The sequence below is a fragment of the Pseudomonas sp. B2M1-30 genome, assembly GCF_025447575.1.
Lineage (GTDB): Bacteria > Pseudomonadota > Gammaproteobacteria > Pseudomonadales > Pseudomonadaceae > Aquipseudomonas > Aquipseudomonas botevensis.
The window spans coordinates 55911-113581 of the sequence record NZ_JAOEJT010000003.1 but is presented as its reverse complement, the minus strand read 5'-3'; the positions used below and the strand labels follow the sequence as shown (position 1 = coordinate 113581).

Below are 57671 nucleotides of genomic sequence, written 5' to 3'. Positions count from 1 at the left end.
GGACGTGAGGCGAATGGTGTCCAGCACTTCACTGATCCGGTCCCGCTGCTCGCCGCTCAGCCGCGCACGCAAACTGGCCCACACCGACTTGTCGGTCTTCTGCGCCAGCTCGAGGTTTTCGAACACGCTCAGGGCTTCGAACACCGTCGGCTTCTGGAACTTGCGCCCGATGCCGGCCTGGGCGATCTGCACTTCGCTCATCTGCGTCAGGTCCAGGGTTTCGCCGAACCAGGCCTTGCCGTGGCTGGGCCGGGTCTTGCCGGTGATCACGTCCATCAGGGTGGTCTTGCCGGCACCGTTGGGGCCGATGATGCAGCGCAATTCGCCGACGCCGATGTACAGGTTCAGAGCGTTCAGGGCCTTGAAGCCATCGAAGCTGACGCTGATGTCCTCCAGGGTCAGGATCGTGCCGTGACGGGTGTTCAGCCCCGGCCCGACCCGCTGGCCGAGGCCCAGCGAATCGCGGCTGGTGCCGGCGTCGCGGTTGGGTTCCAGTGGCGGGAAGAAGGCCGGTTCCAGCATGAATTCAGCGCTCGCCGTGATTCTCATTGCTCACCTCTTTTCTTCAGCAGACCGATCACGCCCTTGGGCAAATACAGGGTCACGACGATGAACAGCGCGCCGAGAAAGAACAGCCAGTATTCGGGGAAGGCTACGGTGAACCAGCTCTTCATGCCGTTGACCACACCGGCGCCGAGCAATGGCCCGATCAGCGTGCCACGCCCGCCGAGGGCCACCCACACGGCGGCTTCGATGGAGTTGGTCGGCGACATTTCGCCGGGGTTGATGATCCCCACCTGCGGCACGTACAACGCCCCGGCCAGACCGCACAACACCGCGCTCAAGACCCACACGAACAGCTTGAAACCGCGCGGGTCGTAGCCGCAGAACATCAGGCGGTTTTCCGCATCGCGCAGCGCGGTCAGCACCCGGCCGAACTTGCTCCGTGCCAGACGCCAGCCGATGAACAGGCTCGCCATCAGCAATGCCACCGTCGCCAGAAACAACACTGCACGGGTCCCCGGTTCGGTGATGCCGAAGCCGAGGATCGAGCGGAAATTGGTGAAGCCGTTGTTGCCGCCGAAGCCGGTTTCGTTGCGGAAAAACAGCAGCATGCCGGCGAAGGTCAGGGCCTGGGTCATGATCGAGAAGTACACGCCCTTGATTCGCGAGCGAAAGGCAAAGAAGCCGAACACCAGCGCCAGCAACCCCGGCGCCAGGACCACCAGGCACATGGCCCAGAGGAAGTGCTCGGTGCCGGCCCAGTACCACGGCAATTCGCTCCACGACAGAAAGGTCATGAACGCCGGCAAGCCATCGCCGGCCGCCTGACGCATCAGGTACATGCCCATCGCATAACCGCCGAGGGCGAAGAACAGGCCATGACCGAGAGACAGTAGGCCGGCGTAACCCCAGACCAGATCCAGCGCCAGTGCGACGATGGCGTAGCAGAGAATCTTGCCGACCAGGGTCAGGGTGTACGCCGAGACGTGCAGCGCGTTGTCCGCCGGCAACAGCGACAGCAGCGGCAGGGCGATCAACAGCGCGAGGATCGCCGCGCCCGCCGCGATCGTGACTTTCGGGCCGGCCTTTTGCGTGGCGGTAATGAGAAGTGGCTGGTTCATCAGTCGATCACCCGTCCTTTCAGTGCGAAGAGGCCTTGCGGACGTTTCTGGATGAACAGAATGATCAGCGCGAGGATCAGGATCTTGCCGAGTACCGCACCGATCTGCGGTTCGAGAATCTTGTTGGCGATGCCCAGGCCGAAGGCTGCGAACACGCTGCCGGCCAGTTGTCCGACGCCGCCGAGCACCACCACCAGGAACGAGTCGATGATGTAGCTCTGGCCCAGGTCCGGGCCGACGTTGCCGATCTGGCTCAACGCGACACCGCCGAGCCCGGCGATGCCGGAGCCGAGGCCGAAGGCGAGCATGTCGACGCGGCCGGTGGGCACGCCGCAGCAGGCGGCCATGTTGCGGTTCTGGGTGACCGCACGCACGTTCAGGCCGAGGCGGGTCTTGTTCAGCAGCAGCCAGGTGAGGACAACCACGAACAAGGCGAAGGCAATGATCACGATGCGGTTGTAAGGCAGCACCAGATTCGGCAGTACCTGAATGCCGCCGGACAGCCACGCCGGGTTCGCCACTTCGACGTTCTGCGCGCCGAACACCAGGCGCACCAGTTGAATCAGCATCAGGCTGATACCCCAGGTGGCGAGCAGGGTTTCCAGCGGTCGGCCGTAGAGGTGACGGATCACCGTGCGTTCCAGGGCCATGCCGATGGCCGCGGTGACGAAGAACGCTACCGGCAGCGCGATCAGCGGGTAGAACTCGATGGCCTGTGGCGCGTAGCGCTGGAACATCAGTTGCACGACGTAGGTCGAGTAGGCGCCGAGCATCAGCATTTCGCCGTGGGCCATGTTGATCACCCCGAGCAGGCCGAAGGTGATCGCCAGACCGAGTGCGGCCAGCAGCAGGATCGAACCGAGGGACATGCCGCTGAACGCCTGACCGAGGACTTCGCCGACCAGCAGTTTGCGTTTGACCTGGGCCAGGCTGGTTTCGGCGGCGGTGCGCACGTTGGCATCGGCTTCGATGCCGGGTTCGAGCAAACCTTCGAGGCGCGTGCGGGCCAGCGGATCACCGGTCTCGCCGAGCAAGCGCACGGCGGCCAGACGCACGGCCGGGTCAGGGTCGACCAATTGCAGGTTGGCGAGGGCCAGGCTCAGGGCGGCGTGGACGCTTTCGTCTTTTTCGCCAGCCAGTTGCTGGTCGAGGAATTTCAGCTGCGCCGGTTTGGCGCTTTTCTGCAATTGCTGCGCGGCGGTCAGACGGGTTTTGGCGTCGGCGGCGAGCAATTGGTGGCTGGCCAGCGCGGTGTCGATCAGACCCCGCAGGCGGTTATTCAGGCGCAGGGTCTTGGGTTGGCCGTCGACGGTCAGCTCGCCTTGTTGCAGGGCGTTGATCAGTTCGACACGGGCCGGATCGGGCTGCGCGGCCCAGGCTTCCAGCAGTTTGGCCTGTTGCATCGGGTTGGCGACGACGAAGTCTTCGGCGTCCCCGGCGTGGGCGACCATCGGCAGCAGGAGCGCGATGGCAAGGATGAAGCGGTGGAGGGCAGTGGGCATGGTGGTGTCCTGTTCAACCGCCCCCTCACCCTGACCCTCTCCCGGAGGGAGAGGGGACTGACCGAGGTGTCTGGACGGTGTGCTGCAACCTGCAATTTCGAGCCGATCTTCAGGCTTTGAAAAGCCTGAAGATCGGCTCCCTTTCTCCCTCGCCCCCCTTTGGGGGAGGGATTTCAGTTGCTCCCCTGAGTCCGGATTCGCCTCAGTTACTCTTCACTGCATAATCCGGCTTCTTGTCATTGCCCTGAATGAACGGACTCCACGGCTGCGCGCGGATCGGCCCTTCGGTCTGCCAGACCACGTTGAACTGCCCGTCGTTCTGGATCTCGCCGATCATCACCGGTTTGTGCAGGTGGTGATTGGTCTTGTCCATGGTCAGGGTGTAACCGGACGGCGCGGCGAAGGTCTGGCCGGCGAGGGCTTCGCGGACCTTGTCGACGTCGGTGGACTTGGCTTTCTCCACCGCCTGCGCCCACATGTGGATACCGACGTAGGTGGCTTCCATCGGGTCGTTGGTCACGGCTTTGTCGGCGCCCGGCAGGTTGTGTTTCTTCGCGTAGGCCTTCCAGTCATCGACGAACTTCTTGTTCACCGGATTTTCCACCGACTCGAAGTAGTTCCACGCCGCAAGGTTGCCCACCAGCGGTTTGGTGTCGATGCCGCGCAATTCCTCTTCGCCCACGGAGAACGCCACCACCGGTACGTCGGTGGCTTTCAGGCCCTGATTCGCCAGTTCCTTGTAGAACGGCACGTTGGAGTCGCCGTTGACCGTGGAGATGACCGCTGTCTTGCCGCCGGCCGAGAACTTTTTGATGTTGGCGACGATGGTCTGGTAATCGCTATGGCCGAATGGCGTGTAGACCTCTTCGATGTCCTTGTCGGCGACGCCTTTGGAATGCAGGAACGAGCGCAGGATCTTGTTGGTGGTGCGCGGGTAGACGTAGTCGGTGCCGAGCAGGAAATAGCGCTTGGCGCCGCCGCCTTCTTCGCTCATCAGGTACTCAACTGCGGGGATCGCTTGCTGGTTTGGCGCGGCGCCGGTGTAGAACACGTTCGGCGACATCTCTTCGCCCTCGTATTGCACCGGGTAGAACAGCAGGCCGTTGAGTTCCTCGAACACCGGCAGCACCGATTTGCGCGACACCGACGTCCAGCAGCCGAACACCACTGCGACCTTGTCCTGGGTCAGCAACTGCCGGCCCTTTTCTGCGAACAGCGGCCAGTTAGACGCCGGGTCGACCACCACCGGCTCCAGCAGCTTGCCGTTGACCCCGCCCTTGGCATTGATCTCGTCGATGGTCATCAATGCCATGTCCTTGAGCGACGTCTCGGAGATCGCCATGGTGCCGGACAACGAATGCAGAATCCCGACCTTGATGGTCTCGGCGGCTTGCACCGTCCAGGTCATGCCCATCGCGGCAATGCTTGCCGAGAGTGTGAAAGCCTTGATCAGACTGCGACGCTTCATTGTGCGATCTCCATGAACATTCAGTTTTTATGATGGGCAGATACGAACGCTGAAGCAGCTTTAGCAAGGGTTGTGCCCACGACTGAAAGGGCGTTGTTGCGGGGGCGAAAAGCGCAGGAATCGACGCCGGTCGCACCAGGTTGGCGCTGAATCCGCCGCCATGTGCGGGTCATGCGCCGATGTGGTGCCGCGTCGAATTTTTCCAGCCAATACATATGTACCGCTGCCGTGGATGGCGAATGTCGATCATGGCCTGTGCGATTTCCCCAAGGCTTTGCGGGGACGTCATCAGGATTTTCTACATTCACGGATGAATACGTTATGGATAATTTTTCGGATCGCCCCCGGCGTTCGCCCGAGGTGAGCATTGATTCGTTGTTCTACAGCAAGCCACATATCAGTGCGGACGACGCCGCGCGTTTTGCCCATGAGCTGATCGGCAACAAGCGCGACAGGGAATACGGCGGGATGATTCTGCTGCGCGAGGACGGGCGTTTCGTGGCGACCGAGCCGCTTGCCGCCAAAGGTGATCGCTTCGACTTCAAAAGGCTGTTGGCAGTGGATGCCCAAGGCCATTTTCTCCACCCCGAGGGGTTCAAGTGCCATGCCCTTTATCGCTCGCACCCCAATGGGGGCGCCGAGCTGAAAGCGGCCAACCCGGCGTTCACCGACGAGCAGATCGAGGTCATCGTCAGTTTCTTCACCGAGCGCGACAAGCTGTTCATGATCCGCAATCGTGAGTTCGTGCCGGCGTTTTACCTGTCTGGCAGCGAAGGCAGCCTGTTCAGGTACATGCCCAGCGGATCTGCCGCCGAGGATCTGCTCGCGGAAAAAATCAGGAACGGCCGCCCTGATGGGCCGTTCACCTTTTTTGAAGCACCGATAGAGGAGCTGGCACAGGCGGGCGCGCTGAGCCTGGTCTACAACACTCGCGGAGTCTGGGGATCGCGCCGAGGGCAGTTCGACGCTGAATGGGCCATGCATGAGCCGGTGAACAAACTGACAGAACCCACGGAGCCGCCGTTCTGTACGCCGATTTATGATCAGGCAAGCAGCGTGGTCGAGGCGATCATGAGCGTCGATACGCTGAACGTCGGTTTCGGCTTCAGCGGTTTTGTCTTCAAGGTGCTGGACAAGGATGAGTACGTCGGCACCTTCCCCTGGCGCAATCCTTCCACGCTGGTATCGCCGCTCAACGACTTTCCCCGGCACGAGACGGGCGGGCCGAGTCTGCGGCCGGAGCTGCGGCTGGACGGCATCTTTTATCTGGCCCAGACGAAAGCGGCGCAGGTGCCCGCCAAGCAGGAGTGGCTGTACCGCAACTTCTTTTCCCCGGTTCATCTGGCGGCGGCCATTACCCAGTCGCGCAAGGATACTTACCTGCTGGACCCCGAGCGCTCGCTCACGGTCTACACCCGCACGCCGGACAAGGCCCTGCTGAGTTACACCTGCTCTGGCTCCGCCGCCGAAACGAAACTGATGGCCTCCCGAGGCAAGCTGCAGAAAGCCTTGCAAGACGGCACGCTGAGTCCTTTCGAGTTTGTCTTGCAGGTCGCTGCCGCCGGCCGGCTCGAGGTGGTGCAAACCGGTGCCGTGTGGGACAAGGCCGGGCCGGTCGGGGCGGGCTGGCGACCGTTCGAGCGAATCCATCGCTCGCTGAGTCCGGCGTTCGTGACCGCCGACGACGCGGCGCGTTACGCCCACTTTCGCCATGGCAAGTCGCGCGACGCCGAACAATTGGGCTATCTGTTGCAGCGCAGCGACGGCAAGTACTTCGCGACGGCATCGACCACCGCCAAGGCGTGGGCGAAAGACTGGAACCTGCCGTTTGCCGGGGGCGTATCGGGCAAGCCTGTCGAGCTGCCGGGCTATCGCTACGTGGCGCTCTACAAGATGTTGAAAGATCCGCGCCAGACCCTGAGGACCCAGCATCCCGACTGGTCGGACGATCGTATTTCCCTGCTCGCCAGCCTGCCGAGTTTTGCCAGTCTGGCAGCAATCGCTTCCAGCCGGGACTGGGTCACCACGCTGTACAACTCAGGCCCCGATGGTTCTCTGGTCAAGTACGTCGCCAGCGGTTCGCAGGACGAGCGCAATTTCGGCGCGTTTCTGACCAGCGCGGTAAACGACGGGCGCGTTGTCGCAACCCTCGACGGCTTCGACGGCACCGGAATGCAGATGGTCAAGAAGCTCGTCACCCTGGGTGAGTTGAACATCGTCATTTCCAGCCCGGTGTGGAAGGCGTCCCGGGGCAAGGTGCCTGGCTCGTGGGTGGCTTTTGAGCCGTTCACCCCGGCGACGCCAGTGACGCCCGGTTTCAGCTGGGTGTTTCAGGATCCCGGCACGGCGGCGCAATGGGTTCACGATCAGATGCAGGCGAAACCCGGCGTCAGGCAGCTCGCGTTCATTCTCAAAAGTCTCACGGCCGACGAGTACGTGGTCAGTGAGCCGCTGGGCAACGATCCGGCGCAGGTGTCGCTGCCGCTGTTTTCGCCGCTGCATGTCTTTACCGTCGACGAGGCGGGCAAGCCCCGGCTGCCCGAAGGCTATGGGATCCATGCTTTGTGTTATCAGCCGGCGCCGGACAGCCGCGAGACATCCAGGCAAAAGTGGCTGTACGAAAACTTTGTCTCGGCGAGCGATTTCGCAGCGGCCATCGGCAGCGCGCGGGTGCGCGAGACGCCGGGGCTGGCGCTGTACCTCAGTACCCGCGATGGCGCGCAGCTGCGTTATGCGTTTTCCGGTTCGGAGAAGGAAAACCAGTTGTACGCCGTCAATCCTCATGGACGGGTGTCGGACAACGGTGATCAGGCCGAGCTGGCGGCCGGCACCCTGACGCCGGAGGCGTTTGTCCGGCGGGTGGCGGCGGCCGGTGCGCTGTCGGTGGTGCGGGCGGGCCGGTTGTGGGATGTCGAGGGAGAGGTCGGCCTCGCCTGGCAACCCTATGGCCGTTATCCAAAACCGGCGCTGAGCCCGGCGTTTCTCACGGCGGACGATGCGGTTCGCTATGCCCACGAACGGATCGGCAAGCAGCGCGACTACGAGTTCTGCGGTTATGTCATGGAGCGCCAGGACGGGCGCTTTGTCGTCAGCGAGCCGTGGGTCGTCGGCGAGTCGGGACGCTTTGCCCCCGGCTACGTCTATCCCGATGACGCTTCCGGCAAGCCGATCCTGCCTGAGGATCATCGGCTGCGCGGTGTGTATGCCTCGCGCCTGGCGCTCTCGCAGTACGATCCGCAAAGAATGGCCCGCCACGGCTGGAGCCGCGAGCAGGCGAGCATCGACGCACAAATTTTCTGCGACGCAGACCTGCACGCCATCCTCGGCAATCACCAGCACGCGACGACGGCCTGGCTCTGCGCCGCCGAAGATGCCTTGATCGCCTACGACATCAGTGGCTCGGCGGCGGAAAATGCCTTGCGCGCGCAAGTCGCCCCCGAGACCAAAGGCAGTCGCCTGGCGCAGGATCTGGCGAGGGGTGCCATGCTGCCGGGGGATCTCGTCAAGCAGTTGGCCGACGCCGGCGGTTTACGGGTGGTGATCGCCAGTGAGTTGTGGGGCGCGCGGGGCATGGTGCCCGAATACTGGAGCGCCTTTCCCGCATCGCAGAGTGCCGACGTGTCTGGACCGGTGGCGTTCGGCGCGGTGTTCGCGGACGCCGATGCGGCGGCGCGCGACGCCCATCAACGGGTACGCCGCTGTGGCCCGGACCAGACCTGTTTCGGTGTTGTTCTCAAGCATGCGGACAAGGAGGAATACGTCGTCAGCGAAACGCGGCCGGCCAGTGACGAGCAGCCACTCTTCACCCTGGGGAATCTGTTCAAGAGCGATGACGCCGGTGAGTTCCTGTACCCCGCGTCATTCAAGCTGTTCGGCCTGTTCTACGCCCGGCAATGGCTGCCGACAAAGCTGCCCCCAAGCGAGCAATGGCTCGGCCGGCATTTCATTTCTTCGAAGGATTTGTACGAGGGCTTTTTCCAGGCCCGACGCTTGCGAGCGAAGGACGAAAAAATCGGTCTGCCGGTTTATCTGTCGACCCTGGATCGCGCGCTGTTGAAATACCGCTCACCCAACTCGACGACGTTGTTCGATGCGCGGATGCTGCCGTCGGGAGTGGCCGAGGATGTGCATTCGCTGCTGAGCAGCGGAGCGTTGTTGGCCAAGGCCTTTGTCGATCGTGTGATCGCCCGATGCTGGTTGAGCGTGGTGGTCGGCAGTGACTGCTGGGGGGAGGCGGGGCCTGTCAGGTTGACCACCGACTGGAAGCCCTATGCAGGTTTTACCCGGCGCGCCCTGAGTCCGGCGTTCACCTGTCAGGCCGATGCCGTGCGGCATGTCCAGAGCCTGCCTGGGATGGATCGGGAGCAGATCCACGGCGGGCTGGTGCTCAAACGCACGGATGGTCTGTTTGTCGCCACCGAGCCGTTGCCGGTGGAAAGCGAGGACTTCGACCCGAAGCAGATTCTGCCGGACGAGGACGTCGCGGCGGATCTGCTGGCGCCGGGTTGCAAGATCGTCGCCCGTTATCGCAATCGGGTGGCGAGCGCGTTGCCGTTCCTGATCTCCGGGCTGGAACGGCAGACCTACAGCGATTTCTTTTCCACCGAGGTGTTGGCCACGGCGCTGGCGTCGGGTCATCTCTGGACTCACGAATACCTGCTCGGCGCGCAGGGCTCGATGCTGTGCTTCACCCAGCAGAACGATGACAGCGATCTGCTCAATACCTCGCAGAAAATCCAGCGGGCGGCACGTCTGGCGTTGCTCGAAGGCCAGCTCACGCCTTCCACCGATGCGCCTCACGATCCGTGGAGCAATCTGATCGAGCGACGGATCCGCAGTGGTGCGGGCACCCCCACCCAACTGGTCAATCAACTGCTCAAGGTCGGGGTGTTGCAGGTGGTGCAGAGCAGCAACCTCTGGGGGCCGGCGGGCAGACTCGGCGGTGGCTGGCTGCCGCAGGCGCAGGGTTATCTGGCGCCGCAATCGGTGCGTTTCGCCACGGCGGACCGGGCGTTGAGCCCGGCGTTCTGTCACAGCGACGATGCGGTGCGTCATGCCCATCAGCACGCCGGAGGGCGCGGGCAATGGGCGTTTGGCCTGGTTCTGAAATCGTCGCGCCCGGGCCATTCGGTCACCAGCCTGCCGGTCACGGCGGATGACCTGAAGTTTCCCCTCGGGCGGATTTTTCGTTCGGGCCAGTTGCCGACCGGATACTCGGTGCAGGGCCTTTATCTCTGCGCACCGGCACGGCAACCGGATGAGTTGCCGAGCAACGAAGTATTTCGCAGTTTTGTGCCGCCGTCGGTGCTCGTGGCAGCCTTGTCAGCGGTGCAGATCGCGTCCGTGGAGGCACCGTTCCAGGCGTTGTACCTGTCATGCGCCGATGGCGCCTTGCTCAAGTACGAGGCCGCAGCCTGGGACAGTGATTTGCAGACCCATGCCGCACTGACGGCTTACGTGAAGACGCTGCAAGGCGATGGCAATCCTGCGGACTACATTCACAAGGTGGCGCGCGCCGGTCAGTTGAGTGTGTTGGTGTCCAGTGCGACCTGGGCGACGCTGGGGCGCGTGGGATCGAACTGGAGTCCTGGCAAGGTCGAGCAAAGCACTGTCTCCGACGATGAACGCCTGGCACTCGGGCCGGTGTATTCCCATGCGGACGATGCCGCGCGCTGGGTGTGGCGACGGGTACGCCATGCCCGTGACAAGGCCTGGCTGGGGGCGATTCTGCGTGACGGCAACGGCAATTTTGTCGCCACCGAACCGTTGGATGACAGCGGCCCGACGGTGCCGGTCGGGCTGCGTGACGACACCCCGGCCCATCGTCGCCTGTTCATGGGGGTGATGTATCCCGGCTATTCCGGTACGGCGAAAAGATACCCGGCGGGCTACAGGGTGATGGGTGTGCAGCAGGCCTGGAAACTGGATGACAACCCGCAACGGTTCAGCAGTCGGTTTGAGGAAATGCTGTATCGCAACTTCGTGGATCACGACGAAATCCGTGCCTTCAACGCGCTGCTCAGTACCGCCCGGATCGCTGACGCCCGCTACTACCTGACGCCGCGCAATGGCGCGTTGCTTGCGCACAGCCCCAGCTACCTGGATCGCGAAGCGCAGGTGTTGCTCGACGACTGGACGGCCGTGGAAAACGGCGTCACCCGTTCCAGACTGGCCGAGGTGCTTGATGTCCTGATTCTCACCGGACGCTTGCAGATTCTTGAGCCGGACCGCTTCTGGTATCCGCGCGGCCCGCTCACGACAAAGCGTTTGCAGGAGATGAGTCGCCGGCCATCCGACACCTGAGACGCATCACCCTGCGGGTTATTTCCTGCGCATCAGGCCGATGAAAAACAGCCCGCCGAGGGCGGCCGTGGCCACGCCGATCGGCAGATCCTCGGGGGCGATCAGGGTGCGTGCGGCAACGTCGACCCACACCAGGAACACGCTGCCGAGCAGCACGCACACCGGCAGCAGACGCCGGTGTTCGGCACCGATCAGGCGCCTGGCGATGTGCGGCACCATCAGCCCGACAAAACCGATGGAGCCGCTGATCGACACCAGCACGCCGGTCATCAACGAGGCGATCACGAATACCCGCAAGCGCACCGTGCGGGCGTTCAGGCCCAGGGTCACGGCGGTCTGCTCGCCCGCCATCAACCCGTTCAGCGGGCGCGCCATGCCCAGCAGCAGCACCAGCCCGAGCAACACGCTCAGGGCCGGCACCGTCAGCAGTTCCCAGCGCGCCAGCCCGAGGCCGCCGAGCATCCAGAACATCACGGCAGAGCTGGCACGGTGGTCGCCCATGAACAGCAGCAGGTTGGCGATCGCCATCATCACGAACGACACCGCAACGCCGCACAACAGCAGCCGATCACTGTCGAGCCGGCCCTGACGATTGGCGATGCCCAGAACCAGCAACATGCTCAGCAACGCGCCGATAAACGCGGCAATCGGCAGGGTCAGCAAACCGACGATTTCACCCACATGCAGCACCACGATCACCGCCCCCAGGGTCGCGCCCGAGGTGACGCCGAGCAGGTGCGGATCGGCCAGCGGATTGCGCGTCACCGCTTGCAGCACCGCACCGATCAGCGCCAGCCCGGCGCCCACCAGCGCACCGAGCAGCATGCGCGGCACGCGGATCAGCCAGACGATGTGTTCCTGGCCGGCGCTCCAGTTCACTTCGCCGAAACCGAACAGCTTGTGCAGCAGAATCCGCCACACCACGTCCACCGGCACCCGCGCCGGGCCGAAACCCAGGGACACCACGCACGACACCAGCAGCACCGCGCCGAGGGCGAGCAGCAGCCAGGCATAGCGACGATTGATCATTCGCCGTGGAACCCTTTGGCCAGGGTTTCCACCGCGAGCACGTTGTCGATCCCCGGCGTGGCCTGCACGTAGGGGATGACGATGAAGCGCTGGTTCTTGATCGCGTCCACCGATTGCAGGGCCTTGTTGTCGAGCAGAAAGCGGATCTTCTGCTCGGCGGTGATTTCGCTGTAGTCGACGATCACGATCACCTGCGGATTGCGTTCGACCACGGTTTCCCAGTTGACCCGGGTCCAGCTCGCTTCGATGTCATCGAGGATGTTGCGCCCGCCAGCGGCGTCGATCAGTGCCTGGGGCATGCCGAGGCGGCCGGAGGTCATGGCGCGGTCTTCGCCGCTGTCGTAGAGGAACACCCGGGGCTGTTGCGCCGGCAGGTCTTTGCGGATCTCGGCGACCTGGTTCTGCATGTCGGCGATCAGGGCGTTGGCGCGATCCTGCACGTCGAAGATTTTGCCGAGGTTGCGCAGGTCGTTGTAGGTGCCTTCCAGGGTCGCGGCCGGACGCTTCATCACGAAGGCGCAGGATTCAGTCAGCTCATAGACATTGATGCCCAGCGGTTGCAGGGTCTGCGGGGTGAGGTCGCCGCCGACGCGCATGCCGTAATCCCAGCCGGCAAAGAAGAAATCGACGTTGGCATTGAGCAGGGTTTCCACCGACGGGTATTTCGCCGCCAGCTCCGGCAGGCCGTCGAGCAGCGATTGCATGTCCGGCGTCACCGACTTCCAGCCACTGACCCCGCTGTAGCCGGCCATGCGCGGCTTGAGGCCGAGGGCGAGCATCATCTGGGTCATGTTGATGTCGTGGCTGACCGCGTGTTTCGGCGCTTCGCTGAACGTTACCTCACGGTTGCAGCTGTGCACGGTCAGCGGGTATTTCGTGGCTTCGGCCAAGGCCTGGGCACTGCACAGCAAGAGGGCGACGCACAGCAGGGAACGTACGGTCATGGTCGGGTTATCCAGGTGATTCGCGGGTAGTCGTGAAGCGGGTGGGTGTCGATCAGCGCCTCGACGCCGAAGACCTCGCGCAGCAACTCGACGCTAAGCACTTGCCGTGGAGTGCCGCTGGCGACGATGCGGCCGTGGTCGATCACATACAGCCGATCACAGAAAGCGGCGGCGAGATTCAGGTCGTGAATGCTCGCCAGGGTGCCGATCTTCAGCTGCCTGACCAACTGCAACAGCTCCAGTTGATAGCGCGGGTCGAGGTGGTTGGTCGGCTCGTCGAGGATCAGCAGTTGCGGTTGCTGGGTCAGGGCGCGGGCGAGGATGACACGCTGTTTTTCACCGCCGGAGAGGGTGGCGAAGGCGTGGTCTTCGAAGCCTTGCAGGCCGACGGATTGAAGGGCCTGGGTGGCGAGGCGGCGGTCTTCAAGGGTGTCGCCGTCGAACAGACCTTTGTGCGGTGTGCGCCCCATGGCGACCACTTCTTCGACGGTCAGGCCGAAGGCGTCGGGAAATTCCTGCAAGACCACGGCGATGCGTTGCGCGCACCAGCGCGACGATTGCTTCCAGACGTTGTGATGATCGAAACGGACTTCGCCGTGTTCCGGTCGGCTGAAGCGGTAGGCGCAGCGCAACAGACTGGTCTTGCCGCTGCCGTTGGGACCGATCAGCCCGACAAACTCTTCGGCGGCCACGTGCAGCGAGGCGTCACGCAGCTGGAACTGGTGATGGCAGTGGCCGTGGTCGTGGCCCAATGGGGTCCAGGCGAGGGTGTCGAGGGTCAGGGTGGTCATTGGGTTCCGGTGGTTGGTGGGATTGGGTTTTTTGGGGTGTCAGTGGGATCACTCGCCCCTCATCGGAACGCCGCCCGCCCAGCCCTCACCCCCCAAGGGGGTGAGGGCAAGGCGTCCATGGATCAAAAGGTGTAGTCGGCCGTGACGAAAAACGAGCGCGGCTCGCCAAGAATCCATTGTTGCCCCTCGTTGTACTGGCTCTGCGCATACTGGCGGTCAAACAGGTTGTTCACCTGCAACCCCAGCGTCGTGTTGCGCAGGGCTTTCCATGACAGCGTCGCATCGACCACGGTGTAGCTCGGCAGTTCGTTGCGGTTGGCCATGTCGGCATAACGCGCGTCGACATAACGCACCCCGGCACCCGCCTTCAAGTCATCGCTCAGCGCCTTGCTCAGCCACAGGTTGGCGGTTCGACGTGGTACGTCCACCGGGCGATTGCCGTTGCGCGACACCGGCACGCCGCCCACCACTTCTTCGAATTCGTCGTATTTGGCCTTGACGATCGCGGCGTTGGCTTGCAGTTGCCAGGCCTGTGGCAGTTGCAGATCGAGGCTGGCTTCCAGTCCGTTGGACGACTGCTGGCCGACCTGCTGCTTGAGCGTCGGGTTGCCTGGATCGTCGGTCAGCAGTTTCTTTTTCACGATGCGATACGCCGCCAGGGTGAATTCGCCGCGCTGATCCCAGAACAGTTGCTTCATGCCGATCTCGGTTTGCCGGGCGGTGGACAAGTCGTATTGCTGCTGGCCCGGACTGAGGGAAATCAACCCGCCGATGCCATCGGTGCTGGTCGCGATCTGGCCGTAAAACGAGGTCTGCGGGGTCAGCGCAAACACCAGCCCGGTCTTCCAGTTATTGCCGGTCAGGGTCTTGTCGCTCTGGCTGCCATCCACCAGATTGTTGCGATCGACATGCACGTAGTCGCGGCGTACACCAGTCACCAGCGACCAGCGTTCGCTCAGTTGCGTACGGTTTTCGGCAAACACCGACATCTGTCTGGTGGTGCTGTCGAACTGGTCGCGATACGGATTGGCGCTCTCGAAATAACCCGGCTGCGGGTGATACAGATCCACCGGCTGACCGTTCGCCAACAGGTCGTTGAACGGTGAATTGCTGTTGAGCTGGAAGCGGATGCGGTTGTAGTCGATGCCGGTCACGGTCTGGCTGTCGAGGCCGAACAGCGAGTGCCTGAAGGTGAACGTCTGGCGGTCGCCGACCTGTTCCTGCCGGTGGCCGATGCCGAAGTAACCGCTGCGGCTGAGTTGCTGGCTGGCGCTGTCGAAGTTGTAGTTCTCGGCGTTCTGCCAGCGGTGCTGGGCCTTGAGGTAGTACAGCTCGTTGCTGGCGCTGACCGCGTCGTTGATCTGCCAGTCGCTGGTCAGGCGCGTCCATTGATCGTTGTAGTGCTGCTTGTCGTCGCGCACGTTGTAGTTCTTGTTGCGCAGGCTGTCCTTCAATTGCCCGTTGATCAGCGGCGTGCCGAAGTAGTTTTGCGGGCGCTGGTCGCCGTAGTCGTGGGCCAGGGTGAAGCTCAGATCGTCGCTGGCCTGCCAGCGCAGGGCGGCGCTGATGAAGTCGCTGGAAGAGTCGCCGCGATCGACCCAGCCGTTGCTGCGCAGGCGATTGAGGTTCAGGCGATAGCTCAGGGTGTCGCTCAGCGAGCCGCCGCTGTCGAACGCCTGTTGCTGGCTGTCGAACGAGCCGTAACCGACGCGCAGGTGGTTTTCGATTTCGCCTTCGAACGGTTTCTTCGGGATCACGTTGACCACCGCGCCAGTCGCGCCTTCGCCGTACAGCACCGAGGCCGGGCCGCGCAGGACGTCGACGCGCTCCACCGACCAGGTATCGACCGGGAACGTCACGGTGCCCATGCCGGTGTACATACGATTGCCGTCATACAACTGCATCACCGAACTCTGCCCGGTGAAACCGCGCGCCTGCAGCGACGTGCCGCCGTCGCCCGGCGTACCGGTGCGGCTGATGCCGGTGCTGCGTGACACCGCGTCCTGCACGCTGCGGTCGCCACGGGCACGGACCTGCTCGCCGCTCAGGCTTTCGACACTGGCCGGGGTTTCCATGGCCGTGAGGTTCAGGCGCGAGCCGGCGCTGGTCGGTGTGGTCAGGCTGACGGTTTCATCGTCAACGGCCGGCGCGGTGATGGTGCCGGTGGGCAGTGTCAGCGGGGCGTTGTCGGCGTGGGCGCTGTTGTTCAGCGCGAACAGGCAGAGACTGGACAAGAGGTACTTGTTCATCGGAGACGGTAAATCGCTTCTGCAAAAGAAAACCCGCCGTTTTCGACGGCGGGCAGGGCGGTCAATTAGTGTTATACAGTAACACTAAAAATAACCGGGGTTTAAGCCCCGGCAGTTTAAAGAGCTGTCTAAATCACGCATCTCGCCTGTTTCATGATGAAGATGAGGCGGATTCAGTTTGGCCGGCCAGGCGCGCGAGCAGCAGCCGGTCCAGCAGCCAGACCACCACCAGCGACGCCCCCACCAGCGGAAACACCACCGCCAGAGCGAGCATGATCGCCACCCCGGTTTTCCACTTCGGCAAGTCATGACGCAGTGGCGGCACGCCGAATTTGCCCTGTGGCCGGCGCTTCCACCAGATCACCACGCCACTGACGGCGCTGAGCAGAATCATCAGGCAGATCAGCAACACAACGATTTGGTTGAAGGTGCCGAACATCTTGCCTTCGTGGAGCATCACGCCGATTTCCGTGGCGCGGGCGACGGCGCCGTATTGCTCGAAACGCACATCGGCCAGGACCTTGCCGGTGTACTGGTCGACATGCAGGGTGGCGTCGTTGCGCGGATCGTCGGCGAACACCGCGATGGTGAACACGCCGGTGGCGGTAGTCGGCAGGGTAATGCTGTAGCCCGGTTCGACCTGGCGCTGAATCGCGATGTTCTGCACGTCCTGCAGGCTGATGGTCGGCGCGGCGGGGCCGTGGTCCATGCCGCCGTGGGCCATGTGCTCGGCGTGGTCACCGGACATCGGCATCGGTGTGTTTTCCATGGCCCACGGCACGGTCTGGCGCGTGGCGCTGTTGAGGCTGCGGGCCTCGACGTCGGAGGTCGGCACGTTGTCCCACATGGCCGCCGGGAACACGTTCCACACCTGGGCGTATTGCTTGCCCCAGAACCCGGTCCAGGTCATGCCGCTGAGCAACATCACCAGCAGCAACGCGGCGCCCCAGAACCCGGTGACCGCGTGCAGGTCACGCCACAGCACGCGACCGCGGCGATTCAGGCGCGGCCAGAGAATTCCCGCCGCCTGGCCCCGTGGCCACCACAGGAAAACCCCTGACACCACCAGCACCACGCCCCAACCGGCGGCCATTTCGATCAGCCGGTCACCGACGGTGCCGATCATCAACTCGCCATGGATTGCCCGGGCAAGGGCTTGCAGGTTCTGTTTGGCATCCTGCTCGCCGAGGATGTCACCGTGGTAGGGGTCGACGAACACGTTCAGTTCGTGGCCGGCATTCTTCACCACGAATTGCGCGCTGCGTTCGGCGTTCACCGGCGGCAGGTACTGGCTGACCTGACCTTGTGGATAAGCGCTTTTCACCCGCTGCAGGAGGTCGTCGGCCGGCACCGTGTGATGCCCGGCGGGGACATTGAGCAGGCTGCTGTACATCAGCGAATCGAGCTGCGGCTTGAACAGATAAATGATGCCGGTCAGGGCCAGCATCACCATGAACGGCGCGACGAATAATCCGGCATAAAAATGCCAACGCCAGGCCAGGTTGTAGAAATTCGGTTTGGGCTGTTTCATCACGTGTGCTCCGCTTGGCTTGGATCTTTTAGTTGTTTGTCGAACACCGCCCCTCCCACAGGGAAGGGGTGGTGCCCTTACTGTCCCTAGAAGCTCATATCCACTTTTGTCCAGAGCGTGCGCCCCGGTTCATTGATGGCTTGCGGGTCGTTGGCCGGGTAGCCGAATCCGGCGTTGCCCGCCAGGTTCAGGTGTTCGGCATAAGCCTTGCCGAACAGGTTGTCGACGCCGGTACTGACCTTCCAGTGCTGGTTGATCCGGTAGGCACCGTTGAGTGAGAACACGCCGAAGCCCGAACTCTTGTCGTAGTCCTTGCCGACCACGTTGCCTTTGTTCTGGTCGATACGGTTTTGCGCGGCAACCACCCTCCACAGGGCGCCGGCGCTCCAGTTGTCTTCGCTGTAGGTCAGGCCGAAACGTGCGTCCAGCGGCGGCATCTGCGGCAGAGCCTTGCCGTCGCTGCTGTTCTTGCCCCAGGCGTAGGCCAGGGTCGCATCGGCTTTCCAGTGGTCGGTGAGTCTGTAGGCAGCACCGAGTTCGCCGCCCATGATCCGCGCGTCGATGTTCTCGGCGCGGGAGGTGGTGCCCATCATTCCCGGGGTGTAGTCGAACAGGATGTAGTCACGTACCTGGCCGATGTAGCCCGAGGCCCAGGCTTCGAGAGCGGCGCTCTTGTAGTTCACGCCGAAGTCGAGCTGAGTGGTTTTTTCCGGCTTGATCGAGTCGAACGCATTGACCGAGCCGACCGGGCCGCTGTTGGCGGAAAACAGTTCCCAGTAGTCCGGGAAGCGCTGCGCGTGGCCGAGGCCGGCATAGAGTGTGGTCGGGCTGTCGGCCAGGTCATGCTCGTAACGCACGAAGCCGCTGGGCAGGGTGTCGGCGCGGGTGTCGTCGGCGGTCGGATTGGGCCGCGACATCATTCCCGAGCCGATGCGCTGGCGGTAATCCTTGGCCGAAGCGCGGTCGACCCGGGCGCCGGTGATCAAGCGGTCGCGGTCGACGGCGTACCAGGTCAGTTCGCTGAACACCCCGTAGTTATGGAAGTCCGCGTCCTTGGTGTAGGGCAGATCTTTGTAGGCATCGATACCCATGGCGCTGCGCTGCCGATGCTCGTTGGTCTGCGCATCGAGGCCGGTGATCAACTGGATGTCGGCCCAGCGCCAGGTGGCTTTGACTCGCGCGCCGAGGGTGCGGCGGTCGACGTTGGACGCCATGGGGCCGGCCATCATCCCGGTGCCGGACGGCGTGCGCAGGGTGTAGTTGTCCATCACATGGTCGGCGTAGTTGTAGTAGACCTGCGCTTCGAGCTTCTCCAGCACATCGCTGAGGTTGGATTTTTCGAAGCGCAGGCCGAGGCTTTCGCGCAGGAACTGCGAACCGTCCATGCCGCGTCCGGCGTAGCGGGCTTCGCCGTCGCCCTTGCCGGCGGTCAACTCGATCAGGGTGTCGGCATCCGGCGTCCAGCCGACCGCGATATCGCCGTTCCACTTGTCGTAGCGCGAGGCAACGATGTCGTTGTTGCCGTCGCGGTAGTCGTCGGAATGCGCGGTGTTGCCGATCACCCGCACATAGCCCAGCGAGCCGCCGGCAGCGGCATCGACCACTTTGTCGAAGCGCCCGTGGGAGCCGGCCAGCACGCTGGCGTTCACCCGTGTGCCGAGTTCGCCGAAGTTTTCCGGTTCGCGGTCGAACAGGATGGTGCCTGCCGATGCGCCTGGTCCGTAGAGTACGGTTTGCGGACCTTTGATCACCGTCAGCTTGTCGTAGGTTTCCGGCGAAATGTAGGAGGTCGGCGCGTCCATCCGGCCGGGGCAGGCACCGAGCATCATGCTGCCGTTGGTGAGGATGTTCAGCCGTGAACCGAACATGCCGCGCAGCACCGGATCGCCGTTGGTGCCGCCGTTGCGCACCAGGGCGAAGCCGGGAATGGTCTTCAGATAATCGCCGCCATCGCTGGCCGGCACCGGTTGGCGCGGATCCTTGGGATTGGTGACGACGGTCAGCGGCGAGCTCGGGGCGATGGCGGTGATCACCGTCGGACTCAGCTCTTCGGCGTGGCCGGCGTGATCGTCGGCGTGGACCAGTGGCGACAGCAGTACGCCGCAAAGGACGGCGGTAGCGTGCCTGCAACGAACGCGGGTTTCGTTCAGGGCAAAGGGCGCCTGGGCAGGGCTCAAGCGTGGGACAGCGGTAAACCTGGACATGACAATTTCCATCAAACGGTCGTAAACCACACGGCCGGCAGCCTGAAGCTGTCTTCTCAACCGTGTGCCATCAAGTGTTGGTCGTTACGCGTTGACGGGGGGCGCGCGGGTGCGGGCGCCGGGGAAGAAGGTTTGCCGGGCATGGCCCAGGCGCGGGGACGGAGTGGTGAAGGTGTTGACCGGCGGGATACTGAACGCGGCGAAAGTGCCGCCACCGGTCAGTGCCGGGCAGTTGAACAGCAGGCTGCAATAACCGCATTTTTCCCACATCGCGTGATGCGAGGACGTCGGCGGACAGTGTTCGGCGCTCGGTTGTGCGGCGTGCTCGCCGTGGTCCATGCCCGGCATGTCCATCGACATCTCCATGCTCATCGGCATGGACATCGAGGCGTGTTGATCCATCGGCATCGACTGAGAAATCAGTGGGCCGATGAAGATCATCAACATGGCGAACAGGGCGATCCAGCTGCCGCGAGTCAGGTGTTCAGTCTGACGACGCTGTCTGGAAGTCCTGGCGCTGAGCGGGCGCATGGCCGCAGGCTGCCGCAGCGATTACTGGGCGTGCGCGTGGGCCTGCGTGGCTTCCGGCGGCTTCTTTTGCACGGCGACTTCGACGGTCACGTCACCGGCCTTCTCGAAGTGCATCGTCAGCGGGAAGCGCTTGCCGTCGCTGAGCAGGCTGCGATCGGTCGGGTTGAGCAGCATCACGTGATAGGCCATCGGCGCGAAGGTCACGTTCTCGCCCGCCGGGATCGCCACGCTTGGCACCTGCTGCATTTTCATCAGGTCGCCCTGCATCACATGCTCATGCAATTCAGCCTTGGGGGCGATGGGGGAATCGACGCTGAGCAGACGGTCGGCGGTCTTGCCGGCGTTGTGAATCACGAAATACGCCGCGACAGTCGGGGCATTGGGCGGCAGCTCCTGGGACCACGGGTGGGCGATTTCCAGCTCGCCGGCCTTGTATTCGTGGGCATGGGCGAAGCACGCAGGCAACAGCAACGCGGCCAGGACGATGAGTTTGTTCAACATGGCAGTTCTCCAGAACGATTTGAAACGCAGGTCAAATGCGGGAACAAATCAAACCAGAGGAGACGCGCGGGGATTGAGGCTCGGCCATTGCTGGCGCGGGGTCGGGGTTTGCAGCAAGGCGGGTGCCACGCTGCGATTGCTTTCGTATTGGGCGAAATACAGCTGCGGCGCATGCCCCGGCAATGCCACCACCGGCGCCGACCCGGAACAGCACCAGCAATGCTGCATGGTCGAATGATTGTCACCGCCTTGCGGGGCTTTCTGATCGAGGCTGCCGATGTCGATCGCCACCATCTTCGTCCCGCTGCCGGTGCAGAAACTGCTCCACAGCAACTGCTCTGTCGGCGACTGCGCCGCTTGCGCCATCGCGCCCGTCAACGGCATGGCGAGCATGTTGAACAGCACTGCAAAGCAGGCGATCCAGGCAATGGCAAGCCGGTGTCGGTTCATGGGGCAGATCCGTCGGGTGGGCGATCAGGCGCGGCTATTTAGCCTGATCAGGGCCGATAAGTAAAAAAGCGTCGTGCGGTTTGGTGTCGCAGAGGATTCAGCCTGCTACGGCATGCAACCGCAAACCCAGCGCCTTCATGACTTTCATGATAGTCGCGAATTCCGGATTGCCAGTGCTGCTCAGCGCTTTATAAAGGCTTTCGCGGCCCAGACCTGCATCTCGTGCAACCTGGGTCATGCCTTGGGCGCGGGCAATGTCATTAAGCGCTGCACGGATGAGAACGCCATCGCCAGCATCTTCGTCAAAACAGGCGTCCAGGTAAGCCGCCATTTCTTCCGGCGTTTTAAGAAACTCTGCAGCGTCGAAGCGGGTGAATTTTTCGGTCATGACTTACTCCTCATTACCGATGCTTTGCGCCATCCGGATGGCGCGTTTGATATCTCGTTTTTGTGTCGACTTGTCGCCCCCCAGCAGTAGCAGATAAATCACGTCACCTTTACGTGTGAAGTACATCCTGTAGCCGGGACCGTAGTGAACACGCATTTCATAAACGGCACTGCCAACGAATTCGCAATCACCCATGTTTCCATGCTCTGCACCTCGAATTCTGGCGATGATGCGAGCTTTGCCATTGGTGTCTTTCATCGAGTCGAGCCAATCGGCAAATGCAGGGGATCGTTCAAATTCGATCATGTCGAAATCGTATTCCTTGGGATACAGACTGACAAGCCGCATTTTTCTTGAGGGCAGCAGTGCGCTTCAAGAATTTGCTCGCTGCAAATCTGTGTGGATTAAAGGAACCGAAATCTTGGCGTGAGGTGGCAGGGGCGAACAGTCAGCTGCTTCCTGAAAGTCTGCCGGTCAAATCAAGGATTATCTAGAAATCAGGAATTATCTGACGTAGAGAGGGCTTCCAGGATTTCAGACGTACTCATGAACTCCCGATCAACCCCCGCCAACACCGGCCGCTTCAACACCATCACCGGCACCCCAAGCTCCCGTGCCACTTCCAGCTTCGGCTCGGTCGCGGTGCTGCCGCTGTTCTTGCTGATCAGAACGTCGATCTGCCGTCGTTCGAACAGCGCCCGTTCATCCTCCAGCAGAAAAGGCCCACGGGCGCCGATGACTTCGCAGCGTTCGTTGCCGGGGGAGACGTCGAGGGCGCGCAGGGTCCAGAACTGGTGCGCAGGGATTTCATCAAGGTGTTGCAGCGGTTCGCGGCCAAGGGTGAACAGGGGGCGGCGGAAGGGTTCCAGGGCGGTGATCAGTTCGGCCCAATCGGCGACTTCGCGCCAGTCATCGCCTGGCTGCGGTTGCCACGCGGGGCGGCGCAGGGCCCAGCAGGGGATATCGGTGAGTTGCGCGGCGGTGGCGGCGTTGTGGCTGATCTGTGCGGCGTAGGGGTGAGTCGCGTCGAGCAAAAGTGTGATGCCTTCGTCGCGAATGAACTGCGCCAGACCTTCCGCACCACCGTAGCCGCCGACGCGCACCTGGCACGTCAGATCGGTCGGCACCCGTCCCACCCCGGCCAGGCTGTAAATGTGTTCCGGCCCCAAAGTGCGCGCGATGGCCAGTGCTTCAGTCACACCGCCCAGCAACAGAATCCGTTTCATACAAAAGCTCCCGCATGGCCGACGATGCCGCCCTGACGATCAATCGCAAACACTTCGACCTGCACTTGCGCAGGCACCACGCTGCGGGCGAATTCCAGTGCATGGCGGCAAACCTCATCGCCCAGGGCAATCCCTGCCGCGTTGGCCATCGCCAACGCCTGCTGACTGGTGTTGGCCTCGCGAATGGCCTGCTGCAACACCTCGTCGGCGCCGATCGCAGCGGCCCATTCGGCCAGTTGCGGCAGGTCGATGCTCGAATGCCGCGAGTGCAGGTCCATGTGCCCGGCCGCCAGTTTGCTGATCTTGCCGAAACCGCCGCACAGGCTGAGTTTATCCACAGGCACTTTGCGCAGATGCTTGAGCACCGCGCCGACGAAGTCGCCCATTTCGATCAGGGCGATTTCCGGCAGGTCGTAGACCCGGCGCATGGTGTCTTCGCTGGCGTTGCCGGTGCAGGCGGCGATGTGCAGGTAGCCGTTGGTCTTCGCCACGTCGATGCCCTGATGGATCGAGGCGATGTATGCCGCGCAGGAAAACGGCCGGACGATGCCGCTGGTGCCGAGGATCGACAAGCCGCCGAGAATCCCCAGGCGCGGGTTCATGGTTTTCAGCGCCAGGGCTTCGCCGCCCTCGACGTTCACCGTGACCTCGAAGCCGCCGCGATAACCGGTTTCTTCGGCGAGCAGGCTCAGGTGATCGCTGATCATTTTGCGCGGCACCGGGTTGATCGCCGGTTCGCCCACGCTCAGCACCAGGCCCGGTCGGGTCACCGTGCCCACGCCCCGGCCGGCGTAAAAGCGAATGCCCGGCTCGGCCTGCAAGCGCACTCGCGAAAACAACAGGGCGCCGTGGGTCACGTCCGGGTCGTCGCCGGCATCCTTGATTGTCCCGGCTTCGGCACCATCGTCGCTCAGCCGGCAGAACTCCAGGCGCATCTGCACCTGCTTGCCTTTTGGCAGTGTGATCTGCACCGCGTCGGCCGAGCCGCCGCCGAGCAGCAGGCGCGCGGCGGCGAGACTGGTGGCGGTGGCGCAACTGCCGGTGGTCAGGCCGCTGCGCAGGGGGGCGGGTTGTTCGGCGGTTTCGTCACGCATCGCGGGGTTTGACCAGATCCAGCAGGGTGATCGGCAGCGCCTGGCGCCAGGTGTCGAACTCGCCCAGCGGTTGGGCCTGAGCGACATGGATGCGGGTCAGTTCGCCGCCGTGGCGCTGGCGAAAGTGCATCAGGGTGGTTTCGCTTTGCAGGGTCACCGCGTTGGCGACCAGTCGGCCACCGGGCTTGAGCTGTTCCCAACAGGTGTCGAGTACGCCCTCGCGGGTCACGCCGCCGCCAATGAAAATCGCGTCCGGACGCTCCAGTCCGGCCAGCGCCTGCGGTGCGCTGCCGCGAATCAGTTGCAGGCCCGGTACGCCCAGCGCATCGCGGTTGTGTTCGATCAGTTGCTGGCGGCCGTCATCGGCCTCGATGGCCAGGGCGCGGCAACTCGGGTGCGCGCGCATCCATTCGATGCCGATCGAACCGCTGCCGGCGCCGACGTCCCACAGCAGTTCGCCGGGTGTCGGGGCGAGGCGGGCGAGGGTGATGGCGCGCACGTCGCGTTTGGTCAGTTGGCCGTCGTGGCGGAACGCCGAGTCCGGCAGGCCGGCGAGGCGTGACAGGCGCGGCGTGTTGCTGTCGGCCAGGCACTCGATGGCGATCACGTTGAGATCCGCGCAAGGCGCGTCGCGCCAGTCGTCGGCGGTGCCGTCGATGCGGCGCTCGGCGCTGCCACCCAGGTGTTCCAGCACGCTGATCCGGCTCGCACCGAAGCCGCGCTCGCGCAACAACCCGGCGACCGCCGCCGGACTCTCGCCATCGTTGCTCAGCAGCAACAGCCGGACGCCGCTGAACAACTGGGCATTGAGGGCGGCCAACGGGCGGGCGACCAGCGACACAATCACCACATCCTGCAACGGCCAGCCGAGACGGGCGGCGGCCAGGGAACAGGACGACGGCGCGGGCAGGATCAGCATCTCGGCAGTGGGCACCTGGCGCGCAAGGCTGGCGCCGACGCCGTAGAACATCGGATCGCCGCTGGCCAGCACGCACACCGCTTCGCCGCGCCGCTCCAGCACCGGCGCCAGGGAAAACGGACTCGGCCACAACTGGCGCTCACCCCGGATGCACACCGGCAGCAGCTCCAGTTGACGCTGACCACCGATGATCCGCGACGCGCCCATCAGGGCACGCCGGGCGTGCTTGCCCAGGCCCTTGAAGCCGTCTTCACCGATTCCCACCACCGTCAGCCAGGGCGTCATGCTGTTCCTCAATCATCTGTTCGCGGGCAAAGGCGGCATGATAGCGCGCCGACTGCTGCGCCGCGCTGCTCGGTTGTCGGTCGGGGAAACTTCCTGTGGTTGAAAGCCGGTTGTCGGGTTCGAGGTTTTTGCTAGGGTGCGGATGAACTTGAACCAGTGCCAGGATTGGCAGGAAGACATATGGATATGAATGCAAGAACAGGCGTGCTCAGCCATCGGGCGACCCTGGTGGGCGATATTTTGCTCACCGGCCTGCAAGGGCAGCCGAGGGACGATTACCGCTTCGCGCTGAACTGCACCTATCTGGCGAAGCAGCAGGCGGACAGCACCTACAACAGCGAAACCCAGCCAGGGCGCTGGATCGATTACTACGCCGACGTCCTCTGGTCCCACGGCTGGAACCGCGACCAGCCGCCGGTCGAGTACGTCCAGCCGCAGTTTTCGGGAAGCGTGAAACAGGCGTGGATGAGGGTGGCGACGCACCTGCTCGCACCTGAGCAAGTGGCGGGAGTGGAATCGGGACTGGCGACCCTCGAGCAACGGGTCGAGTTGCTGGAGAAGACCAAGGGCATCAGCGGCAAGGTGTTCGACCTGAAGATTGTGCCGGTCAGCTACAACGCCGCCGGGGATATGGAACTGGTGGTGACCCATGTGCGGTTCATCAAGTCGAGTTTGAATACCCGCTACTTGTTCTGGGACGTTTCGCAAGCGATGAACCAGCTCGATATCCGCGCGCGGCGGGTGCTGATCAGCCGCCGGGTCCTGGAGGCGCGCCGGGCCGGCGTGGAAAAAGTGCTGCAAAACCTGTCGTTCAATTTCGCGGATTACGAGTTGTAGAGCAGTCCGCCGCACGGATTCCGGCAGACCGGGCCACGATCCGACCGACAGGCGTTTTCATGCACTCGGGCAAAGCAGGCATAATGGCGACCTTTCGCCCACCCTGGCGCTGCCTGTCAGCCGGTCATCCCTTGAACGAACGCCCGATGTCCACCGCATTACGTCCCTCGGCCTGTCCGGGGTTGCTGCGTATCGTCCAGGCGCTGGACGGCGGGATCTGCCGGATCAAGCTCGATGGCGGTTCGATCAGCGCCGATCAGGCCGATGCGGTGGCCGAGGCCGCCGAACGCTTTGCCGGTGGCGCGATCGAGGCGACCAATCGAGCCAATCTGCAGATTCGCGGGATCGGCGAGCAATCGACGGCGCTGATCGACAGCCTGCTCGCCGCCGGTCTCGGCCCGCGCACCGCCGCCGGTGATGACGTGCGCAATCTGATGCTCAGTCCCGGTGCCGGGATCGACCGGCAGATGCGTTTCGACACCCGTCCGCTGGCCGCCCGCATCCTTGACACCCTGCAAACCCATCCGCGCTTCCATGAGTTGAGCGCCAAGTTCGCCGTGCAACTGGACGGCGGCGAAGCGCTGGCGATGCTCGAACATCATCATGACCTGTGGCTGTCGGCCTTCGAGTGCGACGGCGAAAGCCTGCTGGCGTTCGGGTTGGCCGGATGCCCTACGGATCGGCCGGTGGGCGCCGTGACTGTGGAAAACGGCTTCGCCCTGGTGGTTGCGGTGCTGGAATTGTTTCTTGAACGGGCGCGCCCCGAGCAGACGCGGATGCGCCATTTGCTCGACGAGTTACCGACGCCGGCGTTTGTCGATCTGCTCAGGGCGCGCCTGCCGGTGCGCGCTGTTGGTGCCTGGCAACGGCTGCCGATGGTGAGCGCCTTGCACCTCGGCATTCACCCGCAAAACATCCACGGTTCGAATTATGTCGGCGCCGCGCCACCGCTCGGGCGGCTCGACCCGGACATGCTGCGCGGTGCGGCCCGACTGGCCCGTGAGTTCGGCGACGGCAGCCTGCGTCTCACCCCATGGCAAAGCCTGTTGCTGCCGAATGTGCAATCGGCCCATGCCGCCGAAGCCCTCCGCGGCCTCACCCGACTGAACCTGCTGAGCGATCCCGGCCAGCCGCTGTCGCGTCTGATCGCCTGCACCGGCGCCGTGGGTTGCGGCAAAGGCCTGGCCGACACCAAGGGCGATGCGCGGCTTCTGGCGACGCTGCTGCCGCAGGCGCTCGATGTGCATCTGTCCGGCTGCCTGCGTTCCTGCGCCGCCGCGCACCGTGCCCCGGTGACGTTGCTGGCGGTCGGCCCCGGTCATTACGACGTCTATTTCCGCGATGCCGCGCAGCCGGGTTTCGGCGCGCTGCACGCTCATAACCTTACTATCGAAGCGGCCGCGACCTTGCTCGTCGCCCGCTCACGGAGCCCCCTTGATGCTTGATTACATCCGCGACGGTCAGGAGATCTATCGCAACTCCTTCGCGATCATTCGCAGCGAGGCCAACCTGGCGCGCATCCCGGCCGACCTGGAAAAACTCGCGGTGCGGGTGATCCACGCCTGCGGCATGGTCGAGGCGGTCGACGGCCTGCAATTTTCCGAGGGTGCCGGCAAGGCCGGGCGCGATGCGCTGGCCGCTGGTGCGCCGATCCTGTGCGATGCGCGGATGGTCTCCGAAGGTGTCACCCGTGCGCGCCTGCCGGCGAACAACCAGGTGATCTGCACCCTGCGTGATGACAGCGTCCCGGAACTGGCCCGTGAGCTGGGCAACACCCGCTCGGCGGTGGCCCTGGAGCTGTGGCGACCGCACCTGGAAGGCAGCGTGGTGGTGATCGGCAACGCGCCGACGGCGTTGTTCTACCTGCTGGAAATGCTCGACGCCGGCGCGCCGAAACCGGCGCTGATTCTCGGCTTCCCGGTAGGCTTCGTCGGCGCGGCCGAATCGAAAGCCGCGCTGGCGGCGGACAGTCGCGGCGTACCGTTTGTGATCATGCAAGGCCGGCTCGGCGGCAGCGCCATGGCCGCCGCCGCCGTCAATGCCCTCGCCACGGAGATCGAATGATGCAGCAACCAGGACGTTTGATTGGCCTGGGCGTCGGCCCCGGTGATCCGGAACTGATTACCGTCAAGGCCCTGCGCCTGTTGCGCGAATCACCCGTGGTGGCGTACTTCGTCGCCAAGGGCAAGAAGGGCAACGCCTTCGGCATCATCGAAGCGCATCTGCAGGACGCCCAGAATCTGTTGCCGCTGGTATACCCGGTGACCACCGAAGCGCTGCCGGCCCCGCTGTCCTATGAGCAAGTGATCAGCGACTTCTACGACGAAGCCGCCGAGGCGTTGGCGGCGCACCTGGATGCCGGGCGTGATGTGGCGGTGATCTGCGAAGGCGATCCGTTCTTCTACGGCTCCTACATGTACCTGCATGATCGCCTGGCCACGCGTTACGACGCCGAAGTGGTGCCGGGGGTGTGCTCGATGCTGGGCGGCGCTTCGGTGCTGGGTGCGCCGCTGGTGTATCGCAACCAGAGCCTGTCGGTGCTGTCCGGCGTGTTGCCCCACGAAGAGTTGAAGCGGCGCCTGGCGGATGCCGACGCGGCGGTGATCATGAAACTGGGGCGCAACTTCCCCAAAGTCCGTGCGGTGCTCGAAGAGCTGGGACTGGCCGAGCGCGCGCTGTATGTCGAGCGCGCGACCATGGCCAACCAGAAGATCGTGCCTCTGGATCAGGTCGAGCCGATGTCGTCGCCGTACTTCTCGCTGATTATCGTGCCCGGCGAACGGTGGCAAGGCTGATGACCCATTCCACTCCCGCCATCGTCATCCTTGGTCAGGGCAGCCTGAACACGGCCCGGCGCATTCAGCAAGTGTATCCGGCCGCGCAGATCCACGGCCTCGCCGGACGGGTCGAGGGCGCCGACCGCATCTACCAGGAATTCGGCGCGACCCTGCGTGAGTTGTATCAGCAGGACACACCGATCATCGCCCTGTGCGCGGCCGGTATCGTCATTCGCACTCTGGCGCCGCTGTTGCTGGAGAAGGGCGCCGAGCCGCCGGTGCTGGCCGTCGCCGAAGACGGCAGCGCGGTGGTGCCGCTGCTGGGCGGGTTGGGCGGGGTCAACGGCATGGCGCGGGACATCGCCGCCGGGCTGCAAGTCGCCGCTGCGATCACCACCAGTGGCGAGCTGCGTTTCGGCACCTGCCTGCTCAATCCACCGAGCGGTTACACGCTCGACGATCTGGAGTCGGGCAAGCGCTTTGTCTCCGATCTGCTGGCCGGCCACAGCGTCCGCATCGAAGGTGCGGCGCCATGGCTGGCTCAGGCGCAACTGCCGGAAGATCCGCAGGCCCGGCGTTCGATCCATGTCGGCAGTGATGCGCGTGCCGCGAGCGCCAACGAACTGCGGATTTATCCGCGCAGCGTGGCGGTCGCGGTCGGTGCCGAGGGGGTGGATCTGCCGAACACCATTCGTGGCGCGTTGCACGCGGCTGATGTGGCCATTCAATCGCTGGCCTGCCTTGTGGCGGCGGATGACCGAATGGCCGACCCGATCCTGCGCGAAACAGCGCTGGAGCTGGGCGTGCCGCTGCGCTTTGTCGCGTCCACAACCGACCTCGGCGAACTGGCGCGCGGCGCGATCCCTGCAGCGAAGATCATTGCGACGGCCCATGATCTTGCCATCGCCGTGGCCGAACAGCCGCTGGATGTCAGCGCGATCGGTCGTCCACGCGGACGCCTGGCGGTGATCGGCCTCGGCCCGGGTGCCGCCGAACTGATGGTGCCGGCGGTGAAAGCCGAACTGGCCCGGGCCACCGACGTGCTGGGTTACGAAACCTATGTGCGCATGGCCGGCCCGTTCCGCGACGACCAGATCCAGCATTGCACCGACAACCGCGAAGAAATGCAGCGTGCCCGCCACGCCTTCCGGCTGGCGGCCGAAGGGCGTTCGGTGATCGTCGTCTCGTCTGGCGATCCGGGTGTGTTCGCCATGGCAGCAGCGGTGCTCGAAGCGCTGCACGAATCGGACGATCCGGCGTGGCACAGCGTCGATCTGGAGATATTGCCGGGGGTTTCCGCGTCGCTCGCCACCGCCGCCCAGGCCGGAGCGCCGCTGGGCCATGACTTCTGCGTGATGTCGCTGTCGGACAACCTCAAACCGTGGTCGATCATCGAAAAGCGTCTGGATCTGGCTGCCGAGGCCGATCTGGCGCTGGCCTTCTACAACCCGATCTCCAAGGCACGCCCGTGGCAGTTGGGGCGCGCGCTGGAAATCGTTGGCCAGCACCGGACCGCGCAAACGCCGGTGGTGCTGGGCCGCGACATCGGTCGGCCGGGGCAGACCTTGCGCGTGACGACGCTCGGCGCCTTGACGCCCGAGCAAGTGGACATGCGCACCATGGTGCTGATCGGTTCGTCCACCACCTGCACCTTCGCTCGCAGCGGCGGCGGTGAGTGGGTCTACACCCCGCGCTGGTACGGTGAAAAGCCGCTGGGTTGATAGAGCGTCGCAGTGTGGCTGCTGCAGTTGAACGGCGATGAAAAAAGGCCGCGAACGTGAGGTTCGTGGCCTTTTTTTATGTGTCGGGGTTGCCTGGTGCGCGGCGGGTCGTCGATCGCCATTGAGCGAGGCACCGGTCGGGATCAAGGCACCAGATAGCCTTTGACCCCGGTAAAGATGATCTGCGCGGCCAGCGCGCACACAAACAATCCCATCAGCCGGCTGACGATCTGCAACCCCTGATCGCCGAGAATCCGCTCGATGCGGTTAGACAGGTACAGCACCACGCCCACGGTGAAACTCGCCAGGGCGATGCTCATGATGGCGGTGAGCTTGTCGTCCCAATGTGGCTGGCTGACGCCCATGACCAACAGGGCGCCGATGGTGCCGGGACCCACCGTCAGCGGAATGGTCAGCGGCACGATGGTCACGTCCTGCTGCACGTTGTCGGCCTGTACTGCCGGTTTGCCCTGCGCCATCCCCAGCGCCGAGATGAACAGCACGCTGCCGGCGCCGATGCGGAACGCATCCACGGTGATGCCGAATACATCGAAGATCACGCGCCCGAACAAGTACAGCAAAACGCTGGAGATCAACGTGGCGATCGCCACTTTCCACGCCAGGCGCCGTTGCTCCTTGCGCGAATAACCGCGAGTCAGGCTGATGAAGCAGGACAACACGAAGAATGGGCTGTAGAGCACCAGCATCTTCAGGTAAACGCTGAACAGCACATGGAGCATGACTGGAACCTGCACCGACGAAAGTTGAACGGAGTCTATCAGGCGCCGCACGGTCTGTCGGCTTGATCGCGGTTTTGTTTTTTGCTGTTTTCAAGAACTAAGAAAGTTTCCGGTTATTAGTTTGGTGTTTGTAACTTGCTATTGTTCTTTATTGGTAATACTTGCCGGCTTGTTGGTTTTGTTTTTCTTGCGTAAGTTTTTATCGCGGACTCAGGAAGGGTCTGCTTAAACTAAGCAAAGGAAAATAAAACATGAAAAAGAACCCTGTTGTAACTATCGCCGAGCGTCTTGAGCGTCTGAGTGCCTATGATGTAACGCCAGAGGAAGTGGTACTGGCGCCACGCAGTTTTCCGAGGCTGGCAGCCTTCAATGTCGAAGAGCCAAGCCGTGCTTCGATTGTGGGTGACGCTGTTCTTTCGTTTGTCTCGGGCATGTCTGATCAGAACCGTACCGATGTACTGAATACTTATCTGTTTGCTTCGCTGGCGGCGACCAAGAAGTACCCTGCGGATAATCAGGGCAAAGAGTGGTATCAGACATTTCTCGCGGCCATCCAGGACTGCGGCTGGGTCGTGCTCAAGCGCTATTACGATTCCACCGCCGCCTCCGGCAAAACCTTCACCATGGATCAACTGGCACTGACCATCCTCAGCTCCGCCGTCGCGGCGGCCGCCGTGCCAAGCCCGACTTCCGCGCTGCTGCTCAAGGTCGCTTCCGATGCCATGGCGTCGCTGCAAAAAAGCGAGCAGCCGCTCAAGGTGTTCGATCAGAACATCAAGGAGAAAGGCACCGGTGGTTTTGCCGTGGGTTCGTGCATCGAAACCGAAGGTCGGGAAGTCATCCTGACTCTGGGCGCGGTACGTTTCATCAATCGCACTAACCAGACCAAAGTTCTGTTCGTCAATTGGGACAGCAGTTCGGTGGATCTGTATCGCGGTGAATCGCATATGACCATGGTGCCGTCGATCATTGAAAAGACGCGCGCCATTATTGCCGGGAAACTGGGCGATCGTGCGGTCAAGCAAGTCAGTGAGTGGGATATCTGATTGGATAAAAAACAAATGGCGACAGTGATGTCGCCATTTGCTCATGTAAGGGAGGCGATGATGCAAAAACAATATTCGGTATTTATCAATGCGGGTGCATTGGTCGTTCTACCTGCGCAAATGTCCATTCAGGAAAAGCAGGATGTTCAACATTCATTGTTGTTTGCACAGTTGGCAGCCACTAAAAGATATCCGCTTACTTCCGAATACGGAGAATGGTACTCAATCTGGCAACAAGTGCTGAAAGACACCTGGTTGCAGCAATCAGTGACGTGGGACAAGTTCACCCCGCAACCCGGCGCCTCAGTGGCGCCTGTGGATTGTCTGGTGGAGCAGTTGGGCAACGGGCTGCAAAGTCACGAGGTCGCCGAATGTTCGGCCATTCTGCAATACATCGCCGGGTTACCGCCGACCGACCCGGTTGTGAGTTTCCTGCGGGAAAGGGTTCAGCGGCGGGAAGAACCGGGTGACGAGGAGGTCGCGGCCATCGATCAGTTTCATTTTCTGGTCGTGGTGGCGCAGCCCGGCCTTCGGCTGAATGCGGCTTATCTGATGTTGAGCGCTTCGGCAGGGGATAGGGGCAATCCGTTTGCCCGGGTTTTCAACGCTGACAATGTGGCCGGCGTTATCGAACAACGATTCTTTCAGGCAGATCTGGTCACGGCGTTGCACAAGCCCGTTCGGGCGGCGCTCGGCAAACGTCTGGAACCGTTCGCCGAGCTGATCCGGGAAGTGCCTGGAGCGGCTGCTCTCTGAGTTAAGAGGTGTGTGCCGTGCTGCGGTTGTGCTGGTCACGCTGGGCGACCCAGTGTTCGATCAGCTCGCGCAACTGTGACAGCTCCACCGGTTTGGCCATGTGCCCGTCCATCCCGGCCTGGCGCGCGCGCTCCTTGTGCTCGGCAAGAATGTGCGCGGTCAGCGCCACGATCGGCGTGCGGGTGCGCTGGTTGCCGACTTCCCAGGCACGCAGCTGCTGGGTGGCGGAGAAACCATCGAGAATCGGCATCTCGCAGTCCATCAGCACCAGGTCGTACCGCTGGGCCTTCATCGCCTGCAAGGCTTCTTCGCCGTTGCTCGCGGTGTCCGGTTGCAGGTTGAGCTTGCCGAGCATGCCGCGAATAACCTTGGTGGAAATGGTGTTGTCTTCGGCCACCAGAATACGGAAATCGCTTGGCACCTTGACCGTCGTGGCCGCTGTGACGACCTGAGGCTGGAACACCACTTGCCCGCGATTGCGCTGGTTTAACTCGTCGGCGAGGGTGGTCTTGAGGGTATACCCGGCCACCGGTTTGGCCAGGATGCGCTTGATCCCCGAATTGCGCGCGATGATCTTGCTCGGCGCATTGCTGATGCCGGTGAGCATGATCAGCAGGATGTCGTGGTTCAGGCTCGGGTCTTCCTTGATCTTGGCCGCCAGTTGCATGCCGGTCATGCCGGGCATGTTCTGATCCAGCAGCACAATGTCGAAGTAGTCGCGCAAGTGGGCTTTGGTGCGCAGCAGGGCCAGTGCTTCCTTGCCCGATGGCACGGCGCTGACGTTCAGGCCCCAGGCGCTGCATTGCTGCACCAGCACCTTGCGGCAGGTGTCGTTGTCGTCGACCACCAGCACCCGCGCACCTTGCAGCGGGCCGTCGAGATCGGACGTCGGGTGTTCCAGGCGATCCGGGTCCAGCGGCAGGGTCAGCCATAAGGTGCTGCCCTGGCTGCCGCCGCTCTTGATGCCGAACTCGCCCTGCATCAGACGGATCAGCTGCCGGGCGATCACCAGGCCGAGGTTGCCGCCCAGGCGATTGGCCGACAGGAAATGCTTGCTGTGCAGCTCGGCGTGCATCAGCGCTTCGCGCTCGTCCTGCTCCATCGGCTGGCCGCTGTCCTGCACGGCGATGCGCAGGCGCGGCTTGCTGCTGCGTTCGTCGAGGGCGACCACCACCAGGACTTCGCCCTCTTCGGTTTTCTTCAGGGCGTTTTCCAGGAGGCTCAGCAGGGTCTGGCGCAGACGGGTCGGATCGCCGCTGATGACCCGGGGGACCTGCGGCTGAATGAAGCTGATCAGCTCGACGTTCTGCTGTTCGGCCTTGGCCCGGTAGATGCTCAGGCAATCGTCGATCAGGGCGTTGAGATCGAACTGCACATCGTCCAGTTCGATCTGCCCGGATTCCAGTTTGGAGATGTCGAGAATCTCGTTGATCAGGGTCAGCAGCTCGTTGCCGGCGCTGTGGATGGTCTGCACGTAGTCGCGCTGCTTGACCGACAGCGGCGTGCCGAGGAGCAGTTCGGTCATGCCCAGCACACCGTTCATCGGTGTGCGGATCTCATGGCTGATCTTGGCCAGGAATTCGGCCTTGGCATTGATTTCGGCGTTGCTGGCGGCAAGGTCGCGGCTGATGCTGAAATGGCTTTCAGTGATGCTGCGCTGGCGCTCGCCCAGGGCAATGCTCATCAACAGGCCGCTGATGCAGATGAACGCCATCAGGGTCATGATCAGGCCTTGCGGCGCCACCAGGGTCAAGCCGAGCAGGGCCGGGAGGATGATCAGCGTGCCGATGTTGAATATCACCATGGCGGCGACGAACAGTCGGGCAGGGCGGTAGCCCTTCTGCCAGTGATAGAAACCGACCAGCAGCATGCTCAGACCGGCCAGGGCGACCAGGGCGTAAGTGATGAAATTCAGCGGCAGAGTGTTGACGAACAACAGCAGCAGGCTGCAGATCACGATGAACAGGATGTCGCCGAGCAACAGCTTGTTCAGCGGATGCGCACCGAGCGGCGAGAAGAAGCGGTAGGCGAACATCAGCCCGGCGGGGGCGGTCAGCAGCAGGGCCAGATAGGCGCCCGGAGTCTGGATCGCGTGCCAGTTCGGCAGCCATGGCCCGGCGAGGTTGAGCAGCAGCAACAGGCTCAGGCTCAGCAGACCTTCACACACCGCCAGCCACAGACTGCTGCGCGAACGGGTGTAGGCGTAGCGGATCAGATTGTGCAGGATCAGCATCCCGAGACAGCCGAACAGCAGGCCGTAGACCAGTGTCTGGTTCTGACTGGCCGCGCTCATCACCGCCGATTGCAGGGTGATATAGGGGCGCAACTGGTGATCGGAGACCAGTCGCAGATAGACATCGAGGGGCTTGTCGCTTTGCGGCAGCGGCAGCATGAAATCGCTGCTGGGCAGCGGCCGTTCGACCTGGGGCTGGGCGGTGCCGGTTTCCCGTTGCTCGATCAGCTTTTCGCCGTCCAGCACGTACAGGTTCAGGTGCGACAGGTCGGGGGCGAAGATCCGCAGCACTTGTTCGTGCTTGCCGGGCGCCAGTCTGAAGCGCAGCCAGAGCGCGCCATCGGGTTCGGCCGCCGTCAGGCGATCGAGGTCGATGGGGCTGAATTGATTGGTGTAGCGGGCGGAACGGATGTCGCTCAGTTGCAGATTGCCCTGATCGTCGAGCAATACCGCCCAGCCACTGCCTTGTGCGGCCTGGGCCGGAAGCATGCAGAGCAAGGTCAGCAGTGTGACGGTGAGTCCTATGGCAATCCTGAGCCAGCGCACGGCGAAATCCCTATCGTAGGTTGGAACCAGAATATAACGATGCGCGGCGGCGGAACAGCCCGGCGAAGGAGGGCATCCTGCGCCGGGCTTCATCAACAGCTTATTCCTGGGTTTCGCCACGTTCACGGGCAATGGCGCGGTAGCCAATGTCCTTGCGGTAGAAGCAGCCTTCCCAGTCGATCGCCGCCGCCAGCTTGTAGGCCTGCTGCTGGGCTGCACCGACGGTGGCACCCATGGCGGTGGCGCACAGCACACGGCCACCGGCGGTCACGACCTGGCCGTCCTTGAGCGCGGTGCCGGCGTGGAAGACTTTGCCTTCCAGGCCTGCCGCTGCATCCAGACCGTTGATCGGCGCGCCCTTGGCGTAGTCGCCAGGGTAGCCGCCGGCGGCCAGCACGATGCCGACGCTCGGGCGTGGATCCCACTGCGCTTCGACCTTGTCCAGTGCCTGGGCCAGCGCGGCTTCGACCAGCAGCACCAGGCTCGATTGCAGGCGCAGCATCACCGGTTGGGTTTCCGGGTCGCCGAAACGGCAGTTGAACTCGATGACTTTCGGATTGCCGGCCTTGTCGATCATCAGACCGGCGTACAGGAAACCGGTGTAGACGTTGCCTTCCTCGGCCATGCCGCGCACGGTCGGCCAGATCACCTGGTCCATCACGCGCTGGTGAACGTCGGCGGTGACCACCGGCGCCGGGGAGTAGGCACCCATGCCGCCGGTGTTCGGGCCGCTGTCGCCGTCGCCGACGCGTTTGTGGTCCTGGCTGGTGGCCATCGGCAGAACGTTCTTGCCGTCGACCATGACGATGAAGCTGGCTTCTTCGCCGTCGAGGAACTCTTCGATCACCACGCGCGAACCGGCGTCGCCGAACGCGTTGCCGGCGAGCATGTCGCGCACGGCGTCTTCGGCTTCGGCCAGGGTCATGGCGACGATCACGCCTTTACCGGCGGCCAGGCCATCGGCCTTGATCACGATCGGCGCGCCTTTCTCACGCAGATAAGCCAGGGCCGGCTCGATCTCGGTGAAGTTCTGGTAGTCGGCGGTCGGGATCTTGTGGCGCGCCAGGAAATCCTTGGTGAAGGCCTTCGAGCCTTCGAGCTGAGCGGCACCGGCGGTCGGGCCGAAGCAGTCCAGGCCACGGGAACGGAACAGATCGACCACGCCGGCCACCAGCGGCACTTCCGGGCCGACGATGGTCAGGGAGACGTTTTTCTCGGCGAAATCGGCCAGTTGCTCGAGGGCCAGGACGTCGATGGCGACGTTTTCGCACTTGGCTTCAATCGCGGTGCCGGCGTTGCCCGGAGCCACGAAAACCTTCTGCACACGCGGATCCTGAGCCACTTTCCAGGCCAGGGCGTGTTCACGGCCACCGCTGCCAATGATCAAAACATTCATTTCAAAAACCTCGGATGACGCTAATTCTGTTTTAGAACCTAAAGCGCTTCACGCTATAGGAGGTCGCAATGAAGTCGGTAGATGCAAGGCGGAGTCGACCTCGATGAGCGGAGTTGCCTTTTGGCAATGAGCATCATTGAGGTAGGCTCCAACGCAGCAGATTCCGGCTTCAGTGCGGCCGTCGACCAGTTAGTGACGGAAATGACGCATGCCGGTAAAGACCATGGCAATGCCGGCTTCGTCCGCCGCCGCAATCACTTCCGCATCACGCATCGAACCGCCTGGCTGGATCACCGCAGTGATGCCGACCTTGGCCGCGTTGTCCAGGCCGTCGCGGAACGGGAAGAACGCGTCCGATGCCATCACCGAACCCGCGACTTGCAGGCCGGCGTGTTCAGCCTTGATCGCGGCGATGCGCGCGGAGTTCACGCGGCTCATCTGGCCGGCGCCGACACCGATGGTCTGACGGTTCTTGGCGTAGACGATGGCGTTGGACTTGACGAACTTGGCCACTTTCCAGGCGAAGATCAGGTCGTTGATTTCCTGTTCGGTCGGTGCGCGCTTGGTCACCACTTTCAGGTCGTCGGCACCGATCATGCCGATGTCGCGGCTCTGCACCAGCAGGCCACCGTTGACGCGTTTGTAGTCCCAGGCCGGAACACGGTCGGCCGACCACTCGCCACAGGCCAGCAGGCGCACGTTGGCTTTGGCGGCCACGACGGCGCGGGCTTCGGCGCTGACGCTCGGGGCGATGATGACTTCGACGAACTGACGCTCGACGATCGCCTTGGCGGTTTCGGCATCCAGTTCACGGTTGAAGGCGATGATGCCGCCGAAGGCCGACTCGGTGTCGGTGGCATAGGCCAGTTCGTAGGCCTGACGGATGCCGCCTTCGGCGTCCGGGCTCACGGCCACGCCGCACGGGTTGGCGTGCTTGACGATCACGCAGGCCGGTTTGACGAAGCTCTTCACGCATTCCAGCGCGGCGTCGGTGTCGGCCACGTTGTTGTACGACAGTTCCTTGCCCTGCAGTTGGGTGGCGGTGGAGATGCCGACTTCGGCCGGTTTCGCTTCCACGTAGAACGCCGCGCTCTGGTGCGGGTTCTCGCCGTAGCGCATTTCCTGGGCCTTGATGAACTGGCTGTTGAAGGTGCGCGGGAATTCGCTGCGGCCTTCAGTGCTCAGGGTTTCAGCGGCCTGGTTCACAGTGCCCATGTAGTTGGCGATCATGCCGTCGTAGGCGGCGGTGTGTTCGAACGCCTTGAGCATCAGGTCGAAACGCTGGGCGTAGGTCAGGCCACCGGCCTTGAGGTTTTGCAGGACGTCGGCGTAATCGCTGGCATTCACCACGATCGCTACGTCTTTGTGGTTTTTCGCGGCCGAACGGACCATGGTCGGGCCACCGATGTCGATGTTCTCGATGGCGGTCGGCAGGTCGCAGCCTGGCTTGCTGATGGTGGCTTCGAACGGATACAGGTTGACCGCCACCAGATCGATCGGCTTGATGCCGTGCTCGTTCATGATCGCGTCGTCGATACCGCGACGACCGAGGATCCCGCCGTGGATTTTCGGGTGCAGGGTTTTCACCCGACCGTCCATCATTTCCGCGAAACCGGTGTAATCCGCGACTTCCACTGCGGCCACGCCGTTGTCCTGCAGCAGTTTGAAGGTCCCGCCGGTGGAGAGGATTTCCACGCCCAGGGCTTCCAGCTCCCTGGCGAATTCGAGGATCCCGGTCTTGTCGGAAACGCTGATCAAGGCGCGGCGGATCGGCAGGCGGGTAGTCTGGTCGGTCATCTCAATTTCCATCAAAAGCAAAGGAAGTCAGCAAAAAAGGCGACCGGTTTTACGCGGGCGCCTTTCTGGTTGGATTGAATGCTTACAGCAGATCGTACTGCTTGAGTTTCTTGCGCAGCGTGCCACGGTTGAGTCCGAGCAGCTCGCTGGCCTTGGTCTGGTTGCCCTTGACGTAGTTCATCACGCTTTCGAGCAGGGGAGCCTCGACTTCGGAGAGCACCAGGTTGTACACATCCGTGACGGCAGCGCCCTCAAGGTGGGCGAAATAATTGTGCAGCGCCTTCTCGACACTCCCGCGAAGGGTCTGGCCTTCTTCGCTCGGGGTATTGAGGTGCTGTTTCAAATTCACGTTGTCGCTCACGGGTGTTGTTCCACTCACTAAAGTCTCGGTCATCATCGTCATGCGGCCACCCCTTCTCCGTCCCCTGTCAGGCTCTTGTAACGTTCGGCGAAGAACTCCCGAACGTTGGCGCATTGTGTTTCCGTACCATCCAAAAGATTGAAACGGGCGCGAAACTCCCTGGCGCCCGGCAAGGTTGCGAGATACCAGCCCACATGCTTACGAGCAATGCGTACGCCCATCACGTCCCCATAGAAAGCGTGGAGGGCGGCCAGATGCTCAAGCAGAATGCGTTCCACCTCGATCAGCTCCGGCGCCGGCAACATCTCGCCGGTCCGCAGGAAGTGCTCGATCTCACGAAAAATCCATGGCCGCCCCTGGGCAGCCCGGCCTATCAACAGACCATCGGCACCGGTCGCGTCGAGCACGTGGCGGGCCTTCTGCGGCGAATCGATATCGCCATTGGCGAACACCGGGATCGACACCGCCTGCTTGATCGCGGCAATCGTGTCGTACTCGGCTTCACCGGTGTACAGGTCGGCACGGGTGCGGCCATGCACCGCCAGCGCCGTGATCCCGGCCTGCTCGGCGATCTTCGCCACGGTCAGGCCGTTCTTGTTGTCGCGATCCCAGCCGGTGCGGATCTTCAAGGTGACCGGCACATCGACCGCAGCCACCACGGCCTGCAGGATCTCGGTCACCAGTGCTTCATCTTTCAGCAACGCGGAGCCGGCAGCCTTGTTGCAGACCTTCTTTGCCGGGCAACCCATGTTGATATCAATAATCTGTGCGCCCAGTTCGACGTTGGCCCGGGCCGCATCCGCCAGCATCTGCGCGTCGCCACCGGCGATCTGCACCGAGCGCGGCTCGGGATCGCCTTCGTGGATCATGCGCATGCGCGACTTGCGGGTGTTCCACAGGCTCATGTCACTGGTGACCATTTCCGAGACTACAAGCCCTGCGCCCAGACGTTTGCACAACTGACGAAAGGGCTGGTCGGTGACGCCCGCCATGGGGGCGAGAATCAAGCCGTTCTGCAATGTGTATGGGCCGATGCGTACCGCCGACATAGGACTTCCCTGAAGTGGGGCCGGATCATTAGAGTTCGAAAAAGGGTTGGCATGATACCCGCTCTCGATGACTGGATAAAGGCTGAATTGAACAAAATCTGAACAGTTATTCTGTTATTGCCAGAGGTTTGGTTGTCCGGGGCAAAGTCAGAAAACCGCCGTCAATCACGCAACGGTGAAGCGTTTCACTCGGGAGAGTGGAAACTCAGGCTGTAGTTCACCGCTTTCGGGCCTGGATCGAGGATGTCCAGGGCAATGTGGATTGGCGTCTGTGGTGGCATTTCCGCCATGCCTTCAAGGTCGCCGTTGAGGTATTCGCCGGGTTTGAAGCGACGGCTGGCAATCAAGTGGCCGTTGAGGTCGGCGAAGCGCAGCTCCAGCAGCGGGAACGGTTGCGAGAACGGGGCACGGTTGTAAATGATCGCATCGACCACCAGCGCCCCGCTGAATTCCGGATGGCTGCGCACCACGAGGTTGCTGCTCTTGATCTTGGCGATGTCGACCTTGGACGGCACCGTGCAGCCGATTTGCGGACACAGTTGCTGGAACCACGGGCGGTATTGGTCCTGGCGCGCCAACTCGTCGAAATGATAGGCGACGTACTGGCCGGCCAGGCCGGCAGCGGCCAGCAGGATCAACAGCAACCAGAGAAAGCGTCGACCCCACGGCGAACGGCGTTTCTGCCAGTCCAGTTGCAGCGGATCGTCGGTCAGGTCCTGCAGGACTTCGGCACGGACACCGGGTTCGGCGCGCTCGCGTTTCTTGCGCGGTGGCTCGATTGGCGACAGCTCGTCATCGGCGTCGTCACTGGCAGACAGGCGTTCGCGGCGGGCGTTCGGGTCGATCGGATCGTGCAGGCGCAGCTGCGGGATCGGCGGCTCGTCATCCAGATCCACCGGCTCCAGCGACAGCGATGGTTCGGTGCGCTCCGGTTTGATCGGCTCGAGGTCGACGATTTCCGGCTCGGCTTCAGGCTCGGGCGTGCGCTCGTCGGCGGGTTCGCTGAACAGGCTGTCCGGCCAGACGGCTTCATCCGGCTCGGGACTGTCGCGGCGCGCGCTCAGGGAATCTTCGCGCGGGCGACCGAATTCGGTGGTTGGCTGGATTTCCCGTTGCTCGAGGCGGGCGAGTTCCTGGTCGAGGTCCAGGCTGTCCAGATCCAGCTCGGAGGCGCTCCACTGCTTTTGGCTGATGGCGCGCGGTGCCAGCACCGTCGGTTCGACGATGGCCGGTGGTTCCTCCGCCGTGGGCGGCGCCAGGCTTGGCGGCGCTTCGACGGACGGTTGCGGAACGGCTGGCACGACCGGCGCCAGCGCGTCCTTGCCGGCGCGTTGTTCGAGCAGCTGTTTGGCCGCGTTGAACACTTGCAGGCAGGAGCCGCAGCGAACCACTCCACGGGCCACGCTCAATTGAGCGTGGCTGACACGGAAACTGGTTTGGCAATGCGGGCACTGGGTGACGAAACTGTCGGTCATGCGGCGATCCGGATTGAGCAGGCGGACATTCTAGCGCCGACGGCCGGTGATGCGCACCCAGCCATCGCGATTGGCGATCGGGTCGAGATCGAAGTCCTGCGCATAGGCGGCAGCCACTTCGTCGCCTTGTTCGGCGAGAATCCCCGACAGCGCCAGGCGCCCGCCGGACTTGACCAGGCCGGACAATTGCGGCGCCAGGGAAACCAGCGGCCCGGCGAGAATGTTGGCCACCAGGACATCGGCTTTGACCGGCGGCAGGTCTTCCGGCAGGTACAACGGGAACAGCTCGTCGGCGATGTTGTTGCGCCCGGCGTTATCGCGCGAGGCTTCCAGCGCCTGCACGTCGATGTCGGTGCCGACCGCTTCTTTCGCGCCCAGCAGCAGGGCGGCGATGGCCAGAATCCCCGAGCCGCAGCCGAAGTCCAGCACGTTGCAGTCCTTCAGGTCCTGGCCGTCGAGCCATTCCAGGCACAGCGCGGTGGTCGGGTGGGTGCCGGTGCCGAATGCCAGGCCCGGGTCCAGCAGCAGATTGACGGCGCCCGGCTCCGGCGCGGCGTGCCAGCTCGGCACGATCCACAGGCGCTGGCCGAAGCGCATCGGCTGGAACCCGTCCATCCAGCTGCGCTCCCAGTCCTGGTCTTCGATCACTTCGCTGTGGTGCTCGGGCAGCGGGCTGCCGGTCAGCAGTTCGAGGTGGGCGAGGACGAGTTCGGCTTCGGTGCCGCCCTCGAACAGGGCCAGCAGGTGAGTGTGCGACCAGAGCGGTGTGGTGTTGAGTTCCGGCTCGAAGATCGGCTGGTCTTCGGCGTCCATGAAGGTGACCGAGACGGCGCCGACTTCAAGGAAAGCGTCTTCATAGGTTTCGGCTTGTTCTGGGCTGATGGCGAGACGGACTTGCAGCCAAGGCATGGCGGGCACCTTTGAAAAAGATTGATTGCAGCCTAGCGGCCTGCGAGAAGCGCGCAAGTTTACGCGAGCGCGCGGGGTTTGTGGGAGCGGCATTTGTAGCGCAGATGTTGAGCGAAGCGGATGCCCGCTCCCGTGAGGGCAAGCATGAAACCTCCAGAAACAACAAAGCCGCCCGAAGGCGGCCTTGTCATGTGCCGGGCGAAGCTTAGTGCTTCTCGCCAGCCAGCTTGTGCTCGAGGTAGTGAATGTTCACGCCCCCTTTGCAGAAGCCTTCGTCGCGGGTCAGGTCACGGTGCAACGGGATGTTGGTCTTGATCCCGTCAACCACGATTTCGTCCAGGGCATTGCGCATGCGTGCCATGGCTTCGTCGCGGGTGGCGCCGTAAGTGATCAGCTTGCCGATCAGCGAGTCGTAGTTCGGCGGAACCGCATAACCGCTGTACAGGTGCGAATCGACGCGAACGCCGTTGCCGCCTGGTGCGTGGAAATGCTTGACCGTGCCCGGGCTCGGCATGAAGGTTTTCGGGTCTTCGGCGTTGATCCGGCACTCCAGCGAGTGACCGCGGATCACCACGTCATCCTGGGTGAACGACAGCTTGTTGCCGGCGGCGATGCTGAGCATCTCCTTGACGATGTCGATACCGGTGACCATTTCCGAAACCGGGTGCTCCACCTGAACACGGGTGTTCATTTCGATGAAGTAGAAACGACCGTTTTCGTACAGGAACTCGAAAGTGCCGGCGCCACGGTAGCCGATGTCGATGCACGCCTGGACGCAGCGCGCGAGGACTTCCTTGCGGGCCTGCTCGTCGATGCCCGGTGCCGGCGCTTCTTCGAGAACCTTCTGGTGACGACGTTGCAGCGAGCAATCGCGGTCGCCCAGATGGATGGCGTTACCCTGGCCGTCGGACAGTACCTGAACTTCGACGTGACGTGGGTTGGTCAGGAATTTTTCCAGATAGACCATCGGGTTGCCGAACGCCGCGCCGGCTTCGGTGCGGGTCAGTTTGGCGAAGGCGATCAGGTCTTCTTCCTGGTGTACCACGCGCATGCCGCGACCACCGCCGCCGCCAGCGGCCTTGATGATCACCGGATAGCCGACTTCACGACCGATGCGCAGTGCCGTTTCCTCGTCTTCCGGCAGCGGGCCGTCGGAACCTGGAACGGTTGGCACGCCGGCTTCGATCATCGCGTGCTTGGCCGATACCTTGTCGCCCATCAGGCGAATGGTGTCGGCTTTCGGGCCGATGAAGGCGAAACCGGAGTTCTCGACCTGCTCGGCAAAGTCGGCGTTTTCCGCGAGGAAACCGTAGCCTGGGTGAATGGCGGTAGCGCCAGTCACTTCAGCGGCCGCGATGATTGCCGGGATGTGCAGGTAGGAGTGCGCGGCGGAAGCCGGGCCGATGCAGACGGATTCGTCTGCCAGACCCAGGTGCATCAGCTCTTTGTCGGCCTTGGAGTAAACGGCGACGGTCTTGATGCCCATCTCTTTGCAGGCACGCAGAATCCGCAGGGCGATCTCACCGCGGTTAGCGATCAGAACTTTTTCCAACTTCGCAGTCATCAAAGGCTCTCCGCAGTTCAAACGATGGTGAACAGCGGTTGGTCGTACTCAACCGGCTGGCCGTCTTCGACGAGGATGGATTCGATCACACCGCTGGTTTCAGCTTCGATGTGGTTCATCATCTTCATGGCTTCGACGATGCACAGGGTGTCGCCTTTCTTCACGGTCTGGCCGACTTCAACGAAGGCTGGCGAGGTTGGCGAAGACTTGCGGTAGAAAGTACCTACCATCGGCGAACGGGCAACGGTGCCGTTCAGTGCTGGAGCAGCGGCGGCAGCCGGTGCAGCGGCAGCGGCTGGTGCGGCAGCGGCGACTGGCGCGGCGGCTGGAGCCTGCATCGGAGCCGGTGCGTAGTACTGCTGAGCTGGAGTCTTGCTGTTACGGCTGATGCGTACGGACTCTTCGCCTTCCTTGATCTCGAGTTCGTCGATGCCGGACTCTTCCAGCAGTTCGATCAGTTTCTTAACTTTACGGATATCCATGAATCGTCAACTCCCAAGGGTCGGTCAGGGGCGTTTAAGGCTTGTTGTTCAAGCTGTTGCCGTTCTTTCAAGCTGTTCTAGCGCGGCCTCCAGGGCCAGTCGGTAACCGCTGGCGCCAAGGCCGCAGATCACTCCCACCGCTACATCGGAGAAGTAAGAGTGATGGCGGAAAGGTTCGCGTTTGTGCACGTTCGATAAATGCACTTCGATGAATGGGATGCTCACTCCCAGCAGCGCGTCACGTAATGCAACACTTGTATGTGTAAATGCCGCCGGATTGATCAAAATGAAATCGACGCCTTCACCGCGCGCGGCGTGGATGCGGTCGATCAATTCGTACTCGGCATTGCTTTGCAGATGCAGCAGATGGTGGCCGGCTTCACGGGCGCGGCGCTCCAGATCCTGGTTGATCTGTGCCAAGGTCGTCGACCCATAGGTGCCCGGCTCGCGGGTGCCGAGCAGGTTCAGGTTGGGGCCGTGCAGCACCAGTAGCGTTGCCATCTGCGTGTTCCTTGTTATGAGTGAGCCTGCGTCAGAACCCGGCGACTATGCCGCAAAGACTTTGTGACTGTCCAGTTCTCTGCAATAGCCAGCACGATGTCCGATGTTTGCGCGAAATATGTGACCGAGTGATTAAATCCGGTCATTCGCTTTGGCGACACGTTCGGCGAAGTCGGCGGCATTGATCTCGCCGATCACCCGCACATTGCGGCGTTCATTGCCGTCCTTGCCGAAGAACATCAGCGCCGGTGGGCCGAACAGGTTGTAGCGGTCGAGCAGGCTGCGCTGTTCGGCGTTGCTCGCGGTGATATCGAAACGGATCAGCCGATAACCCTTGAGCCGTTCGACGACGGTGGCGTCATTGAGCACGTCGTGTTCGATGACTTTGCAACTGATGCACCAGTCGGCGTACCAGTCGAGCAGCAGCGGGGCACCGGCGTTTCTGGCTTCCAGCAGGATGCGATCCAGATCCGCCGGGGTGCTGACGGTCTGCCATTGGTCGCTGTCCTGAGCCGGCGCGCCGCTCTGGACGACGCGCGGCGCAATCGGGTTGAGCGGATCGGTCTGGCCGCTGAAGGCGCCGTACCAGCAGGCCAGCGCATAAAACACCAGGAACATCCCGAGCAGTTGGCCAAGGCGTTTGCGCGGCGGTTTATAAACGAACTCCAGCGCGCCGAGGAACAGGCCTACGCCGCCTGCCAGCAGGCCGATCAGCAACAACGTGACTTCCCCCGACAAGACCCGGCTGAGCAAGCCGATTGCCAGTCCGAGCAGCAACACGCCGATACCGTTTTTCACGTACATCATCCATGGCCCGCTCTTCGGCAGCCACGCCGCGCCGCCAGTTGCCACCAGCAACAGTGGCGCGCCCATGCCGAGGCCGAGCATGAACAGCTTCAGACCACCGCCCAGCGCATCGCCGCTGGCGCTTATATAAAGCAGCGCACCGGCCAGTGGTGCCGACACGCAGGGTGAAACCAGCAGGCTCGAGACCACGCCGAGTACCGCCGCGCCCCACAGCGAACCGCCTTCGGTGCGCCCGGCGATCCGGTCGAGGCGGCTGCTGATGACGTGCGGCAGCTTCAGTTCGAATACGCCGAACATCGCCAGGGCAAAGATCGCAAAGAACATCGCGAACGGCACCAGCACCCACGCCGATTGCAACCGCGCCTGCAGATTCAGTTGCGCGCCAAACAACCCCATCAGTGCCCCGAGCAGGGCAAAGCAGGCGGCCATCGGCAGCACGTAGGCCAGTGACAGATTGAAGCCGCGCAGCCCGCCGACCTGCCCGCGCAGCACCACACCGGACAGGATCGGCAGCATTGGCAGCACGCACGGAGTGAAAGTCAGGCCCAGACCAGCGAGGAAGAACAGCGCCAGGTCACGCCAGTCCCAGGTGGTCGCCGGAGTGGTCGTGCTGTCTGCCGCTGCGTTGCCGTCGATGCTCAGACGTTCGGTTTCCGGTGGGTAGCACAGGCCTTTGTCGGCGCAGCCCTGATAGGTGACGACGAGGGTGAAGGCCCGGGAGTCGTTGCGTGGCAGCTCGACATCGAGGATGCCGTGATAGACCTCGACATCGCCGAAGTACTCATCGTGTTTCTGCTCGCCCTTGGGCAGCTGCGCGGCGCTCAGTTTCACATCGGCCGGGTCGGTGCGGAACTGGAAGCGATGGCGATAGAGGTAATAGCCCTCGCTGGCGACGAAGCGCAGTGTGATCGACTGCGGCGTGCTTTCGACCAGGCTCAGTTGAAAGGCTTCGCGCACCGGCAGGAAGTCTGCGCTGTTATTGACTGAACCCAGGGTGGAACCGGGTTTACTGTCGAACAGCCCGGCGGCGCCGGCCGGCAGGGTGAAGACAAAAAGCAGCAGGCAGAGCAAGCGGCGCATGACGATCTCGCGTATCGGAATTGGGGGGATGATAGCGGACGGTGCGCAGGTATGCAGGCGCGCGGTCATTGCGTTGATGAGGAGGCTGAATACGCCGTCCTCTTCGCGGGCAGGCCCGCTCCCACAAGGGCAACTTATTCCAGTGTGGGAGCGGACTTGCCCGCGAATTCAGTCGATCAGACGCGGAAAGCCTGCACGGCGGTATGTAATTGTCCGCCCAACACGAGCAGGTTTTCGCCTTGCTCGCGACCTTCACCGATGCGCAGCAGGTTATCTCCACCCAACTGATGAATGCGCTCGCTGTGATCACGGATTTCGCTGACCGCGCCGCTCTGCTGGGCGGTGATGTCGGCGATGCGGATTGCGGTATCGGAAATGGTCTGGATCGCCCCGACAATCTTGTCCAGCGCGCCGTCTGCCGACTGCGCCTGATTGGCCGTGGCTTCGGCGTGTTCGACTTGGGCGCGCATGCCTTCCACCGATTGCCGGGCGGCGGTTTGCAGGCCGGCGATCAAGGTCTGGATCTCCGCCGTGGCGCCGGCAGTGCGCTGCGCCAGAGAGCGCACTTCCTCGGCCACCACCGCGAAGCCGCGACCCATCTCTCCGGCACGCGCCGCTTCGATCGCCGCGTTGAGGGCCAGCAGGTTGGTCTGGTCGGCAATCGAACGGATCACCGTCAGCACGCCGCCGATGGTCGCCGACTCCTCGGCCAGGTGTTCAATCATCTGCGCATTGCCTTGTACTTCACCGACCAGTGCATGCAAGCCGGTGAGGCTCTGGCCGATGACTTGCTGTCCGTGCTCGACCGCCAGCCCCGCATGCCGACTGGCATCTGCCGCCTGACGCGCATCGCCGGCCACTTGCTGGATGGTCGCCTCCAGTTCGCCGAGGGAGTCACGGATCAGTGCGGTATCGCCGGCCTGATGTTCGGCGCCACTGTGCAAGTCGTTGCTCAGTTCGGCGAGGGTCCGGCTGCTGCCGGCGACCTGTTCGGCATTGCCGCGAATGGTGCCCACCAGATCCACCAGGTAGGCGCGCAGGCGATTGAGCGAGGCTTCGATGTCGTGCAGTTCACGGTTGGTCTTGCCCAGATGAATGTCCTGGCTGAAATCGCCCTCGGCCCAGGTCGACAAGGCCGGCGCAAGGTTGGTCAGGGTGCGCGCCAGGCGTCGTTGCAAGGTATCGATCAGCAAGGCGATCAGCAGGATCAGGCCGATCATCACGCCTTGCATCAGGCGCACTTCGCCCTGGATCTGCCCGTGCTGGGCGCGCACCACCGGTTCGAGGCCGGCGATGGCTTGCTGCACGGCGGCGATTTTCAGGTGGGTGGCGGTGCTCAGGTCGGTGCGTTTCTGGATCTGCTCGCGAGTGCGCGCCAGTTCGGCCGGGTAGCGCCCGAGCAGGCTGTTGAGTTCGCGCTTGAGGCCGACGCCGGCATCCTCGGCGGTGGCTTTCTCGGTGTTTTCAATGCCCATCATCGCGGCGAAATCGTCGCTGCCGGATTCGTTGCTGGCGACCACGCCGAGCAGCGGCAGGGCATCGATCGCCTGTGCCTGGGTGCGGATGCTGGTGACTTCCCGCTCGACATCGACGGCCAGTTCGCTGCGGCCGCTGCTCACCAGTTTGTCCCGTGCCAGGGACAGTTTGCCCAGATGCTGGGAGGCCGCGAGCAGCGGTGTCAGGTAGGTCGAATTGCCGCCGGCATAGGTGCTGAGCTGATCGAGGCTGGCGCTCAGTTCGCGCTCGGCCTGCAACAGCAGCGCCTGCGGATCGCCGGCCAGTTTGCCGGCCGCCAGCAGGTCGGTCTTGCTGAAATCGTCGAGGCTCGACAGGCTCGGGCGCAGGGTGTCGGCCAGCGCGGGTGGCAGTTCGCCGAGTTCTTTCTGCAGGCCGTCGATGGCCTGGGTGGCGCTGCTCAGGCGCAGGGCGTCGCCGCTGGCGAGGTAGTCCTCGACGTTGCGCGCCACTTCATTCTGAAACTGCTGCGACAGCCCGAGGTAGCGCTCCATCAACAGATACGGGCGTTCAAGGGCTTTCTGCGACCACCACAGCGTGGCGCCGAGGGCCACGCACACGGCGACCAGCAACAGCGTATTGAGATTGGTGAGCAACTTCAGGCGCATGACGGTTACCAACGACAGAAATGGTAAGCGCCTGAATTTATTGCGGTTCTGTTACAGGGTTATGACCGAATCGGTCGATTCCGATGAAAAAGTGGCACTTTGCTTTGAGTCCCGCGCGGTCTGTACCCGATTACGTCCTTCGCCTTTGGCGCGGTACAACGCCTCGTCGGCCTGGCTGGCCATCATCAGGCTGTCGGAGTCGTCGTGCATCTCCACCACACCGGCGCTGAACGTACACCACAGATCCTGCGGTTGCGCCGGGTAATGGATTTCGGCGAAGCGCTGGCGAATCTCGTCGAGCACCTTATGTGCGGCGTTGATATCGGTGTCGGGCATGACGATGGCGAATTCTTCACCGCCGTAACGGCCGATGAAATCGGTCTTGCGCAAGCGTTGCTTGAGAAACAGCGCCAGGCTCTTGATCACCCGGTCGCCCATCGGGTGGCCGTGGCTGTCGTTGACCCGTTTGAAGTGGTCGATGTCGAGCATGGCGAAACTCAACGGTTTGTTCTCGCGGCGGGCGCGGAACGAGCAGTCTTCGAGCAACTGCAAAATGTGCGTGTGGTTGTACAGGCCGGTGAGGCTGTCGCGCACCATCCGCGCTTTCAGGTTGCGAGCGCGGGCGGCGCGGTTGCGCACGGTGGTGATCAGATGGCGCGGCTTGATCGGTTTGGTCAGGAAGTCGTCGCCGCCTTCGCTCATGGCATCGAGTTGCTTGTCCAGATCGTCTTCGGCCGACAGGTAGATGATCGGCACGCTGACATAGCGATCATTGTGGCGGATGACCTTCGCCAGTTCGGTGCCGGTGCAGGCCGGCATGTACATGTCGAGGATGATCAGGTCCGGCTGGAAATCCGCCAGCTCGGCCATGGCCTGGATCGGTTCGATCAGGGTGCGGGTGACGATCCCGGCACTGTTGAGCAGGCGCTCGGTGTGCAACGCCTGGGCGCGGGAGTCGTCGATGATCAGCACTTTATAAGGTTCGTACTGGGCGACGCAGGTCAGGACTTCGATCTTCTCCAGCAGGCTCGAGGCTTCGAGGGTGCCGGTGAGAAATTCCTGGCCGCCGGCACGCACCGCCGCCAGACGTGTCGGGGTGTCGGTTTCGTGCAGACTGAAAAACAGTAGCGGCAATGGTTCTTCCAGGCCTTGCTGGGCTTCGGCGGCGAGTTTCAGGCCGATGCCCGGGCCGCTGAAGTCGACGTCCATGACGATGGCCGCCGGCAGACGCTCGACCATCGAGGAGCGAAACGCCGACACACTGTCCAGCGCCTGGGCACTGAGGCCGAAGAATTCCAGCTGCTTGGCCAGGCGCTCGGCGCGGTCGTGATCCTGCAGCATCACGTAGATCGGTTTGCGCAGCGGCGGCAGGAATGTCTGGTCGAGTTGGTCGCCATGGCGCAGGCCGGTGCGCGACAGGCGTTGCATCAGGCGATTGAGGTCGGTGATCAGGCCGCTGCTCAGGCGTCCGCGATTGGCGTCCACCGCTTCCAGCGACTGGCTGATGTGATGCGCGAGCTGGGTGTGTTCGGGCTGTTCGAAGCGCTCGGCGAAGCGCAGCAGGCGCAGGTTGGCCTCGCTCAGTTCGGCGAGGTCGGCGGTGGACCACTCGCTGCGTTGCAGGCGCTGCCATATCTCAAGAATCTGACGTGCCTGATGAATTACCCGCTGGGCAAAGTGGTGCTTGAGGCGCTCGCGGCTGGGGTCTTCTGGCTCGGTCATATCCTGACTACTAGTTAGGGTGCATGCTGAGATCGACTGGTGGCTCTATGCTAGCACCTCTTTTCCCCTATATGAGTGTCGTACGTCAATAATCTGCGGTGCGACACAATTCAGTTTCTGACCGGATGGTTTTGTTTTGGACTTGCTCGTCGGGCAAGTCCCCGTGAGCCGGGCGCTTGCCACACTGGAAGCTTCGCGAAAGTGATTGTTTTGTGGCATTAACATAAGTGCTCTGAATGAGTCCGGCGATGTTTTCAGAGGGTGGGCAGCGCTGTTGGTAGGGCAGGGCGCATCGGGGAATCCCTTAGGGCCGGCGAATGCGTCACTCGCCCGCACGATTTGCGGCTTATCCATCATCGCGGGTGCCGGGCCAAGGCACGTTGTTGTATGGTTGTGGTCGAACCGTTGAACCCAAGTTTTGAAAGGATATCGCCATGCTGGACTGGAAGAACCGCGCGGGCAGCGCGCCTGAACGTGCCGCCGAGCCCAAGTCGGCCACCCGCAGTTATGTCGGCGGTCTGCTGTTCAGCCGCGCGCTGGCGACATTGATCGGCCTCTACCTGTTGGTGACCATTGGCCTGGGCTGGTACTGGAGCCAGGAACCCGCGCTGTTCCCCGTGGCGCAGAACGCCCAGGTGGCCGCCGAGAAGGAAGGCAAGCAAATGGTGGTCGGCTACACCACCGTCGAAACCCTGAAGACCGTCGCCGGCACCTTGCTCGACAAGCCGGGCGGCTACATTTCCAACGACCGCTTCCCGCCGGGCCTGTGGATGGACAACATGCCGAGCTGGGAATACGGCGTGCTGGTCCAGGTGCGCGACCTGACCCGTGCCTTGCGCAAGGACTTCGCCCGCTCGCAATCGCAATCGGCCGAAGACGCCGATCTGGCCAAGGCCGAACCGCGTTTCAACTTCGACAACAAGAGCTGGATCCTGCCGTCGAGTGAATCGGAATATCAGGAAGGCATTAACTCGCTGAGCCGCTATCAGGCGCGTCTGTCGGATCCGTCGCAGAAAAACGCACTGTTCTACGCCCGCGCCGACAACCTCAACAACTGGCTGGGCGATGTCGGCACCCGTCTGGGTTCGCTGTCGCAACGGCTGTCGGCCAGCGTCGGTCGGGTAAAACTCAACACCGCACTGAAAACGGAAACCCCGGCAGTCGGTGAAGTGCCACAGGTCGACGAGGAAATCGTCGAAACCCCGTGGATGCAGATCGACAACGTGTTCTACGAAGCACGGGGCCAGGCCTGGGCACTGTCGCACCTGTTGCGCGCCATCGAAGTGGATTTCGCCGATGTGCTGGCGAAGAAGAACGCCACGGTCAGCGTGCGTCAGATCATTCGTGAGCTGGAGGCTTCGCAGGAGCCGGTGTGGAGTCCGATGATCCTCAACGGCAGCGGTTTCGGTGTCCTGGCCAACCACTCGCTGGTGATGGCCAACTATATTTCCCGGGCCAACGCCGCAGTGATCGATCTGCGCCAACTGCTCAACCAGGGCTGAGCCATGAGCGACAACGCCAGGGAAGCGGCGCACCGCGCCGCTTCGGATGCCGAACAGATCGCCTGGGTCGACGAGCAGGACAACCTGCTCGGCGCCCTGGTGCGCTCCGACCTGCGTGAGCGCGGGCTGATCGGGCGCGGCACCTACATCATGCTGTTCAACTCCGCCGGTGAACTCTGCGTACACCGGCGCACCCTGAGCAAGGCGATCTATCCCGGTTATTGGGACGTGGCGGCGGGCGGCATGGTGCAGGCCAGCGAAACCTACGCCGAGTCGGCGGCCCGCGAGCTGGAGGAAGAGTTGGGCGTGAGCGGCGTGGAACTGACCGCCCATGACCATTTCTTCTTCGAGGACACCGGCAACCGCCTGTGGTGTTCGGCGTTTTCGGCGGTGTGGGACGGGCCGTTGATCCTGCAGCCGGAAGAAGTGCTCGAAGCACGCTTCATTCCAGTCGATCAGGTCATGCTGGAAATCGAGCAGAAGCCTTATTGCCCGGACTCTCTGGCGGCCTTGAAACGCTATCTCAAGGCGCAACAGAGCGACGTCGCAAAGAACTCATAAAATGGCGCCGATTGGCACTTAGCAATCGACGCTTTTGCCGTTACACTGCGCGACCTTTTCAAGCTGTACCGGCGTGCTTTACAGGCGCAAACGGTGCAGTAGCGCTGCCCCTGCCTGAGTGGGGCTTCGCGGTCGATGACCTTGCCCAAGGTCGCGATCAGTCTTTGTCCTCCCGAGAGGATTGCCGGTGGCCAAAAAAGCCGCATCCTTCGCCGCCCTGGGCGGCCTGGTATTTTCCACCGACGCAGGTCGTCATTGCCCGGAATGCAGCAAGCCGGTGGACACCTGTATCTGCAAACAAACCGTGATCCCGGCCGGTGACGGCATTGCCCGCGTGCGTCGCGAGAGCAAGGGCCGTGGCGGCAAGACGGTGACCACAATCACCGGCGTGCCCCTGGCCGAAGACGCGCTCAAAGAGCTGGCGACAACGTTGAAGAAACGTTGCGGCACCGGCGGCGCGTTGAAAGACGGGGTCATCGAAATCCAGGGCGATCATGTCGAGCTACTCTTGGCTGAACTGATCAAGCACGGTTTCAAGGCGAAGAAGTCCGGCGGCTAGCAGCCTCTGTGAAAACCACCGATGGCTTGACCCGGTTCTGAAATCCGTCAGATTCGGTGTCGTCTCCATGGTTTTCACAGAGCCTGTTCATGACCGGTTTCTAAACTCAACGCGGTCAGCGCGGTCTACCGCCCCGCTGACGAACCGTCATTTTCATTCTTTAGACTGCGGCGGCCTGAACGTCAGGCGACGCTCCATGACTTCTTTATAGGGGACTTCGATGTCCGTACGACGCACACGCAAAGACGATGGCAGCCAATGGACAGTTGCGGACAGCCGCAGTGTTTACGGGATTCGCCATTGGGGGGCCGGGTATTTCGCGATCAATGACGCCGGTCGCGTCGAAGTTCGTCCGAACGGCCCGAGCAGCTCACCCATCGACCTGTTCGAGCAAGTCGACCAACTGCGCAAAAGCGGTTTGTCCTTGCCGTTGCTGGTTCGTTTTCCCGACATCCTGCAAGACCGCGTCCGTCAGTTGACCGGCGCCTTCGATGCCAACATCGAACGCCTGGAATACCAGAGCAAGTACACCGCGCTGTACCCGATCAAGGTCAACCAGCAAGAAGCGGTGATCGAGAACATCATCGCCACCCAGAACGTTTCCATCGGTCTGGAAGCCGGTTCCAAGCCTGAGCTGCTGGCGGTGCTGGCGCTGGCGCCGAAGGGCGGCACCATCGTCTGCAACGGTTACAAGGACCGCGAGTTCATCCGTCTGGCGCTGATGGGCCAGAAGCTCGGCCACAACGTGTTCATCGTGATCGAGAAGGAGTCCGAGGTCGGACTGGTGATCGACGAGGCCGCCTCGCTCAAGGTCAAGCCGCAGGTCGGCCTGCGCGTGCGTCTGTCGTCGCTGGCGTCGTCGAAGTGGGCGGACACCGGTGGCGAGAAATCCAAGTTCGGTCTGTCGGCGGCGCAACTGCTGTCGGTGGTCGAGCGCTTCCGCGCTGCCGGCCTGGATCAGGGCATCCGCTTGCTGCACTTCCACATGGGTTCGCAGATCGCCAACCTGGCCGACTACCAGCACGGCTTCAAGGAAGCGATCCGTTACTACGGCGAGCTGCGCAACCTCGGTCTGCCGGTGGATCACATCGACGTCGGTGGCGGCCTGGGCGTCGACTACGACGGCACCCACTCGCGCAACGCCAGTTCGATCAACTACGACATGGACGATTACGCCGGTGTCGTGGTCGGCATGCTCAAGGAGTTCTGCGACGCGCAGAGCCTGCCGCATCCGCACATCTTCTCCGAAAGCGGCCGCTCGCTGACCGCGCACCACGCGATGCTGGTGGTGCAGGTGACCGACGTCGAGAAACACAACGACGACGTGCCGCAGATCGAGAACAAGGAATCGCTGCCGGAAACCGTGCAGTGGCTGGTTGACCTGCTCGGCCCGACCGACATCGAAATGGTCACCGAAACCTACTGGCGCGCCACGCACTACATGAGCGACGTCGCCGCGCAGTACGCCGACGGCAAGCTGACCCTGGCGGAAAAAGCCCTGGCCGAGCAGTGCTACTTCGCCGTGTGCCGTCGCCTGCACAACTCGCTGAAGGCGCGCCAGCGTTCGCACCGTCAGGTGCTCGACGAACTCAACGACAAACTGGCCGACAAGTACATCTGCAACTTCTCGGTGTTCCAGAGCCTGCCGGACACCTGGGCGATCGACCAGGTCCTGCCGATCATTCCGCTGCACCGTCTCGACGAAGAGCCGCTGCGTCGCGCGGTGCTGCAGGATCTGACCTGCGACTCCGACGGCAAGATCAACCAGTACGTCGACGAGCAGAGCATCGAAACCAGCCTGCCGGTACACGGCCTGAACGAGGGCGAAGACTACCTGCTGGGCGTGTTCCTGGTCGGGGCCTATCAGGAAATCCTCGGCGACATGCACAACCTGTTCGGTGACACCGACTCGGTGAACATCTATCAGAACGCCGACGGCAGCGTGTACCACGCCGGAATCGAAACCCACGACACCATCGAAGACATGCTGCGCTACGTGCATCTGTCGCCGGAAGAGTTGATGACTCACTACCGCGACAAGTGCGCCAGTGCCCGCATCAGCGCCAATGAGCGCACGCAGTTCCTCGATGCGTTGCGCCTGGGCCTGACCCGTTCTTCCTACCTGTCTTCCTGACACCATCCCCCTGTAGCCCCGGGCTGTCTGAAATTGTTCCCGCCGTCGCGGACATTTCAGATGGCCTGGTGCGAAACCTCTTCTTTTACTCGCGAAACGGCCTACGCCTTGACCGGCATAGTGATGTCGTCTGCTTTTCGCGTAGGTCATTTCCTAAGTTGTACTTCGGCTCTCTACTCGGCCATGGCTCTCGGCGAGAATCCCCGACCGCCCCTCCTGTAGAGAAACGCCCATGTTCGAACCAGCCGACGAGCCGTCGTTCAGTCTCGATGTAGCGGGTCTGTCCGCCCCCTTCGAAGTCCTGGCCTTTACCGGTAGCGAAGCCCTCAACGAACCCTTTGCGTTCGAGATCGATGTATTGATCGACGACCCGCACCTGGACCTCGCCGGGCTGTTGCACCGCGCGGGATTTCTGCGCTTCGGACCACCGGGCAACGGCGTGCATGGGCAATTGCAGAGTCTTGTGCAGCAGGAACATGGCCAGTGTTTCCGGTTGTGCCGGGTGCGGCTGGGACCGAGGCTGAGCTGCCTCGACCTGCGCTTCAGCCAGCGGATGTTCAGTGGGCGCTCGGTGCCGCAAATCCTCGCCCAGGTGCTGAAAGAACACGGAATCAGCGGCCCGCGGTTGCGCTTCGAGCTGTTGGCCGACTATCAGGCCCGGACGTTCTGTACCCAGTACCGCGAGTCGGACCTGCAATTCGTCCAGCGCTTGTGCGGGCAGGAGCGCATTCACTACCGCTTCGAACACGGGCGTACCGGCCATTGCCTGGTGTTCGGCGATGACCCGGCCAGTCTGCCTCGGTCGGGCGAAGCGTGGTTCGCTGAGGCCGGCGAGGCCCTGGGTGTGCGTCGCTGGCAGGTGCAGGGCGAAGTGCGCAGCAGTCTGCGGGGCGAACCTTCGCGGGTGCTGCAAACCGCCGAGGGCGATACCGATCTGCCGGCCCTGCGCAGCGGTCATTGGCTGCCGTTGACCGGCCACCCGCTCAGCGAGTGCAATCGCGGCTGGCTGGTGACCCGGGTCGAGCATCAGGGCGATCACAGCCGTGAGCCGGTTTACGCCAACCGGGTCGACGGGACGCAGGGCGACGTGCCGTTCGTGCCCCTCGTCCGTCCTCGGATGCACAGCCTGCAACGGGCCTGGGTGGTCGAGGTGGACGAACCCTTGCCCGATCGTTCGCGGCCGGTGGCGGTGCAGTTCGACTGGTTGTATCAGGGCGAGGGCGCCGCGCCCAGTCATTGCTGGCTGCCGCTGGCACCGGCACTGGCCGACGTACCGCTGTTCGCGCTGGGCGATGGGGTCGAGGTGGTGGTGAGTTTCCTTGAAGGCGATCCTGACCAGCCGATGATCAGCGGTGTTTTGCGCACGCCGGTGCCGGTGGAGGATGTCGACGACGATGATCCGGTTCCGTTGCCGCAGACGCTGAGCAGCGAAGGGATGCCGGTATTCCTGCAATCGGCCGCGCCATTGCTGTTGCTGTGCCTGATCCCCGGTGGTGGCAGTTTCAGTCATTGCCCGCCAGCGACCTGCAGTTGCCGGTTGCTCGCGGCCGTCGACCCGGGCCCCGGACGATGAGCGCCGCGACTCCGGAGCCGGTCGCGCAGTGGCTGTTGCTGGATGTGCCACAGGCACCCCAGGCGCTGATGACCCTGCACCGGGGCTTTGCCGGCGTGCGCCGTTTCTGGCTGTTCGAGGGCACCGAGTTTCAGCCGGTGCGCGAGCAAGGGCCGTTGCTGATTGAACTGCAAGGCAACGCGGCGCTGGCGGCGTTGTGTCAGCGTGATCCCCAGACCTGGAGCGGTTTGTTGCTGGGCAGCGAGTCTGCGGCGCCGGTCTTGCTCGAACACCTGCGGCGCATGCTCACGGTGTCGTTCGGCTTGCAGCACCGGGCCTTGCTCACCTGGTACAACCGCCAGACGGCCAGCTATTTCTTCGACGCCTGCGATGCCGGTGAA

General features: G+C 63.0%; 46 protein-coding genes (2 of these 46 cut by a window edge). 14 read left to right on the top strand and 32 right to left on the bottom strand.

Features of this window, described 5'->3' with window-relative positions:
• From urtD to urtA, 4 genes are all read right to left on the bottom strand, one after another.
• Window positions 1-549: the 5' portion of an urea ABC transporter ATP-binding protein UrtD gene (urtD, locus tag N8H74_RS07195; protein WP_217832678.1), read on the bottom strand. 324 nt of this gene lie to the left of the window's left edge; only the first 549 of its 873 coding nucleotides appear in the window; its start codon is at window positions 547-549; its stop codon lies off the left edge, out of view.
• Window positions 546-1625, bottom strand: coding sequence for an urea ABC transporter permease subunit UrtC (gene urtC, locus N8H74_RS07190; RefSeq protein WP_262146771.1), 1080 nt, complete (start codon window positions 1623-1625; stop codon window positions 546-548). Before urtC ends, urtD begins: the two co-directional genes overlap by 4 nt.
• Window positions 1625-3127 (bottom strand): urea ABC transporter permease subunit UrtB, encoded by a 1503-nt coding sequence (urtB, locus tag N8H74_RS07185; protein WP_262146770.1) that lies wholly within the window; start codon window positions 3125-3127, stop codon window positions 1625-1627. Before urtB ends, urtC begins: the two co-directional genes overlap by 1 nt.
• A 202-nt stretch (window positions 3128-3329) precedes the next feature.
• Window positions 3330-4595 (bottom strand): urea ABC transporter substrate-binding protein, encoded by a 1266-nt coding sequence (urtA, locus tag N8H74_RS07180; protein WP_217832675.1) that lies wholly within the window; start codon window positions 4593-4595, stop codon window positions 3330-3332.
• A 321-nt stretch (window positions 4596-4916) separates the two neighbouring features.
• On the opposite strand from urtA, the gene N8H74_RS07175 reads away from it, so the two are divergent.
• The gene (locus N8H74_RS07175) at window positions 4917-10898 is read left to right on the top strand and encodes a DUF4329 domain-containing protein (protein ID WP_262146769.1); all 5982 of its coding nucleotides are present in this window, start codon (window positions 4917-4919) and stop codon (window positions 10896-10898) included.
• Window positions 10899-10916: 18 nt separating this feature from the next.
• On the opposite strand, the gene N8H74_RS07170 is transcribed toward N8H74_RS07175, so the two are convergent.
• The 14 genes from N8H74_RS07170 to cbiE form a co-directional block, all read right to left on the bottom strand.
• A complete protein-coding gene (locus tag N8H74_RS07170; RefSeq protein ID WP_217832673.1) occupies window positions 10917-11927 on the bottom strand; it encodes an iron ABC transporter permease in 1011 nt (336 codons plus the stop codon).
• Window positions 11924-12871 carry an ABC transporter substrate-binding protein gene (locus N8H74_RS07165; protein ID WP_262146768.1) on the bottom strand — a complete coding sequence of 316 codons (948 nt, stop codon included), beginning with the start codon at window positions 12869-12871 and terminating at the stop codon, window positions 11924-11926. Before N8H74_RS07165 ends, N8H74_RS07170 begins: the two co-directional genes overlap by 4 nt.
• Window positions 12868-13662 carry an ABC transporter ATP-binding protein gene (locus N8H74_RS07160; RefSeq protein ID WP_262146767.1) on the bottom strand — a complete coding sequence of 265 codons (795 nt, stop codon included), beginning with the start codon at window positions 13660-13662 and terminating at the stop codon, window positions 12868-12870. Before N8H74_RS07160 ends, N8H74_RS07165 begins: the two co-directional genes overlap by 4 nt.
• Before the next feature lie 122 nt (window positions 13663-13784).
• The gene (locus N8H74_RS07155; RefSeq protein WP_262146766.1) at window positions 13785-15911 is read right to left on the bottom strand and encodes a TonB-dependent receptor; all 2127 of its coding nucleotides are present in this window, start codon (window positions 15909-15911) and stop codon (window positions 13785-13787) included.
• A gap of 151 nt (window positions 15912-16062) precedes the next feature.
• A complete protein-coding gene (locus N8H74_RS07150) occupies window positions 16063-17442 on the bottom strand; it encodes a PepSY domain-containing protein (RefSeq protein ID WP_217832669.1) in 1380 nt (459 codons plus the stop codon).
• Between the two features lie 86 nt (window positions 17443-17528).
• On the bottom strand, window positions 17529-19646 hold the full coding sequence (locus N8H74_RS07145; RefSeq protein WP_262146765.1) for a TonB-dependent copper receptor: 2118 nt from the start codon (window positions 19644-19646) through the stop codon (window positions 17529-17531).
• Window positions 19647-19730: 84 nt separating this feature from the next.
• On the bottom strand, window positions 19731-20177 hold the full coding sequence (locus N8H74_RS07140) for a DUF2946 domain-containing protein (RefSeq protein ID WP_217832667.1): 447 nt from the start codon (window positions 20175-20177) through the stop codon (window positions 19731-19733).
• A gap of 21 nt (window positions 20178-20198) precedes the next feature.
• A complete protein-coding gene (locus N8H74_RS07135) occupies window positions 20199-20678 on the bottom strand; it encodes a copper chaperone PCu(A)C (protein WP_217832666.1) in 480 nt (159 codons plus the stop codon).
• Window positions 20679-20726: 48 nt separating this feature from the next.
• Window positions 20727-21128, bottom strand: coding sequence for a DUF2946 domain-containing protein (locus N8H74_RS07130; RefSeq protein WP_217832665.1), 402 nt, complete (start codon window positions 21126-21128; stop codon window positions 20727-20729).
• A 97-nt stretch (window positions 21129-21225) separates the two neighbouring features.
• Window positions 21226-21516, bottom strand: a complete 291-nt coding sequence (locus N8H74_RS07125; protein WP_085609233.1) for an addiction module antidote protein — start codon at window positions 21514-21516, stop codon at window positions 21226-21228.
• 3 nt (window positions 21517-21519) lie between these two features.
• Entirely contained in the window at window positions 21520-21822 is a 303-nt protein-coding gene (locus tag N8H74_RS07120; protein WP_102620223.1) for a type II toxin-antitoxin system RelE/ParE family toxin, read from the bottom strand.
• A gap of 191 nt (window positions 21823-22013) precedes the next feature.
• On the bottom strand, window positions 22014-22742 hold the full coding sequence (locus N8H74_RS07115; RefSeq protein ID WP_262146764.1) for a cobalt-precorrin-6A reductase: 729 nt from the start codon (window positions 22740-22742) through the stop codon (window positions 22014-22016).
• Entirely contained in the window at window positions 22739-23836 is a 1098-nt protein-coding gene (locus N8H74_RS07110) for a cobalt-precorrin-5B (C(1))-methyltransferase (protein ID WP_262146763.1), read from the bottom strand. The genes N8H74_RS07115 and N8H74_RS07110 overlap by 4 nt, the downstream gene beginning before the upstream one ends.
• Window positions 23829-25040, bottom strand: coding sequence for a precorrin-6y C5,15-methyltransferase (decarboxylating) subunit CbiE (cbiE, locus tag N8H74_RS07105; RefSeq protein ID WP_262146762.1), 1212 nt, complete (start codon window positions 25038-25040; stop codon window positions 23829-23831). The genes N8H74_RS07110 and cbiE overlap by 8 nt, the downstream gene beginning before the upstream one ends.
• Before the next feature lie 186 nt (window positions 25041-25226).
• On the opposite strand from cbiE, the gene N8H74_RS07100 reads away from it, so the two are divergent.
• From N8H74_RS07100 to cobJ, 5 genes are all read left to right on the top strand, one after another.
• A complete protein-coding gene (locus tag N8H74_RS07100) occupies window positions 25227-25877 on the top strand; it encodes a hypothetical protein (protein ID WP_262146761.1) in 651 nt (216 codons plus the stop codon).
• 146 nt (window positions 25878-26023) lie between these two features.
• Complete coding sequence (gene cobG / locus N8H74_RS07095) at window positions 26024-27322, top strand: precorrin-3B synthase (protein WP_279309288.1); 1299 nt, start codon at window positions 26024-26026, stop codon at window positions 27320-27322.
• Entirely contained in the window at window positions 27315-27941 is a 627-nt protein-coding gene (locus tag N8H74_RS07090; protein WP_262146759.1) for a precorrin-8X methylmutase, read from the top strand. The genes cobG and N8H74_RS07090 overlap by 8 nt, the downstream gene beginning before the upstream one ends.
• Window positions 27941-28672 (top strand): precorrin-2 C(20)-methyltransferase, encoded by a 732-nt coding sequence (locus tag N8H74_RS07085; protein WP_262147100.1) that lies wholly within the window; start codon window positions 27941-27943, stop codon window positions 28670-28672. Before N8H74_RS07090 ends, N8H74_RS07085 begins: the two co-directional genes overlap by 1 nt.
• Window positions 28672-30375, top strand: coding sequence for a precorrin-3B C(17)-methyltransferase (gene cobJ / locus N8H74_RS07080; RefSeq protein ID WP_262146758.1), 1704 nt, complete (start codon window positions 28672-28674; stop codon window positions 30373-30375). The genes N8H74_RS07085 and cobJ overlap by 1 nt, the downstream gene beginning before the upstream one ends.
• Before the next feature lie 143 nt (window positions 30376-30518).
• Here the strand turns inward: cobJ and N8H74_RS07075 are convergent, their stop codons facing one another.
• Entirely contained in the window at window positions 30519-31115 is a 597-nt protein-coding gene (locus N8H74_RS07075; protein ID WP_262146757.1) for a MarC family protein, read from the bottom strand.
• 251 nt (window positions 31116-31366) lie between these two features.
• Between N8H74_RS07075 and N8H74_RS07070 the strand changes: the two genes are divergently transcribed.
• Together N8H74_RS07070 and N8H74_RS07065 are read left to right on the top strand one after the other, a co-directional pair.
• Entirely contained in the window at window positions 31367-32161 is a 795-nt protein-coding gene (locus tag N8H74_RS07070; protein WP_262146756.1) for a hypothetical protein, read from the top strand.
• Window positions 32162-32917, top strand: a complete 756-nt coding sequence (locus N8H74_RS07065; protein ID WP_262146755.1) for a hypothetical protein — start codon at window positions 32162-32164, stop codon at window positions 32915-32917.
• A 1-nt stretch (window position 32918) separates the two neighbouring features.
• Here N8H74_RS07065 and N8H74_RS07060 read toward each other — a convergent pair whose 3' ends face one another.
• The 13 genes from N8H74_RS07060 to gcbA all read right to left on the bottom strand — a co-directional run bounded on the left by N8H74_RS07060 (window position 32919) and on the right by gcbA (window position 50962).
• Entirely contained in the window at window positions 32919-35696 is a 2778-nt protein-coding gene (locus N8H74_RS07060) for a hybrid sensor histidine kinase/response regulator (protein WP_217834565.1), read from the bottom strand.
• A 100-nt stretch (window positions 35697-35796) separates the two neighbouring features.
• Entirely contained in the window at window positions 35797-37092 is a 1296-nt protein-coding gene (gene purD / locus N8H74_RS07055; protein WP_217834564.1) for a phosphoribosylamine--glycine ligase, read from the bottom strand.
• A gap of 189 nt (window positions 37093-37281) precedes the next feature.
• Window positions 37282-38889: a bifunctional phosphoribosylaminoimidazolecarboxamide formyltransferase/IMP cyclohydrolase gene (gene purH, locus N8H74_RS07050; RefSeq protein ID WP_262146754.1), complete on the bottom strand. Its 1608-nt coding sequence runs from the start codon at window positions 38887-38889 to the stop codon at window positions 37282-37284.
• Window positions 38890-38971: 82 nt separating this feature from the next.
• Window positions 38972-39292 carry a DNA-binding transcriptional regulator Fis gene (gene fis / locus N8H74_RS07045; protein ID WP_003186237.1) on the bottom strand — a complete coding sequence of 107 codons (321 nt, stop codon included), beginning with the start codon at window positions 39290-39292 and terminating at the stop codon, window positions 38972-38974.
• The gene (gene dusB / locus N8H74_RS07040; RefSeq protein WP_262146753.1) at window positions 39289-40299 is read right to left on the bottom strand and encodes a tRNA dihydrouridine synthase DusB; all 1011 of its coding nucleotides are present in this window, start codon (window positions 40297-40299) and stop codon (window positions 39289-39291) included. Before dusB ends, fis begins: the two co-directional genes overlap by 4 nt.
• Before the next feature lie 185 nt (window positions 40300-40484).
• On the bottom strand, window positions 40485-41774 hold the full coding sequence (locus tag N8H74_RS07035) for a DUF3426 domain-containing protein (protein ID WP_262146752.1): 1290 nt from the start codon (window positions 41772-41774) through the stop codon (window positions 40485-40487).
• A gap of 30 nt (window positions 41775-41804) precedes the next feature.
• Window positions 41805-42683, bottom strand: a complete 879-nt coding sequence (prmA, locus tag N8H74_RS07030) for a 50S ribosomal protein L11 methyltransferase (protein WP_217834560.1) — start codon at window positions 42681-42683, stop codon at window positions 41805-41807.
• 205 nt (window positions 42684-42888) lie between these two features.
• The gene (accC, locus tag N8H74_RS07025; protein WP_217834559.1) at window positions 42889-44247 is read right to left on the bottom strand and encodes an acetyl-CoA carboxylase biotin carboxylase subunit; all 1359 of its coding nucleotides are present in this window, start codon (window positions 44245-44247) and stop codon (window positions 42889-42891) included.
• Between the two features lie 17 nt (window positions 44248-44264).
• Complete coding sequence (gene accB / locus N8H74_RS07020) at window positions 44265-44729, bottom strand: acetyl-CoA carboxylase biotin carboxyl carrier protein (protein ID WP_217834558.1); 465 nt, start codon at window positions 44727-44729, stop codon at window positions 44265-44267.
• Between the two features lie 48 nt (window positions 44730-44777).
• Window positions 44778-45230 (bottom strand): type II 3-dehydroquinate dehydratase, encoded by a 453-nt coding sequence (gene aroQ, locus N8H74_RS07015; RefSeq protein WP_217834557.1) that lies wholly within the window; start codon window positions 45228-45230, stop codon window positions 44778-44780.
• Between the two features lie 132 nt (window positions 45231-45362).
• Window positions 45363-47117 (bottom strand): protein-disulfide reductase DsbD, encoded by a 1755-nt coding sequence (locus N8H74_RS07010; protein WP_262146751.1) that lies wholly within the window; start codon window positions 47115-47117, stop codon window positions 45363-45365.
• Between the two features lie 176 nt (window positions 47118-47293).
• Window positions 47294-49240 (bottom strand): methyl-accepting chemotaxis protein, encoded by a 1947-nt coding sequence (locus N8H74_RS07005; protein WP_217834555.1) that lies wholly within the window; start codon window positions 49238-49240, stop codon window positions 47294-47296.
• A 51-nt stretch (window positions 49241-49291) separates the two neighbouring features.
• Window positions 49292-50962: a diguanylate cyclase GcbA gene (gene gcbA, locus N8H74_RS07000; RefSeq protein WP_217834554.1), complete on the bottom strand. Its 1671-nt coding sequence runs from the start codon at window positions 50960-50962 to the stop codon at window positions 49292-49294.
• Between the two features lie 434 nt (window positions 50963-51396).
• Here gcbA and N8H74_RS06995 point away from each other — a divergent pair, with 434 nt between their 5' ends.
• The 6 genes from N8H74_RS06995 to N8H74_RS06970 form a co-directional block, all read left to right on the top strand.
• The gene (locus N8H74_RS06995) at window positions 51397-52464 is read left to right on the top strand and encodes a DUF2333 family protein (RefSeq protein WP_217834553.1); all 1068 of its coding nucleotides are present in this window, start codon (window positions 51397-51399) and stop codon (window positions 52462-52464) included.
• Between the two features lie 3 nt (window positions 52465-52467).
• Window positions 52468-53025: an NUDIX hydrolase gene (locus N8H74_RS06990; RefSeq protein WP_262146750.1), complete on the top strand. Its 558-nt coding sequence runs from the start codon at window positions 52468-52470 to the stop codon at window positions 53023-53025.
• Between the two features lie 187 nt (window positions 53026-53212).
• Window positions 53213-53584: a translation initiation factor Sui1 gene (locus tag N8H74_RS06985; protein ID WP_262146749.1), complete on the top strand. Its 372-nt coding sequence runs from the start codon at window positions 53213-53215 to the stop codon at window positions 53582-53584.
• A gap of 220 nt (window positions 53585-53804) precedes the next feature.
• The gene (gene speA, locus N8H74_RS06980; RefSeq protein WP_217834551.1) at window positions 53805-55718 is read left to right on the top strand and encodes an arginine decarboxylase; all 1914 of its coding nucleotides are present in this window, start codon (window positions 53805-53807) and stop codon (window positions 55716-55718) included.
• 232 nt (window positions 55719-55950) lie between these two features.
• A complete protein-coding gene (locus N8H74_RS06975; protein ID WP_262146748.1) occupies window positions 55951-57291 on the top strand; it encodes a contractile injection system protein, VgrG/Pvc8 family in 1341 nt (446 codons plus the stop codon).
• Window positions 57288-57671: the beginning of a DUF4123 domain-containing protein gene (locus tag N8H74_RS06970; protein WP_262146747.1), read on the top strand. 411 nt of this gene lie beyond the right edge of the window; the window shows 384 of its 795 coding nt (coding positions 1-384); the start codon lies at window positions 57288-57290; the stop codon falls past the right edge of the window. Before N8H74_RS06975 ends, N8H74_RS06970 begins: the two co-directional genes overlap by 4 nt.

Bases quoted from the DNA above. Each gene is read 5' to 3' on its own strand.
- urtC (WP_262146771.1), bottom strand. From the start codon at position 1,625: ATGAACCAGCCACTTCTCATTACCGCCACGCAAAAGGCCGGCCCGAAA.
- urtB (WP_262146770.1), bottom strand. From the start codon at position 3,127: ATGCCCACTGCCCTCCACCGCTTCATCCTTGCCATCGCGCTCCTGCTG.
- urtA (WP_217832675.1), bottom strand. From the start codon at position 4,595: ATGAAGCGTCGCAGTCTGATCAAGGCTTTCACACTCTCGGCAAGCATT.
- N8H74_RS07175 (WP_262146769.1), top strand. From the start codon at position 4,917: ATGGATAATTTTTCGGATCGCCCCCGGCGTTCGCCCGAGGTGAGCATT.
- N8H74_RS07170 (WP_217832673.1), bottom strand. From the start codon at position 11,927: ATGATCAATCGTCGCTATGCCTGGCTGCTGCTCGCCCTCGGCGCGGTG.
- N8H74_RS07165 (WP_262146768.1), bottom strand. From the start codon at position 12,871: ATGACCGTACGTTCCCTGCTGTGCGTCGCCCTCTTGCTGTGCAGTGCC.
- N8H74_RS07160 (WP_262146767.1), bottom strand. From the start codon at position 13,662: ATGACCACCCTGACCCTCGACACCCTCGCCTGGACCCCATTGGGCCAC.
- N8H74_RS07155 (WP_262146766.1), bottom strand. From the start codon at position 15,911: ATGAACAAGTACCTCTTGTCCAGTCTCTGCCTGTTCGCGCTGAACAAC.
- N8H74_RS07150 (WP_217832669.1), bottom strand. From the start codon at position 17,442: ATGAAACAGCCCAAACCGAATTTCTACAACCTGGCCTGGCGTTGGCAT.
- N8H74_RS07145 (WP_262146765.1), bottom strand. From the start codon at position 19,646: ATGTCCAGGTTTACCGCTGTCCCACGCTTGAGCCCTGCCCAGGCGCCC.
- N8H74_RS07140 (WP_217832667.1), bottom strand. From the start codon at position 20,177: ATGCGCCCGCTCAGCGCCAGGACTTCCAGACAGCGTCGTCAGACTGAA.
- N8H74_RS07135 (WP_217832666.1), bottom strand. From the start codon at position 20,678: ATGTTGAACAAACTCATCGTCCTGGCCGCGTTGCTGTTGCCTGCGTGC.
- N8H74_RS07130 (WP_217832665.1), bottom strand. From the start codon at position 21,128: ATGAACCGACACCGGCTTGCCATTGCCTGGATCGCCTGCTTTGCAGTG.
- N8H74_RS07125 (WP_085609233.1), bottom strand. From the start codon at position 21,516: ATGACCGAAAAATTCACCCGCTTCGACGCTGCAGAGTTTCTTAAAACG.
- N8H74_RS07120 (WP_102620223.1), bottom strand. From the start codon at position 21,822: ATGATCGAATTTGAACGATCCCCTGCATTTGCCGATTGGCTCGACTCG.
- N8H74_RS07115 (WP_262146764.1), bottom strand. From the start codon at position 22,742: ATGAAACGGATTCTGTTGCTGGGCGGTGTGACTGAAGCACTGGCCATC.
- N8H74_RS07110 (WP_262146763.1), bottom strand. From the start codon at position 23,836: ATGCGTGACGAAACCGCCGAACAACCCGCCCCCCTGCGCAGCGGCCTG.
- cbiE (WP_262146762.1), bottom strand. From the start codon at position 25,040: ATGACGCCCTGGCTGACGGTGGTGGGAATCGGTGAAGACGGCTTCAAG.
- N8H74_RS07100 (WP_262146761.1), top strand. From the start codon at position 25,227: ATGAATGCAAGAACAGGCGTGCTCAGCCATCGGGCGACCCTGGTGGGC.
- cobG (WP_279309288.1), top strand. From the start codon at position 26,024: ATGTCCACCGCATTACGTCCCTCGGCCTGTCCGGGGTTGCTGCGTATC.
- N8H74_RS07090 (WP_262146759.1), top strand. From the start codon at position 27,315: ATGCTTGATTACATCCGCGACGGTCAGGAGATCTATCGCAACTCCTTC.
- N8H74_RS07085 (WP_262147100.1), top strand. From the start codon at position 27,941: ATGCAGCAACCAGGACGTTTGATTGGCCTGGGCGTCGGCCCCGGTGAT.
- cobJ (WP_262146758.1), top strand. From the start codon at position 28,672: ATGACCCATTCCACTCCCGCCATCGTCATCCTTGGTCAGGGCAGCCTG.
- N8H74_RS07075 (WP_262146757.1), bottom strand. From the start codon at position 31,115: ATGCTCCATGTGCTGTTCAGCGTTTACCTGAAGATGCTGGTGCTCTAC.
- N8H74_RS07070 (WP_262146756.1), top strand. From the start codon at position 31,367: ATGAAAAAGAACCCTGTTGTAACTATCGCCGAGCGTCTTGAGCGTCTG.
- purD (WP_217834564.1), bottom strand. From the start codon at position 37,092: ATGAATGTTTTGATCATTGGCAGCGGTGGCCGTGAACACGCCCTGGCC.
- purH (WP_262146754.1), bottom strand. From the start codon at position 38,889: ATGACCGACCAGACTACCCGCCTGCCGATCCGCCGCGCCTTGATCAGC.
- fis (WP_003186237.1), bottom strand. From the start codon at position 39,292: ATGACGATGATGACCGAGACTTTAGTGAGTGGAACAACACCCGTGAGC.
- dusB (WP_262146753.1), bottom strand. From the start codon at position 40,299: ATGTCGGCGGTACGCATCGGCCCATACACATTGCAGAACGGCTTGATT.
- N8H74_RS07035 (WP_262146752.1), bottom strand. From the start codon at position 41,774: ATGACCGACAGTTTCGTCACCCAGTGCCCGCATTGCCAAACCAGTTTC.
- prmA (WP_217834560.1), bottom strand. From the start codon at position 42,683: ATGCCTTGGCTGCAAGTCCGTCTCGCCATCAGCCCAGAACAAGCCGAA.
- accC (WP_217834559.1), bottom strand. From the start codon at position 44,247: ATGACTGCGAAGTTGGAAAAAGTTCTGATCGCTAACCGCGGTGAGATC.
- accB (WP_217834558.1), bottom strand. From the start codon at position 44,729: ATGGATATCCGTAAAGTTAAGAAACTGATCGAACTGCTGGAAGAGTCC.
- aroQ (WP_217834557.1), bottom strand. From the start codon at position 45,230: ATGGCAACGCTACTGGTGCTGCACGGCCCCAACCTGAACCTGCTCGGC.
- N8H74_RS07010 (WP_262146751.1), bottom strand. From the start codon at position 47,117: ATGCGCCGCTTGCTCTGCCTGCTGCTTTTTGTCTTCACCCTGCCGGCC.
- N8H74_RS07005 (WP_217834555.1), bottom strand. From the start codon at position 49,240: ATGCGCCTGAAGTTGCTCACCAATCTCAATACGCTGTTGCTGGTCGCC.
- gcbA (WP_217834554.1), bottom strand. From the start codon at position 50,962: ATGACCGAGCCAGAAGACCCCAGCCGCGAGCGCCTCAAGCACCACTTT.
- N8H74_RS06995 (WP_217834553.1), top strand. From the start codon at position 51,397: ATGCTGGACTGGAAGAACCGCGCGGGCAGCGCGCCTGAACGTGCCGCC.
- N8H74_RS06990 (WP_262146750.1), top strand. From the start codon at position 52,468: ATGAGCGACAACGCCAGGGAAGCGGCGCACCGCGCCGCTTCGGATGCC.
- speA (WP_217834551.1), top strand. From the start codon at position 53,805: ATGTCCGTACGACGCACACGCAAAGACGATGGCAGCCAATGGACAGTT.
- N8H74_RS06975 (WP_262146748.1), top strand. From the start codon at position 55,951: ATGTTCGAACCAGCCGACGAGCCGTCGTTCAGTCTCGATGTAGCGGGT.